Origin of the sequence: Vibrio nigripulchritudo (genome assembly GCF_027924785.1) — a bacterium.
Classification (GTDB): Bacteria; Pseudomonadota; Gammaproteobacteria; order Enterobacterales; family Vibrionaceae; genus Vibrio; species Vibrio nigripulchritudo.
In genome coordinates, this window is the sequence record NZ_AP027049.1 from 2,016,697 (window position 1) to 2,073,860 (window position 57,164).

At 44.4% G+C, this 57,164-nt stretch carries 60 protein-coding genes (2 of these 60 only partly in view); 15 read left to right on the forward strand and 45 right to left on the reverse strand.

The genetic code is table 11. The annotated features are described in order from the left end of the window. The 8 genes from QMG91_RS09270 to QMG91_RS09305 all read right to left on the reverse strand — a co-directional run. Positions 1-270: the 5' portion of an L-rhamnose mutarotase gene (locus QMG91_RS09270; protein WP_281825973.1), read on the reverse strand. Its footprint begins 48 nt before the window's first position; only the first 270 of its 318 coding nucleotides appear in the window; the start codon lies at positions 268-270; its stop codon lies beyond the left edge, outside the window. 288 nt (positions 271-558) lie between these two features. Then, positions 559-1,335: an acetoacetate decarboxylase family protein gene (locus QMG91_RS09275; protein WP_281825975.1), complete on the reverse strand. Its 777-nt coding sequence runs from the start codon at positions 1,333-1,335 to the stop codon at positions 559-561. After that, positions 1,328-2,152 carry a sugar phosphate isomerase/epimerase family protein gene (locus QMG91_RS09280; RefSeq protein ID WP_281825977.1) on the reverse strand — a complete coding sequence of 275 codons (825 nt, stop codon included), beginning with the start codon at positions 2,150-2,152 and terminating at the stop codon, positions 1,328-1,330. Before QMG91_RS09280 ends, QMG91_RS09275 begins: the two co-directional genes overlap by 8 nt. Before the next feature lies 1 nt (position 2,153). Continuing rightward, positions 2,154-3,218 carry a Gfo/Idh/MocA family protein gene (locus QMG91_RS09285; RefSeq protein ID WP_281825978.1) on the reverse strand — a complete coding sequence of 355 codons (1,065 nt, stop codon included), beginning with the start codon at positions 3,216-3,218 and terminating at the stop codon, positions 2,154-2,156. Positions 3,219-3,237: 19 nt separating this feature from the next. Then, positions 3,238-3,948: a FadR/GntR family transcriptional regulator gene (locus QMG91_RS09290; RefSeq protein ID WP_038123755.1), complete on the reverse strand. Its 711-nt coding sequence runs from the start codon at positions 3,946-3,948 to the stop codon at positions 3,238-3,240. Positions 3,949-3,965: 17 nt separating this feature from the next. Then, entirely contained in the window at positions 3,966-4,967 is a 1,002-nt protein-coding gene (locus tag QMG91_RS09295; RefSeq protein WP_004401449.1) for an ABC transporter permease, read from the reverse strand. Between the two features lie 12 nt (positions 4,968-4,979). Further along, on the reverse strand, positions 4,980-6,494 hold the full coding sequence (locus tag QMG91_RS09300) for a sugar ABC transporter ATP-binding protein (protein ID WP_281825982.1): 1,515 nt from the start codon (positions 6,492-6,494) through the stop codon (positions 4,980-4,982). 20 nt (positions 6,495-6,514) lie between these two features. Continuing rightward, positions 6,515-7,687, reverse strand: coding sequence for a sugar ABC transporter substrate-binding protein (locus QMG91_RS09305; protein WP_281825983.1), 1,173 nt, complete (start codon positions 7,685-7,687; stop codon positions 6,515-6,517). A 220-nt stretch (positions 7,688-7,907) separates the two neighbouring features. On the opposite strand from QMG91_RS09305, the gene QMG91_RS09310 reads away from it, so the two are divergent. Continuing rightward, complete coding sequence (locus QMG91_RS09310; RefSeq protein WP_281825985.1) at positions 7,908-8,213, forward strand: hypothetical protein; 306 nt, start codon at positions 7,908-7,910, stop codon at positions 8,211-8,213. A 42-nt stretch (positions 8,214-8,255) separates the two neighbouring features. On the opposite strand, the gene QMG91_RS09315 is transcribed toward QMG91_RS09310, so the two are convergent. From QMG91_RS09315 to QMG91_RS09355, 8 genes are all read right to left on the reverse strand, one after another. Continuing rightward, positions 8,256-9,023 carry an L-threonylcarbamoyladenylate synthase gene (locus QMG91_RS09315; RefSeq protein WP_281825987.1) on the reverse strand — a complete coding sequence of 256 codons (768 nt, stop codon included), beginning with the start codon at positions 9,021-9,023 and terminating at the stop codon, positions 8,256-8,258. A 233-nt stretch (positions 9,024-9,256) separates the two neighbouring features. Continuing rightward, a complete protein-coding gene (locus QMG91_RS09320) occupies positions 9,257-9,712 on the reverse strand; it encodes a GNAT family N-acetyltransferase (RefSeq protein WP_281825989.1) in 456 nt (151 codons plus the stop codon). Positions 9,713-9,873: 161 nt separating this feature from the next. Then, the gene (locus QMG91_RS09325) at positions 9,874-10,380 is read right to left on the reverse strand and encodes a hypothetical protein (RefSeq protein ID WP_281825991.1); all 507 of its coding nucleotides are present in this window, start codon (positions 10,378-10,380) and stop codon (positions 9,874-9,876) included. Between the two features lie 141 nt (positions 10,381-10,521). Further along, entirely contained in the window at positions 10,522-10,920 is a 399-nt protein-coding gene (locus QMG91_RS09330; RefSeq protein WP_004401495.1) for a hypothetical protein, read from the reverse strand. 349 nt (positions 10,921-11,269) lie between these two features. Further along, the gene (locus QMG91_RS09340) at positions 11,270-11,752 is read right to left on the reverse strand and encodes a GNAT family N-acetyltransferase (RefSeq protein WP_281825993.1); all 483 of its coding nucleotides are present in this window, start codon (positions 11,750-11,752) and stop codon (positions 11,270-11,272) included. Between the two features lie 148 nt (positions 11,753-11,900). Next, positions 11,901-12,173 (reverse strand): hypothetical protein, encoded by a 273-nt coding sequence (locus QMG91_RS09345; protein WP_281825995.1) that lies wholly within the window; start codon positions 12,171-12,173, stop codon positions 11,901-11,903. Positions 12,174-12,311: 138 nt separating this feature from the next. Then, positions 12,312-12,515, reverse strand: a complete 204-nt coding sequence (locus tag QMG91_RS09350) for a PNPOx family protein (protein WP_281825997.1) — start codon at positions 12,513-12,515, stop codon at positions 12,312-12,314. Next, complete coding sequence (locus QMG91_RS09355; protein WP_281825999.1) at positions 12,515-12,922, reverse strand: pyridoxamine 5'-phosphate oxidase family protein; 408 nt, start codon at positions 12,920-12,922, stop codon at positions 12,515-12,517. The genes QMG91_RS09350 and QMG91_RS09355 overlap by 1 nt, the downstream gene beginning before the upstream one ends. A gap of 330 nt (positions 12,923-13,252) precedes the next feature. Here QMG91_RS09355 and QMG91_RS09360 point away from each other — a divergent pair, with 330 nt between their 5' ends. Further along, on the forward strand, positions 13,253-14,209 hold the full coding sequence (locus QMG91_RS09360) for an IS110 family RNA-guided transposase (RefSeq protein ID WP_281826000.1): 957 nt from the start codon (positions 13,253-13,255) through the stop codon (positions 14,207-14,209). A 22-nt stretch (positions 14,210-14,231) separates the two neighbouring features. Here the strand turns inward: QMG91_RS09360 and QMG91_RS09365 are convergent, their stop codons facing one another. The 14 genes from QMG91_RS09365 to QMG91_RS09440 form a co-directional block, all read right to left on the reverse strand. After that, on the reverse strand, positions 14,232-14,867 hold the full coding sequence (locus QMG91_RS09365) for a hypothetical protein (protein ID WP_172606025.1): 636 nt from the start codon (positions 14,865-14,867) through the stop codon (positions 14,232-14,234). A gap of 92 nt (positions 14,868-14,959) precedes the next feature. Further along, positions 14,960-15,220 carry a hypothetical protein gene (locus QMG91_RS09370; RefSeq protein WP_281826002.1) on the reverse strand — a complete coding sequence of 87 codons (261 nt, stop codon included), beginning with the start codon at positions 15,218-15,220 and terminating at the stop codon, positions 14,960-14,962. Positions 15,221-15,389: 169 nt separating this feature from the next. Further along, the gene (locus QMG91_RS09375) at positions 15,390-16,322 is read right to left on the reverse strand and encodes a toll/interleukin-1 receptor domain-containing protein (protein ID WP_281826003.1); all 933 of its coding nucleotides are present in this window, start codon (positions 16,320-16,322) and stop codon (positions 15,390-15,392) included. A gap of 166 nt (positions 16,323-16,488) precedes the next feature. Beyond that, positions 16,489-17,220, reverse strand: coding sequence for a hypothetical protein (locus tag QMG91_RS09380; protein ID WP_281826004.1), 732 nt, complete (start codon positions 17,218-17,220; stop codon positions 16,489-16,491). 98 nt (positions 17,221-17,318) lie between these two features. Then, positions 17,319-18,077, reverse strand: a complete 759-nt coding sequence (locus tag QMG91_RS09385) for a hypothetical protein (protein WP_281826006.1) — start codon at positions 18,075-18,077, stop codon at positions 17,319-17,321. Positions 18,078-18,203: 126 nt separating this feature from the next. After that, a complete protein-coding gene (locus tag QMG91_RS09390; RefSeq protein ID WP_281869973.1) occupies positions 18,204-18,926 on the reverse strand; it encodes a hypothetical protein in 723 nt (240 codons plus the stop codon). A 168-nt stretch (positions 18,927-19,094) separates the two neighbouring features. Continuing rightward, positions 19,095-19,430 carry a hypothetical protein gene (locus tag QMG91_RS09395; protein WP_281826011.1) on the reverse strand — a complete coding sequence of 112 codons (336 nt, stop codon included), beginning with the start codon at positions 19,428-19,430 and terminating at the stop codon, positions 19,095-19,097. A 157-nt stretch (positions 19,431-19,587) separates the two neighbouring features. Beyond that, positions 19,588-19,872 (reverse strand): hypothetical protein, encoded by a 285-nt coding sequence (locus QMG91_RS09400; RefSeq protein WP_281826012.1) that lies wholly within the window; start codon positions 19,870-19,872, stop codon positions 19,588-19,590. Between the two features lie 145 nt (positions 19,873-20,017). Then, entirely contained in the window at positions 20,018-20,800 is a 783-nt protein-coding gene (locus tag QMG91_RS09405) for a hypothetical protein (RefSeq protein WP_281826014.1), read from the reverse strand. A gap of 233 nt (positions 20,801-21,033) precedes the next feature. Next, entirely contained in the window at positions 21,034-21,480 is a 447-nt protein-coding gene (locus QMG91_RS09410) for a toll/interleukin-1 receptor domain-containing protein (protein ID WP_281826015.1), read from the reverse strand. A 199-nt stretch (positions 21,481-21,679) separates the two neighbouring features. After that, on the reverse strand, positions 21,680-22,156 hold the full coding sequence (locus QMG91_RS09425) for a GNAT family N-acetyltransferase (protein WP_005448219.1): 477 nt from the start codon (positions 22,154-22,156) through the stop codon (positions 21,680-21,682). 99 nt (positions 22,157-22,255) lie between these two features. After that, entirely contained in the window at positions 22,256-22,942 is a 687-nt protein-coding gene (locus tag QMG91_RS09430) for a hypothetical protein (RefSeq protein WP_281826019.1), read from the reverse strand. Between the two features lie 376 nt (positions 22,943-23,318). Continuing rightward, positions 23,319-24,917: an isocitrate lyase gene (locus tag QMG91_RS09435; RefSeq protein ID WP_281826021.1), complete on the reverse strand. Its 1,599-nt coding sequence runs from the start codon at positions 24,915-24,917 to the stop codon at positions 23,319-23,321. 56 nt (positions 24,918-24,973) lie between these two features. After that, the gene (locus QMG91_RS09440; RefSeq protein ID WP_281826023.1) at positions 24,974-27,145 is read right to left on the reverse strand and encodes a malate synthase G; all 2,172 of its coding nucleotides are present in this window, start codon (positions 27,143-27,145) and stop codon (positions 24,974-24,976) included. Between the two features lie 181 nt (positions 27,146-27,326). Between QMG91_RS09440 and QMG91_RS09445 the strand changes: the two genes are divergently transcribed. Beyond that, positions 27,327-28,877 carry a DUF3612 domain-containing protein gene (locus QMG91_RS09445; RefSeq protein WP_022593447.1) on the forward strand — a complete coding sequence of 517 codons (1,551 nt, stop codon included), beginning with the start codon at positions 27,327-27,329 and terminating at the stop codon, positions 28,875-28,877. 69 nt (positions 28,878-28,946) lie between these two features. Here QMG91_RS09445 and QMG91_RS09450 read toward each other — a convergent pair whose 3' ends face one another. After that, complete coding sequence (locus tag QMG91_RS09450; protein ID WP_281869974.1) at positions 28,947-30,407, reverse strand: DEAD/DEAH box helicase; 1,461 nt, start codon at positions 30,405-30,407, stop codon at positions 28,947-28,949. 192 nt (positions 30,408-30,599) lie between these two features. On the opposite strand from QMG91_RS09450, the gene QMG91_RS09455 reads away from it, so the two are divergent. The 3 genes from QMG91_RS09455 (at position 30,600) to QMG91_RS09465 (ending at position 32,815) form a co-directional block, all read left to right on the forward strand. Then, positions 30,600-30,800, forward strand: a complete 201-nt coding sequence (locus QMG91_RS09455) for a hypothetical protein (RefSeq protein ID WP_004400986.1) — start codon at positions 30,600-30,602, stop codon at positions 30,798-30,800. Further along, entirely contained in the window at positions 30,778-31,014 is a 237-nt protein-coding gene (locus QMG91_RS09460) for a hypothetical protein (protein WP_162179403.1), read from the forward strand. Before QMG91_RS09455 ends, QMG91_RS09460 begins: the two co-directional genes overlap by 23 nt. Before the next feature lie 361 nt (positions 31,015-31,375). Then, positions 31,376-32,815 carry a glyceraldehyde-3-phosphate dehydrogenase gene (locus QMG91_RS09465; protein WP_281826028.1) on the forward strand — a complete coding sequence of 480 codons (1,440 nt, stop codon included), beginning with the start codon at positions 31,376-31,378 and terminating at the stop codon, positions 32,813-32,815. A 78-nt stretch (positions 32,816-32,893) separates the two neighbouring features. Here QMG91_RS09465 and btuD read toward each other — a convergent pair whose 3' ends face one another. From btuD to QMG91_RS09500, 7 genes are all read right to left on the reverse strand, one after another. After that, entirely contained in the window at positions 32,894-33,643 is a 750-nt protein-coding gene (gene btuD, locus QMG91_RS09470) for a vitamin B12 ABC transporter ATP-binding protein BtuD (RefSeq protein WP_281826030.1), read from the reverse strand. Next, positions 33,630-34,625, reverse strand: coding sequence for a vitamin B12 ABC transporter permease BtuC (btuC, locus tag QMG91_RS09475; RefSeq protein WP_022593458.1), 996 nt, complete (start codon positions 34,623-34,625; stop codon positions 33,630-33,632). Before btuC ends, btuD begins: the two co-directional genes overlap by 14 nt. Positions 34,626-34,685: 60 nt before the next feature. Continuing rightward, positions 34,686-35,720, reverse strand: a complete 1,035-nt coding sequence (locus tag QMG91_RS09480; RefSeq protein ID WP_281826033.1) for a succinylglutamate desuccinylase — start codon at positions 35,718-35,720, stop codon at positions 34,686-34,688. A 249-nt stretch (positions 35,721-35,969) separates the two neighbouring features. Then, a complete protein-coding gene (locus QMG91_RS09485; RefSeq protein WP_281826035.1) occupies positions 35,970-37,487 on the reverse strand; it encodes an aldehyde dehydrogenase (NADP(+)) in 1,518 nt (505 codons plus the stop codon). Between the two features lie 45 nt (positions 37,488-37,532). Next, the gene (locus QMG91_RS09490; RefSeq protein WP_281826036.1) at positions 37,533-38,297 is read right to left on the reverse strand and encodes an SDR family NAD(P)-dependent oxidoreductase; all 765 of its coding nucleotides are present in this window, start codon (positions 38,295-38,297) and stop codon (positions 37,533-37,535) included. Between the two features lie 14 nt (positions 38,298-38,311). Then, positions 38,312-39,277 (reverse strand): C-terminal binding protein, encoded by a 966-nt coding sequence (locus QMG91_RS09495; RefSeq protein WP_281826037.1) that lies wholly within the window; start codon positions 39,275-39,277, stop codon positions 38,312-38,314. Next, on the reverse strand, positions 39,277-40,422 hold the full coding sequence (locus tag QMG91_RS09500) for a fumarylacetoacetate hydrolase family protein (protein ID WP_281826038.1): 1,146 nt from the start codon (positions 40,420-40,422) through the stop codon (positions 39,277-39,279). Before QMG91_RS09500 ends, QMG91_RS09495 begins: the two co-directional genes overlap by 1 nt. A gap of 280 nt (positions 40,423-40,702) precedes the next feature. Here QMG91_RS09500 and QMG91_RS09505 point away from each other — a divergent pair, with 280 nt between their 5' ends. From QMG91_RS09505 to QMG91_RS09540, 8 genes are all read left to right on the forward strand, one after another. Beyond that, positions 40,703-42,169, forward strand: coding sequence for an aldehyde dehydrogenase family protein (locus QMG91_RS09505; protein WP_281826040.1), 1,467 nt, complete (start codon positions 40,703-40,705; stop codon positions 42,167-42,169). Beyond that, positions 42,169-43,689 carry a xylulokinase gene (gene xylB, locus QMG91_RS09510; RefSeq protein WP_281826042.1) on the forward strand — a complete coding sequence of 507 codons (1,521 nt, stop codon included), beginning with the start codon at positions 42,169-42,171 and terminating at the stop codon, positions 43,687-43,689. The genes QMG91_RS09505 and xylB overlap by 1 nt, the downstream gene beginning before the upstream one ends. Beyond that, positions 43,686-44,357: an HAD family hydrolase gene (locus QMG91_RS09515; protein WP_281826044.1), complete on the forward strand. Its 672-nt coding sequence runs from the start codon at positions 43,686-43,688 to the stop codon at positions 44,355-44,357. The genes xylB and QMG91_RS09515 overlap by 4 nt, the downstream gene beginning before the upstream one ends. After that, the gene (locus QMG91_RS09520; RefSeq protein WP_045962454.1) at positions 44,357-45,196 is read left to right on the forward strand and encodes a MurR/RpiR family transcriptional regulator; all 840 of its coding nucleotides are present in this window, start codon (positions 44,357-44,359) and stop codon (positions 45,194-45,196) included. The genes QMG91_RS09515 and QMG91_RS09520 overlap by 1 nt, the downstream gene beginning before the upstream one ends. A gap of 29 nt (positions 45,197-45,225) precedes the next feature. Then, positions 45,226-45,945, forward strand: coding sequence for a ribose 5-phosphate isomerase A (rpiA, locus tag QMG91_RS09525; RefSeq protein WP_281826047.1), 720 nt, complete (start codon positions 45,226-45,228; stop codon positions 45,943-45,945). Between the two features lie 304 nt (positions 45,946-46,249). Next, the gene (locus QMG91_RS09530; protein ID WP_004402924.1) at positions 46,250-47,335 is read left to right on the forward strand and encodes a sugar ABC transporter substrate-binding protein; all 1,086 of its coding nucleotides are present in this window, start codon (positions 46,250-46,252) and stop codon (positions 47,333-47,335) included. 140 nt (positions 47,336-47,475) lie between these two features. Beyond that, positions 47,476-48,981, forward strand: coding sequence for a sugar ABC transporter ATP-binding protein (locus QMG91_RS09535; RefSeq protein WP_281826051.1), 1,506 nt, complete (start codon positions 47,476-47,478; stop codon positions 48,979-48,981). Positions 48,982-48,985: 4 nt separating this feature from the next. Beyond that, positions 48,986-49,984, forward strand: a complete 999-nt coding sequence (locus QMG91_RS09540) for an ABC transporter permease (protein ID WP_281826053.1) — start codon at positions 48,986-48,988, stop codon at positions 49,982-49,984. A 52-nt stretch (positions 49,985-50,036) separates the two neighbouring features. Here the strand turns inward: QMG91_RS09540 and QMG91_RS09545 are convergent, their stop codons facing one another. The 7 genes from QMG91_RS09545 to QMG91_RS09575 form a co-directional block, all read right to left on the reverse strand. Then, a complete protein-coding gene (locus QMG91_RS09545) occupies positions 50,037-50,648 on the reverse strand; it encodes a hypothetical protein (RefSeq protein WP_281826055.1) in 612 nt (203 codons plus the stop codon). Between the two features lie 251 nt (positions 50,649-50,899). Beyond that, positions 50,900-52,708 carry a M3 family oligoendopeptidase gene (locus tag QMG91_RS09550; protein WP_281826057.1) on the reverse strand — a complete coding sequence of 603 codons (1,809 nt, stop codon included), beginning with the start codon at positions 52,706-52,708 and terminating at the stop codon, positions 50,900-50,902. 4 nt (positions 52,709-52,712) lie between these two features. Continuing rightward, on the reverse strand, positions 52,713-53,354 hold the full coding sequence (locus QMG91_RS09555) for a histidine phosphatase family protein (protein WP_281826059.1): 642 nt from the start codon (positions 53,352-53,354) through the stop codon (positions 52,713-52,715). Next, positions 53,351-53,893, reverse strand: coding sequence for a bifunctional adenosylcobinamide kinase/adenosylcobinamide-phosphate guanylyltransferase (cobU, locus tag QMG91_RS09560; protein ID WP_281826061.1), 543 nt, complete (start codon positions 53,891-53,893; stop codon positions 53,351-53,353). The genes QMG91_RS09555 and cobU overlap by 4 nt, the downstream gene beginning before the upstream one ends. Continuing rightward, a complete protein-coding gene (locus tag QMG91_RS09565; protein ID WP_281826063.1) occupies positions 53,893-54,672 on the reverse strand; it encodes an adenosylcobinamide-GDP ribazoletransferase in 780 nt (259 codons plus the stop codon). The genes cobU and QMG91_RS09565 overlap by 1 nt, the downstream gene beginning before the upstream one ends. Then, positions 54,669-55,709 carry a nicotinate-nucleotide--dimethylbenzimidazole phosphoribosyltransferase gene (gene cobT, locus QMG91_RS09570; RefSeq protein ID WP_281826065.1) on the reverse strand — a complete coding sequence of 347 codons (1,041 nt, stop codon included), beginning with the start codon at positions 55,707-55,709 and terminating at the stop codon, positions 54,669-54,671. Before cobT ends, QMG91_RS09565 begins: the two co-directional genes overlap by 4 nt. Positions 55,710-55,947: 238 nt before the next feature. Then, positions 55,948-56,694, reverse strand: a complete 747-nt coding sequence (locus QMG91_RS09575) for a substrate-binding periplasmic protein (RefSeq protein WP_022606705.1) — start codon at positions 56,692-56,694, stop codon at positions 55,948-55,950. 400 nt (positions 56,695-57,094) lie between these two features. Between QMG91_RS09575 and QMG91_RS09580 the strand changes: the two genes are divergently transcribed. Further along, positions 57,095-57,164, forward strand: the beginning of a protein-coding gene (locus tag QMG91_RS09580; RefSeq protein WP_004400645.1) for an STAS domain-containing protein. Its footprint extends 248 nt past the window's final position; 70 of the gene's 318 nt are visible here — the first part of the coding sequence; the start codon lies at positions 57,095-57,097; its stop codon lies off the right edge, out of view.

Consider the following 57,164-nt stretch of genomic DNA (forward strand, 5'->3'; position numbering starts at 1 on the left):
TTGCGTATCCACTTCTATCTTCATGATTGGCGTCATATAAGCGCCCCATCTGGCGTTCACCTCACTGTTACTGAGATAGTTGATGGTTTTTTGCAGATCCTCAGTTTCGAAATAGCCGAACAACGTCAAACCGTGACGAAAAATCTGATAATTAGTGATGCCCGACTTTGTAAGTTCTTCATTCATTTCTGGCCAAATCTCATCATGGCGCTTTTTGTATTCTTCCTCGTATCCGGGTCTGACTTCCAAAACCCATGCGTAGCTTTTCATGGTTCATTCCTTAAATTTAGGGTGCAAAAACCCACCTCCACTAAGCGATAGCAGTGAAGCCCCTGATTTCGTTATATCTTTACTTTTCGTTTTCTAAATAACCTAAACTCGGGATAAGAGGTTAGCTAATACCTTCAAAATTCAGACAAACGAACTGTTGAAGCGTTCTAATGAGAAATTTTTACTTAAGACAAGGCGAATCCGCGAACCAATAACGAGTTATTGGGAGAGGGTTCAACGCTGTATTAAGGAAAAAGAGCCATTAGAAAGCAAGTTGTTATCCCGAGTTTAGGTTATATAGTCGTAGATGATTTCACCCTCCACCAGGTCAAAATCACCCTTCCAGTAAAATCCCTGCAGCATTTCGACCACCGGCAGACGAAACAGAGGTGCCTGCGCATTGGGTCTCAGCTCGACAGTACAGGGACCCGACCAACACTCCGTCACTCTTACGTTTGCCAGTTTGCGAGAAGCAAGCTGTCGAATTGCAGGCTTGCCGTCGATATGATTTACCGCTTTTAAATTAATGTTGGTGGCAAAATCCATGTATTCGCTTAACGATTCGATTTCGTCTTTTTGCTGCTTGTATGCAAGTGTTCCAGTGAAAATGTCGATGCCGTTTCGGGAGATCGTCCCGACCATCAGATCACCCCGAAACTGAATATCCGGAGATCCGAGTTTTTTAGGTTGACCATGCACTTCCCGACCATGGCAGACGCCCACTTCTGAATTTAGAAAAAGGTAAGGCGAATACGCGCCGCTATGTTCTTTATTTGGCAAACTGGCACCGACCATGACATTGGACTCACGATAGTCCCCGATGTAGTCGGTGTCGTTCATTCGATAGATGTGTACCATCACCACATCGCCTGTCACCTCAAGCGGAGGGGGCAGCAAGCCTGCGATCGCCTGTTGCGTGGTTCGGTAGGTAAACGTCAGCACTTCTACATTACGAAACGAAAACGGAAAAGGTGGAATGGTTGGCGCATCCCAAGGCGTCGAAAACTGGTCGGCGAGGATATCCGCCTCGGTCAGCGTTTCGGAAAATGTTTTGCGCTTAACCATGAGCCGCCTCTTTCCAGTTGGAAAATACATCTCTCAGCTTGATAGTTTCTGAAAGCACATCTTCATGAAGTGTTCCCATGTAGTCTTGATGTACGTATTCCAGCGCCAAATAGCCTTGGTAATTCAACGCGGCTAACTGCGCAAATACATCGAGATAGTTGATTGTGCCCTGTTCTAAACGGGTTTGCAGATAACCCATTTTTGCCTGACGAAGATGGATATGCGCCGCGTGCGCGAGCAATGGATCGATTTCTTCCTGACGATAGCCCAAACAGACGTAATGAGCATGATCCAAAACCAGCTTTAGTCCTTCTACTTCATCCAATAAGGCTTCGGTTTGGGTTGGCGATTCAATGCACGAATGAACATGAGGCTCAATGGCGACCTGAACACCCGTCCCTTTAGACATCTCAACCAGCACATTGAGGTTTTCTGCGCTCTGTTTTATTGCATCACCTCGCGTTTGTCCGGGGTTAACCACCCCTTGGAGGATAAACGCTGTTTTAATACCTGCCTGCTGGCAGAATTCCAGTACCTTGCTGAAATCCTGTTTATTCTTGTCGAGCGAAGACGCCAGCGCTAGATTCCTGTCTTCCAGAGATTCGCCAAACAGGTGATAAAGACAAGGAACATCAAGTGGAAGTTCTTTAATGGTTTTGGCGTAAGTGTCTGGTGTAGAAAGCACTGCGGATTTATCTATAGCTGAACGATAAAAGTAACCGATATCCAGACTGCCAATACCCAGCGCGTTACTGATTACACACGCTTCATCCAGACTGCATTGCGGCATCGACCATGAGGTAAGTGACAAACGCATATCAGACTCCTTCCGTTTTTCCGCTAGAAAACGAACGATACATGGCATCCAGCACCGCAACCGACTTCATGCCTACTGTGCCTGACGCGTATATCTCGCCATTCTTGCCCGAACATAAATCCACAAAGTGATGTATTGGCAGCATGCCATCGTAATCTGTCGCGCCAGACCCTAGTTCGATTTCTTGATCCTGGTCGTCATGGCGGAAAACAGACACACGTGGTCGCTCGATATCAACCGTGAGCACGCCTTCGGTGCCAAAGATTCGAATATCCAGCATAAAGCCTTTGTGTTTTGGCATGGTCGAGGCTCCGGATAAACTGACGAGCGCCCCTTCTTTTGTCGAAACAATTGCGGCATCGTAATAGTCGACGCCCGCTTTAGACTGTGTTTGTTTGGCTATTACATCGGCTGGTGTGAGATCCGCGATTTCAAATAGCAGACCAAGCGCATGAGTAAGCTGCCCCCAGCCGTATCCCCCTGCGTTATTGGGATCAGACCAAGTAGAGGTAGGCGGTCTGAAAAGGTGTGACTCTGTGTCGACCATTTCTTCGCCGTTGAACAGGTCCGCGAGAGGTGATGCCATCTGACAGACAACGTGAGAGACCTGACCAATCTTGCCCTGAGAAACCAGCGCTTTTGCTGAATGAGTAAACTCAGCAAAGTTCCAGCCATGAGGCATGGTGATGAATGTGTTGTTTGATTCTGCAAAGGAAACCAGTTCCCTCGCCTGTTTGATGTCTGCTGTCAGGGGCTTTTCGATAATACAGGGAATGCCCTTTTGTAAGCACGGTTTGGCACAGGCAAAGTGCGCCGTATGAGGAGAACTGACTACGACACCATCGACGCGTTCCTGCTCCAGCATGGCTTCGACATCGGTGTAAGTAGCATCGATTTGAAACTTGTCCGCCACAATCTTTAGACGCTCTTTGTCTTTATCTACCGCAATAATTCGTTTAACCGATGGGTTTTGCTCTAGAGCAGGGATGTGGTTAAAGGTTGCCCACCACCCTGTTCCAATGACTGCAATGGTTGCTCCTGCATTCGTTGATCCTTCCTTGGACATCTTTTTCTCCTGTTTAATTCTACTCGTTTGCAACAGACTCTCGGGTCGAGATGCGAACATGTTCCATATGCAGCCTCATCGCAGACTTTGCCATTTCGGCATTTCGCAGCGTGAGTGCTTCGACGATCAACTTGTGATCTTCGATACTGCGCTGGATAAGATTCGGAGTCTCGCTCGCCATTTTTCGATACCCCATGCCAAGCACATTCAAACTCTCAGACATGCGCTGCATAAATGGGTTACCGGACGCATTGGCAATCACTCGGTGAAATTCGGTATCCAGTTTGCGAAATAGCGATGGGTCGTCCGTCGCTTCGCATTGCTGCTGAATCAAATCGTTCAGGCGATTTAAATCTGGTTCCTGAATCAACACACTCGCCGATTCAACAATTCCGCACTCAATCACCACCCGTGCGTCATAGAGCTGGTCTACACTCAGCTTCTCTAACGTCATGTAAAACTGGAGCGGGCTGAGCAGTTCAAACGCATCCAACGAAGACACGTAAGCGCCGCCTCCCTGTTTGCTTTGTACTACCCCTAAAATCGCTAACCCTCTCAACGCTTCCCTTACGCTCGGGCGAGACACTTCCAAAGCGTTGGAAATTTCTCTTTCGGTGGGTAAACGCTCTCCCGCCGCAAAGTTCCCTGTCTGGATCTGCTCCAGAATGTATTTTGCTACTGCTTCTGAAACTGAAGACGCTTCTATGGATTTGTAAGAGTCAATGTGCATTCCGTTTTCCGTTCTCATTACGCCAACGCTTTTCTTCGAATGGCGTCTACACCTACCGCCAGAAGCAATACTGCCCCGCGAGTGATGTCTTGCCAGAAACTCGAAACATTCATTAGCGTTAAGCCATTATTTAATGTGCCTAACAGTAACACAGCGATCAGCGTTCCCCACACGCTGCCAACACCACCTTTGAGACTGGTCCCGCCTAAGATAATGGCGGCAACAACAGTAAGAAGGCTCTGCCCAGCGGCATCAGGGGCGCTTGCCCCCAGCATTGAAGCAAGCACGATGCCGGCTAAGGCTCCGGCCAACCCCGACATGATGTACCAGAGCATCTGCGTACCCACCACAGGTACCCCGGCAAGATAACTGGCTTCCTGGTTGCCACCGCAGGCGTAGACGTATCTGCCGTATCGAGTTTTAGCCAGCACAAACCAGATTACAGCAACAATTAAAACCAGCAGGATGAAGGGTACTGGCACACTGGCAATCTGACCGTTTCCAATAAACTGAAATGCATCGTCGAGTAAAGGTTTAGAAAGCCCGCCTGTCATCACCAATGCAGTACCCGTAAAAATACTCATGGTGCCAAGCGTGACGATCAGTGGGTTGAGCTGAAGCCGTGTTGCGAAGTAACCGTTGATATAGCCGCAAACCGCACCAAGCACTAAACCGACGCCACAGCCAAGCCAGATGTTTCCATAGCTCTCATAAACCATTGACACGGTTACACCAGAGAGCCCTGCAACTGCAGCCACAGAAAGATCCAACCCGCCCGCGATCATTAAAGGCGTCCCCGCAGCCGCCATTAACCCGACTACTGCCATGTTGGTGCCAATACTCATTAAGTTGTCATAGCTCAGAAACCAAGGAGACAACGTGGAAAACGTCACCAAAATGCACGCATAAAAGAATGCCAGTACGATCAAGCTGGCCCACTGTCCGACCAACAGCGAGCGAAGCCAGGAATCCCCTTCTGGTTTAATTGAATTGGGCTGACTTTTTTTCATTAATTCCATGTCCTACTCCAATTAATGCAACGCTTTGTGGTGCGTGGCAGCAGCGTGCATCAATTCATGCACCGTAATATCGTTATTCGTGTCCAACACCACATCTCCGTGTGCAAGCACCATTTTTCTGTCCGCAATGCCGGCGATTTCTTCGGCATCGGTAGAAGTCACAACGATGGCAACACCTTCTTCTGCAAGATCGCGCAGGCATCGGTAAATATCTTTCTTAGCGCCAATATCGACGCCTCGGGTGGGTTCTTCCAAGATCAGCACCTTAATGCCAGAAACCAGCCAGCGCGCAAGACACACCTTCTGCTGGTTTCCTCCTGAAAGAAAACGAATTTCCTGTTCTAGATCAGCCAGCTTTATTCCTAAATTATCAATCCAGCGCGTGACCAATGTTTTCTCTTTTTCTCGGTCTACAATGGATGTGTTCTGAGTAAATTGATGGATGTGAGCTAACGTCATGTTTCGCGAAACTGACATATCTGGGATAATGCCATCGCGTTTTCGCTCTGCCGACACCAAACCAATTCCCGCTCGAATCGCGGTTTGCGGATCTTGGGTATGAATTCTTTTTCCTCTGACCTTAAGATCCATCGTTCCGCCCAGTACTTTGCTGTCGAAAATTGCCTGACCAAAATATTCCAACCCTGATCCGATCAACCCGAACAGACCGACAATCTCGCCTTCTCGCAGTTGAAATGTAAGCTTGTTGATGTGCTCTGGAACCTGCATATTAGAAAGTGAGAAAATGGGCTCTCCTTTTGTGTCGTCGGAATCAGGGAAAAGCGGTCCGGTTGTGGTTCCCAGCATGGCATTAAGTACTTCATCCACGCTGGTTTCTTCTTTGGCATAACTGCCGATCATCTGCCCGTCACGCAACACGGCAATGCGATCAGAAATCTCAAACACTTCATCAAGATAGTGAGAAATAAACACAATGCTTACTCCTCTGTTGCTCAGTTCGCGAATCGATTCAAACAGGGCTTGAGATTCGTTTCGGTTGAGTGATGCTGTTGGTTCATCCAGTACGATCACTTTTGCCTCGCCATCCAGCGCACGCGCCAGTTCCACAATGCGTTTTTGCTGAGTAGTGAGCACAGACACCAAGCTATCCGGCTTAATGTTTGAAACCCCGAGTTGCTTGAGTAATCTCAACGTTTTTCCGTTCATAGCGTCGTAATCCAGGGTTTTGATAAACCCTGACTTCTCGGGCAAGTCGCCCAAGCAAATGTTCTCTGCGACTGTCATATCAGACATGACAGAAATCTCCTGTGGCAGCAGCTTAATGCCCTTTGCAATGGCGTCTTGCGGCGTCACAAATGAAATCGACTGCCCTTCGACTTCAATATCACCAGAGTCTTTGGTGTACACGCCGGTCAGAATCTTCATTAAAGTCGATTTTCCTGCCCCGTTGGCTCCAAGCAGGGAGACAATTTCTCCCCGCTTGAGGTCAAAGTTCACATCGCTAAGAACGCGAACTCCGTTGAAGGCTTTGTTTATGTTTTTTAGATTGAAGACAACGTCTTTCATTAAACAAACCTCGATTGCGCTTAAGGCTGAGCCGGAACCAGACTTTCAAAGCCCTTCAGATTTGGATCGCTGCGCAGAGAATCCAGATGAGCTGAAAGCTTCGCGGTATCCAGTTCTAACTGCATGCCTTTGCCGTCGCGGCATTTGTGTTCGTAGTAGAACTCACAGATATTGTTTTTGGTCACCATGACGTGATTCACCAATACAGAATCGGGAATGTCTAAACCAGCCAACGACATCAGTGCGATAGGAACCAGATAGTTTCCGTAGCGTTCTGGAAAGTAACCGACAGAGGCAACAAAACGATCTTCACTCACTAATGGTTCAAGTTCATCTGCCCCCATACCTACAAATAAGCTTTGATCTTCCCTTTGCGCTTGCTGAACAGCACGCAACATACCTAATGCGGATTGGTCGTTAATTGCAATTCCCATTACCACTGCGTCTTTTGGAATTCGCCCCAGAACGTTTTTCATTTGATTGAACGATTCCTGAAGGGTGTTTTTGGTATCGATAATGATGATGTTATCTTCATTGAAGCTGGGAAGTTTGGCTTGAAAACCTGCTATCTGACCGCCTGTTCTCATGCCCACAACGGCACCGGATTGTGCTAAACCGCCAACAACCAGATACCCTTTATTCACCTTGTCTTCGCCCCATTCAGCTAAAGCCGCCTGCGCTAAGAAAGTGCCGCCCATAAATCCGGACTTGGGGTTGTTTGCTCCGAAGAACGTTGCGCCCTTCATCGGAATATCGATGGCAGTAACACCAATACTCTTTTGGTTAAAAGGCTTCATTACCGCGGGACCAAAGTTGATGTCTGTTTGAAACTCGATAGCGTAATCCACGTTTCGGCGTGCAAACGACTGTGCGTTTTTAAGTGCGGTTGGACCATCGAGGCGATTGTCTGCAATTACCAGCGCAACTCCCGCTTTATTGGCGTTCTTCTCAATCCCTTGTTCAACCTTTACGCCAAAGGCAATGTTTCTTTGAAGATTGGCAAAGCCAAACACATATTGTTTGCCATTCTTTGGTGGATTCTTTTCTTTTGCCAGCGCGACCAGATCCGCGTACTCGCTGTCACTGAGCAGTTGCCCTTTCAAAAAATCCGTAGATGCGCTGACATTAACACTGGTTAGCGACAGCGCGACGCCAAACACAAAGCTAGGCGCAAAACTCAATATCCCTTTCATGGTTTTCGTCCTTGGTGTTGTTTTAGTAAACAAACTTGCCTTACCAATTACGCTAAACAAAAAACATTCAGTTCGCAACACTAAATTAACATATTTATCACCAAGTAATTACAATCAACTACTTATCAACATGTTAACGGTTTTCTCACTTTTGAAATTGATTGAGAGGCCATTTTAAATGATAATGAATTGTAAATGTTGCCTTACCAAAAGAGGATTTATGATCGAGTTACGCGAATACAAGCTTTTCGAAGGTGAGAAAGAAAACTGGCTGAAATTCATGGACGAGGTTGTGCTACCTCACCAGATAAAATGCGGAATGAAGATTTTGTTCCAGAGTATTTATGAGGACGAGAGTAAAGACGTTTGGTTTGTTTGGGCTCGCCAATATGACTCTGAGGAACACAAAATCAAGGCAAATGAAGCAACTTACAACGAGTGGTGGATCAGCGAAGTAAGACCTAAGGTATTTACCATGATCGACAAAGATGCAGTGCGCGTTCGCTGGCTGGAAGAATTGGAATAGCCGGAACAAATTCCCGATAAAGTGTTCCGGCTATTTGCTTAATTAGTAATACTCACCATGGCGGTAGTCCCATGACTGGAAACTGTCTGACAGGTTGATCAGGATCTGTTCAATATCCAGACCTTTACGTATCAGAATTGGCGCTGGAGAGATCGATCTTTCACTTCCCTGCTCTGGGATTAGAATGCCGTCGCTGTCGACCATAGCAACCATGACACCTTGTTCGTATCGAGTTTCTACAGTCTTATCTGGCTGAATTGATGCGACGTAGTCGTTGGCTTCAATAATCAGATCTGCAGCAGCTTCAATACGATCGCCTATGTACTCAACCTGTCCTCTGTTACCTTTACCTGAAGGGTTAGCTGAGCTGGCGAAAGTAAGAATCCCTTTGTCCCAGTTGTGCGCGACAATCTGTTCTGATGGAGTACCAAATTTAACCACAAAACAGCTGGTATTGCGGTGGTCTGTAACCAGCTTTCTTACTTCTGGATCCAGTTTTTCAAGCGCTTCTTTTTTCCATGGAACAATACAACCCATCAATACATCTTGATCCCAATGTAACTGATAGAAAGCCTCAACCTCATTGTTGAGCTCCGCCAGTTCTTTCAGTTGCTCCATTGAACCGCAAAGCACGACCGCGGGTTTGTTAAGCTTGCGTTGCTTAGCATCGAATTTACGCTTAAGCCCTTCTTCATTTGCCGCCATAATGATGTAACCTACTTTAGTCGGGCTTACGATCATCTTGCCTTCTTCTAAAGACTTGGCTGCGCTTTCAACCAGGCTTCCATCCCACTTCACTCGTTCTGTCATACTTTCACCAAAAGAATATCCATATAAAATTAAATGATAATGATTATCATTATCATGAATAGAAAAAAAACTTAATGGAATGCATTGATGAAATCAACACTTGTTTTATTTATGTTCAACAGAATAGAAAACGCCAACCTTTTATGGGTTGGCGTTTGTTATGCGAACTTACCGATCAAATGTGAATTGCCGTTGTATTGGAGTAAACCTTAATCACCTTGTTAACGGGCAGCCTACAGCGCGAGCTTGAACCCTTCATGCGTTGCTTTGAATCCGAGCTTCTCATAAAACCTGATTGCATCAGGACGCTGCTTGTCACTTGTTAGTTGAACGATCGTACAACCTTTGCTCTTTGCCAGTTCGATAGCATGCGCAAACATTTGTTCACCTAGCCCTTGCCCCCGATAGTCGCTATGGATCCTCACACCTTCAATAAGGCATCGCCAGCTACCTATATGTGTAAGATAAGAAATGAATGTAACTTGAAGCATTCCAACTAGAGCATGTTCAAATTCAACAACCAACAATTCGTTGTTTGGATCTCGCATAATTGCTTCGAACGCTTCAAGATATGCGCTATTTAGCGGAATAGAAGTGTCTTCTCTCTGACTACCAAGCGGATCATTTGAAAGTAAAGCGACAAGGCTTTCCAAGTCTTCAGATTTAGCTGAACGATATTTTAATTCCATAGACAGTACCTTTTACTTCTAGCCAGTAACGCCAAACCAAGGTGTGAAAACGCTATTGCACCGTACTGAAACCATACTCCGTAAACACCAAAGCCAGCTCGAAGTGAAATCGCTAAGCATTGAGAGTCACTTCTAAATTGTCTGTTAAATCCGACCTAGTTTTACATGTAAAAATCATTCTTACTAATAGTCTTAAACTCAATTCTGCCAGTTTTGGCATCTAAAATTATGTCAGTTGTAACTGGTGTGTCATAGTCATGACAATCCGATTCAAACTCACGCCTAGGAACGAGAACAGTATTTCCTTCCCGTATCTCTGCCCATGCAGTCATTACTGCGCCACATCTACCTTGAATATTCATATCTCCTGGAATAGGACCTACGAGAATTTGATAGCTCTTTCCAGAAAGAGAACAAGAAGCCTCTATTGTCTTTAACGTACCGATCCTATCGTCATTTTCCATCGATTCTATAAGTGACCATGGAGTCCATTGGGTCGAGGTCTTGTTTTCTCTCAGTAAATCACCTGCCTCATTATACGCTCCGCGATAAGTCACCGATACTTCATTGGACACTTGATTACATTCGTAGCCGACCAATACAGTAAAATTATCTGCATATGACAAGCACGGAAACAACACACACATAACTAAAAATAAACGACCCATTGTTTCTTCCTTATGATTTAGCGCTCAATTAAACTGCCAAAAACGTACATATGCCACTTCCGCATACCACCTTAACCAAACCCAGCGAAAACTAAAAATGCCACGCGTTTTTTGATCTGTTTGAATTGTTTGTAAGGTAAACTATTTACAGAACCTATTTGACTTGTATAAAAGAAACAAACCAATTGAGACTTCTATCATTTCAGTCAACAAAAAAGTAATTTGAGTACTACTAAAAGTACCGGTTAAATATGAACCAACCAACCGAAACACAATGAACGAAGTTATAATCACTGTTGCTACTAAAGCGGAGTGAACCCATGTGTTACTGAAATAATACAATAGGGCGATACTTACACCTATTCCAATCATTAGACTGCAATAGATTAAGATAAATGCAATCTCCCCATCAGAATCAACTGCACTTAAACCTATTCTTTCCAGCTTGCTATCAATATCCCAAAGCGCATTAAATCCGGAGAAAATAAAGTATATCGACATTATTCCTATATAAATTTTTCCCCAAAAATCTATTTTCATATTAATACTCATAATTTAATGATTGACCTAACAAACGACATGGATTCCCCTTTCCTAGATTCGGCCACCCTGAGGTGGTATCAATTAACACCGGAGGCACCATGTCTAACCGTTCTTGTTTTGGCGGTATCGACTTAGCGAACAATCACTTTATCATCCCCGCTGTTAATTCCAACGGAAAAGCATTCTCCACAAATCCGAAAATCGCCCTAACCTGTTGACTAACTTAACAAATATACCATCTAAGCGTATAGGGTTAGAAGCGTGTGGCGGCGCACATTGTGGCGGTTAAATAGGTGGTGCAACATACAAAATGTCGAGCGGTATTCCAGAACCCATCACTTGAAGTTTACATTTTATTAAACTCTACAACCATTTGAGGGTAAGAGCCTTCGGGGTGAGCATAGAAATCAAAATTGAGTTTTTTATAAAACTTAATTGCCACTTCATTTTTAGGGTTGACGCCTAGCCGAATACCTGAGTACAAGTGTTTAACACGTGAAAGCAGCTCGTTATACATTAACACCCCTATCCCCATCCCTTGATATTGAGGTAAAACAGAAATAGCTAACTCTGGATACTCTGAGTATTGCTTAGTAATTGAGTCTTTAACTCTTAACTGAATAAATCCAGCTGCTACTCCCTCAATATAAGCAATTATTCCAACATCATCCTTTTCGCCCCAATCTATGTAGTACTCTTTCACCTTGGGATGATCCAATACATCTCTGGAACGTCTAGGTTCGTCAGGCGAGTCCCATAAAGCAATGTAAATAAATTCTCTATGTAAATCGATATCGCATTTAGTTAATTCTTTATAAATAATTTCCAACTCTAAACTCCGAAAATAATATAACGCCACCCTAAGGGGTGAACAGCGCCACCACCTAGCCAAAATCATTGTGCCGTAGACACTAAAGCTGAATCAAACCGAATATGCCAAGCGTTGCGAATTGCTCTTAAACAGATTGTTATGTTTTTTAATACGAACGAAGGTCATTATAATACTTTATCGCTTTCACAATATTTGGCATTTTCTCTTGTAAGAAGTCCGCTTCGGTTGCTAAAAGGTGAATCTCTTCATTTCTAAGAACACTTTCAAGTAGTGCTTTTGAAGCTTCTTTATCAAATTGTCTCCCCATATCTAAACCATCATCCATTTCATAGAAGTACCTTAATACTAAGTCTGTATTTTTAGATACCTCTGAAACATCAAATGTAACAATCGCGGACATAATATTCGATTTATTCATAATTAGCACATAACGCCCAACCAAGGTGTGAATCACAGGACCACAACGCCCAACTTACCACCGTAAACACTAAACTTAACTCAAATCAAAAATGCCAAGTGTTGTAAATCAACCCCAAACAGATTGTTAGTTTTATTTCTACAAGTCTGTTTTATAACGACCTTCCACCGCTCTATCAGTTTCACGTATGAATTCTTGGTCTGCATCTGTATTTTCAGTTATCTCTTTACCAAAAGACACTTTCATTGGTTCCATATAAGTGGCTGAATCCCATGCTTTACTGCGTAACAACGGCTTACCACAATGGAAGTAAGCGTTTTGTACCGATATTTCAAGAACCATTAGCACTCTATGTGTTTACCTGAGACTTCATCGCATATACCGCCTTCCACCAAGCGACAATACCCATGCACTCGTAGTGTTTCAACTGTACCAGGCCGGAGAAAAATTAAGCCTACTCTATTGGTCGTCTCAACGATATTTGTCAGTGAAAAAGCTAGTTTGTTTCCACGAAGTTCGGGTAACAATAAAGTGTGTTCATCACGAACTTGTACAAAGTCTGCTCTGTCAGCCTTTGGGGAAATAGTAGGAAAGCCAAATTCGTCAACAGTAGACAACATGACGAGAGGAGCAGTCTGAATGAACTCCTGCATTCTGCTATTTAACTTCTTGTAGATCTTTTTGCTAGCTAGAGGGTTGGGCTCGCCAATAATCTCTCTAATTTCTTCTAGTGAAGCTAATTCATTCATAATTCTTCCTTGATAAAACTAACGCCAGCTAAAACCGCAGACAACGCACAAATCAAGCCGCCGCATTGCACCTTAAACACTATAATCACCGCAAACTAAAACTGCCATACGCTGGCTGTCGGTTTGAAGATTTGTATGGATAATCTTTCCTGAATTCGGGTAATGTGAGACCCAGGCTTTAGCTGCAACTAAAGCTTTCTATAGGGTAGTTCGATTGAATGCTAGCTCCTACCGATAACAAACATGAACACCCCATAGGACTCCAAGCACAAACCTCGAATAGTCGACTGGGTCTCGAACCCGCATTTCGCAAGCAAGAGTTAGCTTATTATGAATACCAACACACTTCAAAACATTAATATCGGCGTTGATACTGGCAAGGCGCAACTCGATATTTTTGTACGACCACTTAATCTCTTTTTCACTGTGTCAAACAACGACAAAGGCATCAAAGACGCCATCAAAACGATAAAGAAGCACTCACCTGAACGTATCGTCATTGAAGCAACCGGACGCCTAGAAATGCCCTTTGTCCTGGCATGTGCAGAAGCTAAATTACCGATTGTTCGCGCCAACCCGATTCACATTAAACGCTTTGCAGGAGCCATTGGTCGAAGAGCTAAGAACGACCGATTAGATGCTGAGCTTATCGCTCATTACGCAGAAGCAATCAAGCCCGATATCTCCATCATAAAAGCAGAAAACATACGTTTAATGAGTGACTTAGTCATACGTCGCAATCAGCTACTCTCTATGCAAACAATGGAGAAGAACCGTATTCAGGTATTGCCGAAATCTCAGCATTCGACCATCAAGCCAATCCTAACTGCCATGAAAAACCAGATTTCAAACATCGAGGATAAGCTGGTTAAACTCATCGAATCATCTCCAGACTATCAGACCAAAAACGACATCCTGCAAAGTGTTCCTGGCATTGGAAATATCGCGGCTGCATCAATCATCAGCAACGTTCCCGAGCTGGGTTACATCACCAATAAACAAGCGGCCTCCCTCATTGGTGTTGCACCCATTACTCGAGAAAGTGGGCGTTACAAAGGTAAGCGGGTGATTCAAGGAGGAAGGGCACAAGTTCGAACCGTTCTGTATATGGCGATGATGTCTGCTATGCAGTGTAACCCTGTTTTCAAAGCGACTTATACGCGCCTCGTTCAATCAGGAAAACCGAAGAAAGTCGCTATCATCGCCTGCGTTCGTAAGATGGTTGTCATCTTAAACTCAATGCTAAGAGATGGCGTCATGTGGGATGAAAACATAGCTAGGAACTAACTATTGACGCCATAGTCGTTTGTTATACGCTTTTTGACCCAACATATATACCACTTGCATGGGATGCGCTTTCATACCGTTTAATATTTGTGATTATGTATTTAATACTCTCTTCATCATCACCCAAGCCTTTAGATATACGTACCATGAAATACACGATACGAGACCATGCTTTGAAGTGGTCATCAGTTAATTCAGACGCTACCGGAAGCAAGTTACCAAAGGTATTTAGGTCAATGTCACATTGAGAACGAATGGCATCAATTTCTTGAGTAGCTAAGCCATTTGCTTTGATAAAATCAAACAAGTTGTCGAGGTACTCAATGTTCTGCTTATGTTCTTCACCATAAAAGTTACCTACACGATACTTACGGGGTAATGTTTTAAACCCGTGTCGTAAGAAAAAAATCAGATACTCACGTAAGCGCTTCTCTTTGACGATTAAAAGCTGTATTCGATTTTGTTCCTGCCAGCGATCTACGATGAACAATATAATGCATAGCTCGATTAGCATCCCAGTCAATTCAGGCAACAGATTTCCCGAAAAGTACTCCGCAGGTTCATTTATGTAGAACCCAACTCGGATACACACTAACAGTAGGATGACAATCACGATGGTGAATGTCCCCTGCTTAGTATTACCTGGTATCCAATTCATTCTTTGTTATTTTCCTCTGACTACGTATAACGCCCAAATCAGGTGCGCCCCAGGCGCCACCTGGATTTGTTTGTTATGCGCGATTTTTATATTTAGATGAGTCCAAGTTCATTTTTGAGATCGGTATGACGTGGATTTAAAATGGTCTCCAATTCCAAGTCACTGCGATTGAAGTGATTGGTATGCTGAAAGCAATCACCTTGAGGAGAACTTGGCTTGTTATGAACAATATGGACGTTAGATATAACACCATTAGGATCAACCCACTCAACATAAGCGTCTTGGTGTGAGTTGATTGGTTGTCCACATGTGTCACAGATAATAGGTAGTGCAGTGCTCTTCAATTTTTGCATATGATTTTTCCTTAGTTCAAAAATACGAATGTCGTATATGGGTATTGCATGATATTTTTAATGGGATGGCGTATAACGCCTAACATAAGGTGCGCCACGATATACTTACCAAGCGCACCGAACTCCATACCAAAACCGCCGAGTGTAACGCGTCACCTTGATGTTTTTGTTAGCAGTTTGGGACGCTAAACGCAGGTGTTCCATTGCTCTGAATTACATAATCAAAAGTAACTTCATCTACTTCATCGCTACGAGAGTCATCTTTGATATCTAGAACTTTAAACGCAGCGAAAAAACCATTTTTATTCATGATAACTGCAAGTTGCTGAAGCCCTACAGTCCTGACTCTAGAGGAGCCGTCATACATACGTGCATCTTCGATTTCATCAATTTCTGACTTATCTTTTACTACTGCTATGGTTTCTATACTTTGGGTTTCTTTGTATAGGTGGATAGAAGTATCGCTTGCTTTGGAAAAGCTAAGCTCGAATAATAATGCTCCTTGACCGATAGCATACCTACCATTGTTATTCGAGTAGTCAAACGTAACCTGCCCAACCAAACTTGGAGATACATAACGCTCACTTGACGGAAAGAACTTTTCTTCTACATGTTTTTTCGCCGTTTGGAAAGGATTAGAACCAAGCTTTGGAGTCGGTAAAACGGGCTCATCAACTAGATCTCGTAGTAGTTCTTCGTAACGAGCTTCATAAAGAGAGTCATTTTCAAAATCTATATAGAGCCTACCATTTAAAAATGTTGGTACCTTTCGTTCGCTATTGTTATTTCTTACGAGCGGTATAACCCACCGACTGTTTAAATCTGAGAGCAATTCAGCCGTAATAATTTGTTTTTCGTATCCTACTCCACCAAGCTTGGAGTTAGATTTAGTAACGTAATTTTCGGAACAAATGCATACAACTCGATGTGACTCAGATAACCCCTGTTCCATAAAAGCAGGTAAGTCTTGTCCTAAGCGCAAATTCCACCTATCAAGTATTACATCAACACCATTTGCCCGAAGCCTAGTCGACAACTGCAATACCCACTCTTTGTGTCTGTCATCATCGTGTGAATAAGAAATAAATACTTTAGGTGTCATTATATCTCTCTTATATCTTATTTTTGATTGATTAGACTGCTAACGCCCAATTAAGTTGTGAGCAACGCTGCCACCTTACCCGAACACTTCACCTTAATCACTGAACCAACTGAAACCGAAAGCGCCAAGCGTTGCGAATCAGATTGAATTGCTTGTTATAGCGAGCTTAAGTTAGCTCAACCTCAACAACACTTACTGCCACATATTTGTCGCTGTACTCATCCTTAATCACCCTAAAATTGGTATCAACTGTACTAGAGTTTACTTTCGTCAGCGTTATACCACTTGAAAACAAAACCTCATTCTCATGTGCAAACTGTCCAACTCTAGGGTATGGAAATACATTAGCGCTTGTTGATTTAACTGTTATTACTAAAAGGTCTAATTTACCTGCATTGTAGGCTTTAGCTTTGTGTTCAGCATTTCTAAAAGCGGCTTCGGGGCAGAAGCTTGTTGAAAAAGGTTCTGTTGTTTGAAAAGTAGTTTGCCCAGCAGGCCAGGCTCCTGCATGAAACAAAACCTGACCTTCACTTAAAACTAAGCCAAACGATTTTATGTCGTCCTCAACTACCGCAATGTCATAATTGGGATAATTTTGCTGGTATGTAATTAGAGAATCTGGACACTCCCAATTAGTAGCTTGCATCCAAGCCTTATATGAAGCTAATGAATCTAGTTGAGTGTTAACGTGTTGTCTTAAGCTTGGATCATATTTTACATTGCATATACGATTAGCAGCTTCAATCTCACTTTTAATAACCGCAACCCTACTTACTTTAATTTGTCCGCAACTTCTCCCTGTTGTAGCAAGAGAAGTACGTCTTTCATCCCAAGTTGGTTCTCTAGTTAACCAAACTTCGTAAGGAACAATAAAAGGTGACACTAATGGTAGTTTCATTTTCCCCTCAATATAAAAATAGATTCAATAAGCTATAACGCCGCGCTCTGCGGAAATTTAGGAGCGCCAGCGAGTAAATTTTCCGTAGCAGCGCCTTGTTATGTCTGCGCATTCACGATTCCATCGATTCTTCTATGGACATCGAATGTTTCTGGATATTCTCTTGAAAGAGCTAGAAGTGTCATAGAATATACTGCTGCGGCTAATCCGAATATAGTTTCAAGCTGCCTATTCACATAGGCATCACTGACATCAGCTCCCGAAACATTCGCTTCCGGCCCTGCATGCACAAAGGTAGATAACTCTGAGTACTCAAGCATCATGGGAGCGAATACTTCCAATTGACTTTTGAAAAAGTCATTTTCGTTTGCTTCAAAGTACTTAGCGACGTTACGATATCCGAATTGGTCAAATGCACTCTTTAGTTCTGCTGATTTTTTTCCTGCGACCTCAATACTCAAGTTTTCAATTGCTTTTTTATAACATACAGTTGAAGAATCTTGCCCCATGAGTTCTTTATAGAGTTTCAGAGCATTACCGTAACTCTTCAACTCATGAGCTCTAGCAAATATCAGGTTATCTCTACCAACTTCATTATTATTCTCACTCGAGTACCTGTACATTAGCATCAAAAATTTTGCGTAATGCTCAATCATTGAACGGAACAGAACGTTGCTTGAGTAAATATTTTCTTCTCTATGACATGATAGTATTGCAACTTTAAGGTTGTGTAAGCCCGTAGCGACTCCAATAATACTCTTTAGAGATTCATAACATTTAGAGTTTTCATCTAGAGAGATACTATTTATTGTTTTGTAAAAGAGAGCACTAACTTTCTCATCCATTAATCGGTTCACATATTCTCCTTGAGTGACATAACGCCTGCAATAAGGTGTGCCCCACTGAACCAGCAAAGCACACTGAACTCCACACCAAAACTGCCGAGTGTAACGCATCACCTTGATTACTTTGTTAGGACTCTATTACGAAACAGCTACATTTCTAAAAACGATGGTTCGTGTTTTCCCGTCGAACCGTAGCTTTAAGTATATAGCTCTAATTATACTCGCCGAGCTTATCTCAGGCGTTTCAAATGCCATATTAATGGTAGCCTTCGTATCTACAGGTACCGAAATAGAACCCAAGTAAAGATTTTTATATGATTGCGTACCAGAAACAAACTCAGTCACCCTTGCGTTGTTGCCTTCACTGTCAATCAGGTGAGACTTATGTCCATCTGAGAAGTACATATCTTTCCCTAAGTTGTACACCCCCATGGAACAGGACACCTTAGTGCCAGATCTAGAACAAGAATTGAGCTTAAATTCTATTCCTGACTGCTTTACAACGGTCCCGAACTTATATTCCGACTCAGCACTAATAAAAGGAGCAAAGGTAAACTTTGGAGCATTGAACTCGCTACCCAAAATTGAGAATGCAACAAATCCAACTATAGATGCTATGTAAAAAAGCCTTACTTTGACTTTGCTTAATTCTCCAGAAACCGCGGTTTTACCTATATAAACTAGTGCAAAAAATAGTACGAGAGTAACTAAAGCGATAAATGCTCGATATGTACCAACTCCACCACCGATGGATTGCCGAAGAAAATCACCAATATCAATGTTGAACATTCCGAATATCGTATACCAAGTTACGATAGCGGTTGGCACAACAACCCCTAAAATATTAATCGTTCTTTTCATTAAATTTCCTCTTCGCCTAAATGTTGACTTAGCCCTAACGCCAGCTTAAACCGCAGACAACGCACAAAACAAGCTACTGCATTACGCCTTAAACACTAAAATCGCTGCAAACCAAAAATGCCACGCGTTGTTTGTCGGTTTGAAGCGTTTGTTATATGCAAGATCTAGCTACTTAACTATCCGAAACTCAACAATACGGCACTGTCTACCAGCAGTTGTATCAACACCAACAGTATGAAGCTTCACAGTGTACCCAGCTGCAAATGCGGTAAGTAGTGCAGACATCATTCCTTTTGCACCAGGATCATTTTCATTGATGTATGACCAAGCGGGAGATTTTGGTCCATTGTGGCAATGCCAACCACCTGAATTAGATTCTACTCTAAAGTGGAAATTGTTTGGGTCAGACATGTAGATTGAATCAATTTTGAATGGTGTAGGTGTTTCTACAGCATTCGAATTCACTGAAAACAATGCTAACAATAGCAGTCCATATCTATACATTTTCATTCCTTGTACTCATTAGATTATTGAATCATTTGCTTATAACGCCAGCTTAAACCGCAGACAACGCACAAAACAAGCCGCCGAATTGCACCTTATACACTTAAGTAACCGCAAACTAAAAATGCCACGCGTTGTTTGTCGGTTTAAAGCTTTGTTATATGCGTACTACTTTTACCCTTGAGTTTTCTGATAAAGCAAATAAGTCTGCAAACTCAATTACGTCCGACTCTGATTCAGCGGGATGCGATGTGGTTGTTACTCCATAAACTTGGCTACCATCACCGACCGCTAGTTCATCCAACGCATCTTCCCATGTAGAGCAATCTACGCCTACTATACATATCAACTTTGCTCCGTTTTCCAGTAATTCAAGGAGCAAATCATCTGCTTCAGGACTGTAACTAGATTTGGTAACAAGTACCACTTTTCTATTTTTCATAGTTCAAATCCACCCAAGCACATAACGCCCAATTAAGTTGTGAGCAACGTTACCACCTTACCCGAACACTTCACCTTAATCACTAAACCAACTGAAACCGAAAGTGCCGAGCGTTGCGAATCAGCTTGAATTGCTTGTTATATTTTTATGCGTCTCGTTCCAACCTCATTCCTATTACAATTGAAAGTAGCGTAAGTAACGACATTACTATCAACTTGAGGGATTCTAGAGAGTCTACTTTGCTATTGTAACGTTCTAGGACTTGTTCATATATGTTCAAAAAGTAATGTGATTGCTCAGCAAGCTTTCTTACAAATTCAAATAGATCGCTATTATTTTTGAGAAATAATAACTCACTCGAATACAGTTCTTTGAGCACTGTTATCTGCTTAACAGTAATATCAACCTTTTCATCATCAGTCATTTGTTCATAATCAAACGAAAACAACTCAATTAGTTTGGGATAATACCCTTCCAGAGCTTTTTCTCGTTGAGCATGCTCATTAAGCAAAGCTTCTAACTTCCTCCACTCATCACCAAAGCTCTCGACATCATCGGCGGTATGAAAACCGTACTTTGACATTTCTTCAATATCAGTAATGATATTCAGTGGAATTTGATATTGATATTGGAGGACACGAAGTATGTCTTTCATCTCCCTATGGTACGAGTGAAGATTAACGAAAAACTCTTTGTTCACTTTTACTTGTTGATCTCCAAGTATCAACTGACTTGCAGAACCAGATTCACGCACTCTTCTGAACTTGTCGTGCAAGTTATCAGCCCAATAATTAAGCTGAAAGCTATAAGCATAAGCTTTGGATTCCTTGGTATGACCAGCTCCATCAAACATAAACTCTTGGCAAATGTAAAGTGCTGCAGCTAGAGCTCCGCCAAGGTACACTAAACTCAACTTTTTTGGGTTCATATAGATTTCTCATTTAATAGCAAATAAAAATCACTTTAAATACATGTATGCATACACACCACTGGTTTTATAGACACATTTGAATTTTGTGATGTACCCCAAGAGAATATAACGCCGCGTTAAGTAGTGAGCAACGCTACCACTGAACCTAACCATACCACCGTAAACACAAAACCCAACGATGGAATGAAAAATGCCAAGCGTTGGGAATCTGTCTTAAACGCTTTGTTAGGTCATTCTGCTTTCAACGAGTCCACAACTTGCATGACTCGTCTTGCAACATCTAGGCTAGCTTCATCAATATTTGTCCAAGTTGAAATAGGTTGAGCATCTTTAGGTAAAGCTTGTAACTTAGAAAATGGGGACGCTTCCCAAGCGCATGGTCGTAGTACAACTGGAATCACAGTTGCATCCCCTGACTGGTGTCGCTCCATTGCGACTTGTCCTTCAATTTCATAGCAATATCGAGATTCTAAAAAGTGCGGGCTCATAAACAACAAAATTATTTGAGCACTACGAATACGATCATCAATCTGCGTCTTCCATTCAGCTCCTGCAGGAATCTGGCGGTCATGCCACTTTATTATTCTTTGTTCACGTTCAAAAACAATTAACTGGCGACGAACCTCATTCATTAAATCTTCGTCGGCATGAGCATATGAAAAAAATATCTCTGTCATTCTTATAGGCATCCACTACAAATAAACCATTATTCTATACTGTACTGGTTTCAGTGCATACGAAGAAATTAATTGAATGACCTAACGCCCTGTTAAGGGGTGAGCAACGCAATACCGAACCCGCCGCAAACCACCTAAATCACTAAAATCAACGCACAGTGAAAATGCCACGCGTTGCGAATCCCTCTTGAACAGTTTGTTAGGTGCGTAGCCAAAGTTGGTAAAAGTCTGTTTCATCGTGCTTGGGATTCTTGCGCACGAACTCCCAACCATAGCGCTTATAGAATGTGAGAGCTCGATGGTTAGTTCGGCTTACTGAGAGTACTGCACGCAAACAACCCGCTTTACTCAAAGTGCTTACAATATAATCCTGCAATTTTGCAGCGAGTCCTGAACCACGAAAGTTCGGCTTTAAGTAAATGAGATGCACATAGCCAGTCTCCGGCTCGGGTGAAAAGCTACGAAACTCTAACTGCCCTGCAAACTGACCATCCACAAATATATGGATATAGAACCATCCTGATGTTGCTAACCGGTCTAATACTCGTTCACGATAACCACTGATGAAATCGTCGAAACCATCGTAATGCCCAAAGCTACAAAAGTATGCATCTTTTCTCGCAGCAACGCACAATTCGAAATCATCAATGTTTATCTGCTGAAAAGCAATTTCCATACTTACCTTTTCCTTCAAGCACCTAACGCTGCGTTAAGGTGTGAGTAACGCACATCTGAAACTGCTGCATAGCGCCTTAAACACTTTACTCAACGCAAACTAAAAGCGCCAAGCGTTACGAATCACTCTTAAACGCCTTGTTAGCATTGCTCTCACACCCATAACTTCACTTTGAAAGCTCTTGTCGTAAATCGCAACAAGTTCTTCAGCACAAGTGATGCTTCTCGAATCAGTAACCTTTAAGTAAGCAACCCGAGCAAGAACTACTGCAAACGTCGCTACAAAAAACAAACCGCCTAGTAGCGATAACGTAAGAATCCTATCTTTTGAATAGACGGCTAAGATTTGTGTGTATACCCAAATAACAGAATATGCAGATGGCATTGCACAAAGCATATAGAAAAAGAAATTTCTGGGATACTTCGCTAACCTTTCAAAGTTTCTAGTCTTCGAGCTAGTGTATTTGGTTTTAAGAACGAACTTATCGTTTTTAGGTTCCACATAACAATCACTATAACGGTAAAGCTCAATGGCTTTACTTGGTTTATCCGATGAAAGTAAAAGTGAAATAACATCAAAGTCAGCTCGAATTTTGAAGACAGACTTAAACTGCTGTTCTACTACGAGCTTTCTTGCTTTATTAGCCTCTGAATCAAAACACTGATAAAAGAACTCTAAATTTTTAACTCTGAATTGGTTTCGATTCAGCACCCAATCATGAAAGAACTTTAAGAATGGTAATGCTCCTGCTAGAAAGCCTACCATTGCAGCCGAAGATATCTCCAAGTAACTCTCCTAAAATCACTTTTTCGAAAAAATGCTAACAATTATTATGGGACAAGATGTCCGAATAATTCATCCACAGGCGCGCTTTTCATCCTGTGGGAATCTCCAAAGAATAACACATAAGACAATGTAAACAATGAGGTTTTTACCGTATCCCACAGTGCTAATGTCGCGAAGGAACTCCGCATTTTAAAATAAAGTGGACATTGACTAATATTTAATCGACCTGTACTTGGATACAGTATTAACGGTCTAAATAATTACGTTTATCTTTTGTACTTGAAATTACATGTTTGTTAGAAAATATCGCCGTAATAACCACAAACACAAAAACGCCAACCTATTAAAGGTTGGCGTTTCTTATTTAAGGGGTGTTTTAAGCGAATTGATTCATGGTGTTGTTTTCACCAGAAGCTTTCAATGCTTGATCGCCAGAGAAGTATTCTTTATGGTCATCACCAATGTTGGAACCAGACATATCCTGGTGTTTAACCGATGCCAAGCCTTGGCGAATTTCCTTACGCTGCACTTCTCGTACATATGCCAACATGCCTTTCTCACCGAAGTAGTCTTTTGCAAGGTTGTCAGTCGATAGTGCTGCTGTGTGGTACGTAGGTAGTGTAATCAAATGGTGGAAGATACCCGCCTCTCTTGATGCATCGCGTTGGAAGCTTTGAATCTTCTCGTCTGCTGCCATCGCCAGTTCCGAATCATCGTACACGCTGCTCATCAGTTTTTCGCGCTCGTAGCTTGATACGTCTTTGCCTTCAGAAGCCCAAGCATCAAATACTTGCTGACGGAAGTTCAGTGTCCAGTTGAACGACGGGCTGTTGTTGTAAACCAGCTTCGCGTTCGGAATTACTTCACGAATTCGGTTAACCATTCCAGCGATTTGCTGAACATGAGGTTTCTCTGTTTCAATCCAAAGCAGATCTGCACCGTTTTGAAGTGACGTAATGCAATCCAGAACCACGCGATCTTCACCAGTATTCGGTTTAAAACGAATCAAACCATTTGGTAAGCGCGTTGGCTTCAGGTATTTGTCGCCCTGCTTCATCACCATATCGCCACTATCTAGCTGGTCCAGAGATGTTATCTCTTCACCATCAATGAACGCATTGTATTGGTCTGCCAAGTCGCCCGGTGTTTGTGACACAGGGATTTTTTGTGTCAGACCAGCGCCCAGTGAATCAGTACGGGCAACAATTACGCCGTCGTCAACACCTAGTTCCAGGAAAGCGTAACGAACCGCATTGATTTTCGCGAGAAAGTCTTCATGTGGCACTGTTACTTTGCCGTCCTGGTGACCACATTGTTTGGCATCGGATACTTGGTTTTCAATCTGAATACAGCAAGCGCCTGCTTCAATCATCTTTTTCGCCAGCAAGTAGGTGGCTTCTTCATTACCAAAACCGGCATCGATATCCGCAACGATTGGCACGATGTGCGTTTCAAAATTGTCGATTTGATTTTGGAAAGCTTGTGCTTTTACGGTATCACCTGAATTGCGTGCCGCATCCAGATCTTTGTACAGATGGTTGAGCTCACGTGCATCCGCTTGTTTCAGGAAGGTGTATAGCTCTTCGATTAGCATCGGGACTGTGGTTTTCTCATGCATGGATTGATCAGGCAGCGGACCGAATTCTGAACGAAGCGCCGCGACCATCCAGCCAGACAGGTACAGGTAACGGCCGCGAGTCGTCTCGAAATGCTTCTTAATGGAAATCATTTTCTGCTGACCGACAAATCCATGCCAGCAACCAAGTGACTGGGTGTAGTTTGCACTGTCGTTGTCGTAAGACTCCATGTCTTCACGCATGATTTTTGCGGTGTATCTTGCAATATCTAACCCCGTTCTGAAGCGGTTCTGTAATCGCATGCGCGCTACGTATTCTGGGTTGATCGCTGCCCAAGTCTGACCTTGTTGTTGGATCAGTTCATCAGCATTTGAGGTCTCGGTTCTGTAGTTTTCCATGCTATCCCTCTTTTTATAGTCTTGTTGTGTTCACGTTATTGGATGATTGTTTGTACTTATGAGTATTTTGCTTGTTTTCGGTATTCATGAAGAAGAGGCTCTGTGTAACCACTTGGCTGAGCTGCTCCTTTAAAAATCAGTGCTCTGGCGGCTTGGTATGCGCTGCTGGATTCAATGTCTGGCGTCATTGGAACGTAACCCGTTTCACCTTCATTTTGAGCATCCACCACTTCTGCCATTCGAGCCAGAATGCGTTCAACCTGATCTTTCTTACACACTTTGTGCGCTAACCAGTTGGCAATGTGCTGGCTGGAAATTCGAAGTGTGGCGCGGTCTTCCATTAAACCGACGTTATTAATGTCTGGCACTTTGGAACACCCTACGCCCATTTCCACCCAACGAACCACATACCCCAGAATGCCTTGAATGTTGTTTTCCAGTTCTTTCTCGATGTCTTCTGTGGTCAGGTTGGTTTCCTGCGGCATTAATGCAATTTTGAGCATGTTACCTTTGAGCGAAGCGGTGTCGATATCGAGCGCTTGTTGGCAATCGAACACGTTTACTCTGTGGTAGTGCAAAGAGTGAAGCGTCGCTGCTGTTGGTGAAGGCACCCACGCAGTTGTTGCGCCAGATAGAGGATGAGCAACTTTCTGCTTCATCATCTCTGCCATCTCGTCTGGCATTGCCCACATCCCTTTCCCGATTTGCGCTTTACCAGAGAAACCACAAGCAAGACCGACCGACACATTGTTTTGCTCGTATGCAGCAATCCAAGGCTGGTTTTTGATCTCACCTTTAGGAAGAAACGGACCGGCTTCCATACTGGTATGAATTTCGTCACCAGTGCGGTCCAAAAATCCCGTGTTGATGAACACCACCCGCTCTTTTGCCTGGCGTATACACTCTTTAAGATTTAAAGAAGTGCGGCGTTCTTCGTCCATAATCCCGATTTTTAAAGTGTAGGGTTCGAGACCTAACATGGACTCAACACGGCTGAACAGCTCACAGGAGAACGCGACCTCTTCAGGTCCGTGCATCTTGGGCTTCACTATGTAGATACTTCCCGTTCTGCTGTTCGTTACTCGGCAAGCGCCGGAATTTTTGATGGCAATGCTGCCTATCAGTGACGTAACGATGGCATCCATAATGCCTTCAGGTACTTCATTGCCCTCTTCGTCGGTCATCAGGTCGATACCCATTAAGTGACCCACATTGCGAATCATTAGAAGTGATCGACCATGTAGTACATAATCATCACCGTTTCGACCGGTAAATACTTTGTCTTCTGCTAGGCTGCGAGTCAGCGTTTTACCGCCTTTACTGAATTCGGATTTTAGTGACCCGGTCACTAATCCTAGCCAATTGGAATAAGCTTCTACCTTGTCTTCGCCGTCTACCGCTGCGATTGAGTCTTCAAAATCCAGAATGGTCGACATGGCAGATTCGATCTGAATGTCATCAATCCCCGCTAAATCCTGACTGCCAATAGTTCCGCAGCTATTAATGATGATTTCCACATGCAGCCCATTATTTTTAAGAACAATGGAGGTGGGTTCTCTGTCTAAATCACTTGCGGCAACAAACTGACCCGGATCTTTAAGACCCGTTTGTGTTCCATCTGGAAAGAAGGCCAACAGGTTTTTAAAGTAAACGGTGTAGCTTTCAACGTCGTGGTGCGAGCCTTCATTCAACGGGAAGGTTTCATCCAGAAAGTCTTTTGCGAAAGCGATGACTTTCTTCCCGCGTGCTGGATTGTATTTTTTCCCCGCCTGCATTCCTGCGCTCGATTTCGGAATAACATTGGTTCCGTATAACGCGTCGTACAAACTTCCCCATCGTGCGTTTGCGGCATTCAAAGCAAAGCGTGCATTTCGAATCGGTACAACAAGTTGCGGTCCTGCAATTTTTGCGATTTCATCGTCAACATTGCGTGTTTCAATTTGGAAGTCCGGACCTTCTTCTTCTAAGTAACCTATGTCTTTCAGGAACTCTTGATACTGGTTTTGTGAAAAAGAACGATTGTCACGATGGTACTCATCAATCTTGGTTTGCAGTTCATGGCGCTTTGCAAGAAGAGCCTGATTGACCGGAGCAAGGTCCGAGACCAGTTTCGTCACGTTATTCCAAAACTCGTTTGCGTCTAATTCTGTGTAAGGCAGTACTTCTTGGTTAATAAACTCATAGAAGCCTTGATGAAATTGACATTCCTTTGTTTGCGGTAGATTCATCGCTTCGTCCCTCGTGACCGTTCTCTTCTTTTGCGTTATTTCCATAATGAAAGTGTTGATTAAGTGAGCAATCTCTCTTTTTGGTTACGTTTTGCTCGCTTATTGTTCGCTACACATTCACTTTAACTAAATATTTACTAAAATTTCACAAAGAAAATTTCACAATGTAAATTTTACAACTATGAAAAATACAAAAAGTCTATTTAGACAATCCCACTTTCTTGGGACAAAAATCCGTAACCTACGGAAAAGAAACAATTTAACGCTGGAAGATCTGTCGTCACGCTGTGTAAAACTGGACCCTGAATCTGCCCCGTCGGTCTCGTATCTGTCGATGATTGAACGCGGAAAACGGGTACCCAGTGAAGATATGCTGGAAGTGATCGCCTCTGTTTTTCAGAAAAATGTACAGTGGTTTCTGGATGATGCGCATGAACAGCAAGAGATTGTTCCGGAAAAAGGAAGCCGGGGTGGTATTCGGGGTATGGCGCTGGAACCTAGCTTTCTTTTCTCGAACGAGATCCTTCAAATCGCGATTCCAGAAATGCTTTCTCAGACTGGTACAACGGGCAGACAGTTCGCTCACCTTCTGATTCGTGCTCATCAGGAGCACCACCAGAATCACTTTCCCGACTTGGAGCGGGCAGCAGAAGAGATCGGTAAAAAGCGGATGCCACTCAGCGTGGACGATCTGCTGGAGATCTGTGACAACATTGGTCTGAAAATTAAATGGTTCGATGAGACACCTGAAACCAGCATCAGTTCAAATGGCGTCGAGATAAAGCGAGTGGTTCGATCGTATTTTGAAGCACCCGATGTACTTCACATGAATAAGATGCTGAAAAAGGATGCGATTCGACTAAAGTACGACCTTGCGGTGAACATTGGTCATATGGTGTTGCACGACGGTGACGGTGAAAAGAGCATGGTTATCGCAGACAGTAACCCGAGCTATGGTGTTCGCGATCAGTCCAACCCAGGAGGTTCTGTCGAACTTGATTCCACAAAGATTCTTCATGCGTGGCGTGACTTTGAGTGCTCCTTTTTTGCTGGTGCACTACTTTGCCCCAGAGTGCCTTTCAGGCAATTGCTGGACAGAAACGGTTATGAAATTAGTGTGTGCAAGCAGGCAGGCGTTTCAGAATCTATCGCCATGAGGCGCATGACCGCGGTTTCTCCTTACCCGCACTGGCATTACTTTGATGCTTACAACCCCGGAAAGCTGAAAGCGGTCTATCGGGGAAACGGGATTCCTTTGCCTTGGGGCAACATGCGAATGGTGGAAGACCCTTGTCAGCATTGGTCTGTATTCAGAATGGTTTCAAATGAAGATAAGTTGAACGATGACCGGACTGTCGCCCAAATTTCAATTTTGATGCAGAACGATGTGCCTCATATTTACTGTTGTGAGTCCCAAAAGGTGACGGATCTCGCCGGAAACCCTCACGTGCTTTGCACTGGGGTCGATCTTAACCCGGCAATTGATGCACAGGGACACGATTCTGTTGCAGTGGCGACTCTGTTAAAAGAAGCTTGTGTTCAGAACGGTGGCACCGCAGTAATCCCGTTGAAGGTACGTAAACTTCTTATGACGGTGGCGAGAATTCTGAATATTAACTGGGTAGAACGGGGAATAGATAATAGGGCGAGGCTGATTTGCTCACGAGGCGCTGTTTGCCCTCGGGTGCCTAAATGCTACAGCAACGAGGATTCCTGTTTAGAGCAGATCTGAATGAATACAATCCAGTCCAAATTGAAAGAGCGCCAAAAGGCGCTCTATTCTTTATGAATTTAACTAAGGTTACTTGATGGTATTGGTCGGCTTTGGCTTACGGCGACGCTTTGGCTTGTTAAAAGGTTTGCCACCCTCTTTTGAAGGTGCGCCTTTCTTACCTGCATCTTTTTTGACTGTGTTTGCTTTGCCGTTTGGACCTTTTCCGTTTTCATCTTTCCCACGACGCCCTGCTCCACCATTTCTTGGGTTAGGCTTGCGTTTTGGTTTAGAAGACCTCTTACCTGCTTCGTCAGCGTTATTCGGGTTAGTACTTCCTTCAGGTGCAAATTTCTTTTTCTTCTTAGGCTTTTTCGGTTTAACTGGTCGAGTGTCCAGCTTAGATTCTGGAAGTGCGTGAACTGGTGTGTAGCCTTCAACAGTTTCGCGCGGAATAAGCTTCTGAATCAGACGCTCAATCGCAAACAACTCTTTGGCTTCATCGGCACAAACTAATGAATACGCTTTGCCTGACTCGCCAGCACGACCTGTACGACCAATACGGTGAACGTAATCTTCTGGCACGTGCGGCAGTTCAAAGTTAACAACCTGAGGTAATTGAGGAATATCTAACCCACGAGCGGCGATGTCGGTTGCTACTAACGCTCTAACCTGCCCGGTTTTGAAGTGCTCCAGAGCTTTGATTCGAGCGCCCTGACTTTTGTTGCCGTGAATTGCGGCAGCAGAAATATTCTCGCTTTCCAGGAATCGGCTTAGTCGGTTCGCACCATGTTTGGTTTTCGAGAAAATGAGTACCTGAGACCAGTCGTTTTCTTTAATTAGCTTGGCAAGAATGGACGGCTTCTTCTTTTTGTCGACGTTGTACAGGTACTGCTCGACGGTTTTTGCAGTCGCATTAGGTGGGCTAACTGAGATTTGTTCTGGGTTATGAACCAAGCCTTTAGCCAAAGCGCGAATATCATCAGAAAACGTAGCCGAGAACAATAGGTTCTGACGCTTCTCTGGCAGCAAAGCCAAGATCTTTTTGATGTCGCGAATAAAGCCCATGTCTAACATGCGATCCGCTTCGTCTAATACCAGTACTTCTAGCTGTGAAAACTTCACTGCGTTTTGCTGGTAAAGATCGAGTAATCGACCTGGTGTTGCGACCAGTACATCTGAACCTTTACGCAGTTTCATCATCTGTGGGTTAATTTTAACGCCACCAAATACTACGTTTGAATTCACGTTTAAGTACTTGCCATATTTCACCACGCTGCCGTTAACCTGTGCAGCCAACTCTCGGGTCGGAGTAAGAACCAGCGCCCTTACGTGGTTACTTTTCACACTTTTACCACCAGCCAAACGCTGCAGCAAAGGCAATGTGAAGCCTGCAGTTTTTCCTGTTCCGGTTTGTGCGGCTGCCATCACGTCTCTTCCTTGAATCACTGGAGGAATGGCTTGTGCCTGAATTGGTGACGGGGTTTCATACCCCAATTCCTCAATTGCTCTTAGAAGTTCTGGTGACAGCCCCAAAGAGGAAAAACTCATAATATTGTACTCGTTAGAATGATGGCACAGAGTGCCCAAAAAGGGCGCTATTCTCAGGGTTTAGCGCTTTTAAAGCAACAACAGTTTTGTATCTTTACGTATTTTAGTCGTTTATGTTTCTGAACTTCACATTCATCTTTCATTCATAGATCTTTCCTTATTATCAATTTCAACAATAAAGAGGGAGACAAAATGAAAAGATTCTTAGTTTCTATCGCATCCATAGTAGTGGGATTAATTACGCTGTTCACCGGTCTGTTTATGGCGGTATTCATTGGCATTGCCGCATTGATTATGGGCAAGAGAATGGAACGCAAAATGGCAAAAGAAGGTTTTACACCAAGACGAGCTGCTGTCATAGAAGGAGAATATGATGACATCACAAGCAAGTAAGCGAACACGTATTAAGCAGGCACTACGCAAACAAAGTGTATTTGTGTTTTATTTGGCGGCATTAGCCACAACTATTGTACTGACTTACCCTGAGTCGGATCACAAAAACAAAGATTCACAACTGGCTCCTGATCCTCAAATTGAATTGCAGCAAGTAAATTTTGAGTTCAGCGATTTAAAAAGCCGTAACGAAGGACAAATATTCTCCATTTAACGGCGGCAAGGCGAAATTGCCGCCAACCTCATCACAACTACCAATGTAACAACCTCATGCAAAGTCAATATTATGTGACACTAATCGTTTACGTCGCAAAATAAGTCTCTTCAAATGTAAATATTTTGTTGTATTTCTATTTGACAATTCCCGGGCTACAAGAAACTTTAATCCATTAAGTCTCTCATTCATCGCACTTCACACCACTATTAATTTTACTAGCAGAATAAGCCACTCAACTTTACACTCTTCACGCAAAATAATAACAAACACCCTACAAAATACGATTCCCTAATCCAGCTTATGATTGAGCCGTGAGGCTGTATCTAAGCTAAAAAACGTGAAAAGGTCCAAAGTAAAGATGAGTCCAGAAAAATACCTTCTAGACTGGCAAACCAGCCAAACTAACGCTGAATCCATCTCCCCTCTTCTTGGTCAGCTTTATCGTCAAAAAGGCGTAGAAGTGTTGTTGTTCGGAAGACCTCTGATCAACGCATCTACCATTGATATTGTTAAAGCTCACCGTTTAGCCCGACGTTACGTCGGAGATGATCTTTCTCCAGCTCAAACACTGCCCGCTTTAAAGCAACTCAACGAGATGTCCCTATCCCCTTGCCGAGTTGACATTGGCCAGTTAGCCCATGGCTATTGGCAAAGCAATGAAGATGAAAGCAACCTTAACGATTACCTTGCTACCGCATTGGTACAACCGCTAAACGGCGAACCAATGACAGAACCACGAGACGTTGTTCTGTACGGTTTCGGGCGAATCGGTCGCCTTCTGACTCGCCTATTGGTCGAGAAAAGCGGTCCTGGTTACCCACTAAGATTGCGCGCTATTGTGGTTCGTGGTGGCAAAAAAGGCGACTTAGAAAAACGTGCAAGCCTGCTGCGCCGTGATTCTGTTCACGGACAGTTTAATGGCAGCATCATTATCGATGAAGAACGTAAAGCACTTATCGCTAACGGAAATTACATCCAGTTTATTTATGCGAATAGCCCGGAAGAAGTCGATTACACTCAGTACGGAATCCAAAACGCTCTGGTTGTCGACAACACAGGTGTTTGGCGCGATGCAGAAGGTCTTGGTCAACATGTCGCTTGCGCAGGTGCATCCAAAGTGTTGCTAACCGCTCCGGGCAAAGGCGACATTAAAAACATAGTATTTGGTGTCAACGAAGGCATGATTCAGCCAGAAGACGACATTGTGTCTGCTGCAAGCTGTACCACCAATGCGATTACACCTGTATTGAAAGCGATTAATGACAAGTATGGTGTTGATTCCGGTCATATTGAAACCGTTCACTCTTATACCAACGATCAAAACCTGATTGATAACTTCCACAAAGGCGAGCGCCGTGGGCGCAGTGCTTCGCTGAATATGGTTTTAACCTCTACCGGTGCGGCTAGTGCAGTGGCTAAAGCCCTACCAGAACTGGCTGGAAAGCTTTCTGGTAACTCGATTCGTGTTCCTACTCCGAACGTTTCAATGGCGGTAGCCAACTTGAATCTGAATTCTGAGGTATCCAAAGAAGAGCTGAATCAGTACCTCCGCGAGATGGCACTTAACTCTCCACTGGCGGGTCAAATCGACTACACAGAATCTACAGAAGTGGTCTCTACAGACATTGTAGGCTCACGTCATCCAAGTGTTGTCGATGGCGCAGCAACGATTGCTCAGGACAATCGCTGTGTTTTGTACATTTGGTATGACAATGAATTCGGATACAGCTGCCAGGTCGTGCACTGCATGGAACAGATGATGGGTGTGAGATACAAGACTTACCCTGTCGTCTCTTAGCTAGAACTTATTAAGTCATTATTTTAACTATAATAGTCCCACTATTCCGCCCACGCTCCACTGGGCGGTTTTTTGTTACTAGCGGAAGATCAAATGTGGGTGTCCGTCGATCTCTACTCTTCGAATCGAGGTCTGGTAGGTTTTTGCCAACAGTTCTGGCTGCATAACATCATCTGTATTGCCAAATCCTTTCAGAGTACCGTTGTCTAACAAAAGGACTTTTGAAGCATACTGAAGGGTGCGGTTTAAATCGTGGTTAGCCATTACAACCGTAATGCCAAGTTCCGATATTTGCTGTATCAATTCGTACAATAACGCTTCTTGCCCTATATCTAAAGGCGCTGCAGGTTCATCCAGAATCAGCAATTTTCCGTATCGATTCCATTCCGGCATGATTTGAATACACATAGCAGCTAGCCGGACACGCTGCCACTCTCCACCCGACAAAGTATGGGTTTCTCGGCTTAGCTTGTCCGATATGTTCAACTGTTCCAGTAATTCGTCTAGGGATTTTCCAAGATCATTCAAGGTATGACCGACGGGCACCGACAAAGATAAAAATTGAATGACGGACATGGAGAACGCTGGTCGCTCTTGCTGGGTCAGATAAGCTCGTTCCAGTGCAAGTTGTTCTAACGTAAGCGATTGGACATCTTCGCCGTCCAGCTCTACGTTTCCTTTGAAAGGCAACAAACCGGAAATTGCCGAGAGTAATGTGCTTTTCCCACTTCCATTGGGACCAATTACATGAAGCACATCCCCCTTCTCTATCTGAAAGGAAAGAGGAAGTAATCTTGTGCCAACGGACAGTGAATTAACGTAAATCATGATTTCGTAATAGCATCCAGATAAAGAATGGTGCGCCAATCGTTGTTGTAACAACACCCAGCGGCAATTCCGCAGAATCAAGAGAGATACGCGCCAGTATGTCGGCAAAAACTAATAACCCTGCCCCTGCAATCGCAGACATTGGCAGTAGATATTTATTTTCCGTTCCAAACGCTAAACGCAACAAGTGAGGAACCACCAAGCCAACGAAGCTGATAATGCCACCAAGGGCAACGGACATGCCCACCAGCAAAGAAACCGCAAGAATTAAACGCCAACGAAGTCTGTCTACGTTAACACCTAGTTGCTTCGCGTGTGTTTCACCAACCATGAGTTTGTCGAGTTTGGTGCCCTGAAAACAGATCCAGACAATGACTGGGATCATCAGCAGAGTCAGGGTGTGTTGATGCCAACTGGTTCCGCCTATGCTTCCCATCAGCCAGTACATGAGCACACGCATGCTCATGTCGTCACTGAAGTAAAATGCCCAGGTCACGACAGCGCCAGACAAAATACCCAGTGCCACGCCAACAAGCAGCAACCTTGGCGTGCTCAATTTCATGCTTCTCGCCATGCCCACAATGATCAGTGTGAAGCAAAGAGAACCGACAATTGCCGCTAACATCGAGACTTCTGGTGTTGGCATAACGGGCAACAGAAACAGTACGACGACCATGGCTAAACTTGCCCCCCCAGAGATCCCTAACACCCCAGGTTCTGCAAGCGAGTTCCCCAGTAAAACCTGCAAACTGGCACCAGATATAGCCAGCGCAGAGCCAATCGCAAGCGCAGCAAAAAGTCTTGGCAGGCGCAGCTCCGTCAGAAGCATATTATTGAGAGGTTCAAGGTAGTTGAACGGGGAGATAAAGACTTCACCAATAGAAAGGTAAGCCAGACTTAGAAACACGAGAGCAATTGCGCTTATCAGAAAGGATTTTTTCCAGCGTTTTTGCTTTTGTTGAAGAAGATGATTAACGTTCATATCGGCATGGTTAGTCAGTATCCCGCTACCATACCGATATCAAACTGGGTTAGGCAAGTATCAATCCAAGTTATTTGATACTAACTGTTCGTTTTCAAAGCGAGTTTCTGTTTCAACAACCATTACGACAGCGCGTTGTCCCAGAGCAACTTTCGGGTTCGGGAACACAATAGCTTCACTCTGCGCTTCTGCATAAAGCAGTTCATCGCCATCAAACCCCAACAATTCTCCTTTGTCGAAACGAGTAAAGTTCGCTACGTCATCTTTAAAGGTGAAACTGAAATCCAAATGATGCTTAATAATGGTTCGGTTTACCGCATAAACCTTCATTGGTTTTGGATCTTCAGAATAAGAAGAGTGCGAAATCAGCGCTCGGGTAGCGGAATCAAATTGGCTAAGAACAGACAGATCGTTTTCACCTAATTTAGACACTCGCCCAAGCTCCATTGTTAATGCCTGAGCACCATAAAAATGTCCGGTGTGCCAGCTAAAGGTACTGGTAGGTGAATTGGAAAGCAGTAAGGCTTCAATGTGCCCCGCTTCCAGGAATTCGCAAAGGGCGCGTGAGCGTACAGGGTGGTCAACATAAGGGCTAACTGCGAACGTAAAGTGTTCAGACGCTCGGATGGCGCAATGTAGATCCAAATGCCAGCGAGCCGATTGCTCTGTGCCTTCGTAAAATGCCTTTACGTGCTTCTTAAGCTTTTGAGCTATCTCGGTTTCTATCGTCTCGGGGCGTTCGGTTTCATCAAACAGGCGGTTTAAATTCTCTGTCACAAAGCGGGTATGCTGATTGGTCGCCTGAGGGTGACCGAGAATAAACAAACAACGAGCAGAAGGTTGAAAAGCATCAGAAACAATATCGTTAACCAAACGGTCAACTAACTCCATCGGCGCGGTTTCATCACCATGAATACCAGCAGAAATGATCACCTGACGAGATTCGGGCGAAGTATTTACCGGCTCCCAAAGTAGAACCCCACGATCAATCCAGTTTAACTGCCCAGAAGAAAGAGTTAAGGTTTTCGACTCAAAAGCACTGTCTGTGTCCAGTGTGTCGTAGAGAAAAGACTGATTAAAAAACGAACCTTGCATTGTACAACTCCCTGTTCGGCTCATGGCTTGTTGCAGCAATGTTACATCTGGGTAAAGTGGAAGTACATACAATATAGAAAAGATTTAGACATAGTCACCGAATAATCAAATTGTAAGCGTCATAAACTCTAACAACTTTGAAATTCACAAAATGACTTACTATTCATACTATTAGAATATTTAGTTTGAAATATGGGTAAAAAGGCTTTCGACTAACTGGTTGAAAGCCTTATCTTCAGTAGATAAAAACTACTTAAATACCTTTGGTAAAAGTACATCAGGAAAGTTCTGGAAACAGACTGGACGCAGAAAGCGACGAATGGATAACGTACCGACCGAAGTTGCACCAAAATTCGTTGAAGCCGGATAAGGTCCACCATGCACCATGGCATCAGCAACTTCTACTCCTGTAGGAAAACCATTAACTAGAATTCTACCCGCTTTTCGTTGCAACACTGGAAGCAGCTGCTCTGCCTGTATTATGTCAGCTTCTTCCATATGAATGGTACAAGTAAGCTGACCTTTGATTTTACGGGCAATGGTAAAGACTTCTGATTCGTCCTCTGCCAGAAGGACCAAACCCAAAGGACCAAACACCTCTTCCTGAATGTGTTCGTTTTCAATGAAGTTCTGACCGCTTGTGATATATAACCCCGGAGCTGCATTCCGTACTCCTGCTTTCGCCGCGATAATTTCTTCCACACCAGTAGATTGACTCATCGCTTTGCTTCCTTCGCAATAAGCCGACGCGATACCTTCCGTTAGCATGGTTTGATCTGCAGTTTCGGCTAACTCCAATTCAGCCATTTGGAGAAATTCTTCAACTCCTTCCGATTCTCTCACCAAGACCACTACACCCGGATTTGTACAGAACTGTCCTGCTCCCATTGTGAGCGAATTCGCCCAACCCTGCGCCAGCTCTTTTGCTCGCACTTTAAGTGCACCTTTGAGCACAAATACAGGGTTTACGGAACCAAGCTCGCCAAAGAAAGGGATAGGTTCGGGTCTGGCTGCACATAAATTAAATAGCGCACGACCTCCAGCTAAGGATCCGGTAAAGCCGACTGCCTGTATATTCGGATGAGTCACCAAGCGTTCACCAACACTCCGAGCCCCGCCCTGAACCAAGTTCAGTGTGCCAATGGGAATGCCGCATCGAATGGTTGCTTTTTCCACAGCGGTCGCCACCAGTTCACTCACTCCTGGGTGTGCCGAATGACCTTTAACAACCACAGTGCAACCTGCTGCTAACGCGGCTGCGGTATCCCCACCAACCACAGAAAATGCCAAAGGAAAGTTTGATGCCCCAAATACTGCAACAGGCCCAACAGGCATCTGAGCCATATTTAACTCTGGTCTTGGAAGTGGTTTTCTTTCAGGCAGTGCCCTATCTTTTCTGATATCCAGGTGCATACCTTCCCGGATATGCTGAGCGAATAATCTAAGTTGGCTAGTGGTTCGCCCGCGCTCCCCTATAAGCCTTGGTTCTGGAAGACCTGTTTCTAAAACTCCGATTTCAGTGATGTCATCACCTATTAGATCCAGTTCTTCTGCAATTGCATCCAAAAAGTCCGCCCGCTGGTTAGCACTAAGATGACTGTATTCTAAAAACGCCGATTCAGCCGCTTCACAAGCTTTATCTACAAGCTCTGCAGTTCCACAATAAAACTGCTTTGGTTCTCCTTTGGTTGGAGCGGAATAAAATCGTTCTCGCCCTTCCAACCAATTTCCACCAATGTAGTGTTTTCCAGTCAATATTGTATTCATTGTTCTTTCCTTGATTTAGCACCCCTAATACAACTCGGGCTTAGCTTAGAGGCAGGTATACCCACCATCTACGTTCACTATGCTTCCCGTCATCAAGCTGGCTGCTGGCGATGCCAGAAACTGTACAACGGATGCAATTTCATCTGGGTTACCCATTCGCTTCATAGGCGTCATATCAATCCATGTCTGTTTAAGTGCCGAATCGATGTCTACATCATTGAGCAGTGGAGTATTAATATAAGTAGGCGCAATAGCGTTCACTCTGACTCCCCTATCTGCCCACTCTACTGCTAGTGATTTTGTCAGTTGATGCACAGCGGCTTTGGATGCGTTGTAATGACATTGTGGCTGTGGCGTATTAACCACAAACCCAGACATGGAACCGATATTGATTATGGAGCCTTTACCCTGTGCCAACATCCCTTTACCAAACGCGCGGCATACTCTGAATACACCATTTAAATTCACGTTGATAAGGTTATTCCAAGCGTCATCTGCCATCTCCTCGGCTGCATAGTTATTGGCGATACCAGCGTTACAAACCAGAATATCTAAAGTGGGCAGCTTTTCGGCCAACGCTTCAATCGCAACCGTATTTGTTACATCAAGTTCAAACGCTTCAGCCTTATATCCCAACTCCCGAATGTGAGTCGTTGTTCTTTTTGCTGCCTCGAACGAAAAGTCGGTGCAAAAGACTTTTGCGCCCATTTCTGCCAGAGCCTCAGCGCAAGCAGCACCGATACCACGTCCCGCACCTGTTACTAATGCTTTACTATTTTCAATACTCAGCTTATTTCGGTAACTCATCATCTGATTCTCCTTTTTCAAAAACGAGTTAGTTCGCATCGCAGAGGTTCATGATTGATTGCTCGCTCGCCCTCTTCAGCGGCCAGACGTTGCAGATTTCTGACCGACGCCTCGGAGTAGAACGCTGCGTGGGGCGTTAACCACATATTAGGGCAATCTCGAAGCGGGGAATTTTCAGGTAAAGGTTCTCTTTCAAAGACGTCTAACCCGGCACCAAATATATGCCCTCTTTGAACAGCTTTCGCCAAAGCCTCTTCATCGATTAATCCGCCACGAGACACATTGATAACTATCGCTCCTTTTGGCATCCGAGCGATCATTTCTGCGTTTAAAATATGGTGGGTTTCCGGGGTGTAAGGTAAATGGAATGAGACAATATCCGAGGTTTCAACTAGCTGCTCAAATGTCACCATGTCTACGTTTACGTCCACTTGATTAACATAAGGGTCATAAGCCTGAATTTTGCACCCAAAGGCTTCTAATCGTGTTGAAAGAGACCGGGCGATTCTGCCAAAGCCTACAAGCCCGACCTGGCAGTCTTGTAGTGATTTGAGTTCTCCAACAATTTGTTTTATTGACCAGTGTTGGTTTCTGATGCCTTTGTCATACAACGCCAGTTTTCGGGCTAACGCTAGTATCATCGCCATGGCATGATCAGCCACTTCGTCTACTCCGTAATCTGGTACGTTGCAGACATGAATACCAAGTTGGTTAGCCGCAACCAGATCTACGTTATCGACACCCACACCATAACGAATCACAGTCGCACCGGGCTCCATCACTTTCATAACTTCCGGTGTAATCGGAGCAAAATTGTTGAACACAACCGAAGCCCCCTTCACAACTTTTAGAGTCTCTTCTTCCGTTGCGCATTGATGATCGCTAAATTGCGCGCCGACACGGGAAGCCATGCGTTGCTCATTTTCTACCGAACCAAAAGCCTGATCGGTGACTACGACTTTTATCTTTTCGACCATACTCATCACAAAAGACCCCTTTGCGCCAGATTGGTCATCAAAGCACGTGTTCCAAAACGCCAGGGAGCGGCACGGTCGGAACTCACAACGGTATTTTTGAGTTCACCAAGAAATTGACTGCTTATAGTGACAACGTCACCCTGCTCATGGGTAAAACCACCACCTTCTGAATACCGGTCCTGTGTTGGGGCAAACATAGTACCTAAAAACAGCATCAATCCATCCGGGTATTGGTGGTTACTGTTTATTGTCTGGCGCACCAGATTGTCAGGTGAACGGCTGATTTCACTCATATTGGAGTGTCCGTTGAGTTGAAAACCCTGAATTCCAACTATAGTCAGTGCTATTTCCTCATTTGCCACATCAGACAAAGAAAAAGATTCATCAAATAAACGAATAAAAGGTCCAATCGCGCAGGATGCATTGTTGTCTTTGGCTTTACCCAGCAGGAGCGCAGAACGCCCCTCAACATCACGCAAATTCACATCATTGCCTAGTGTCGCCCCTCGGATCACACCCTTTTCGTTTACCGCGAGAACCACTTCAGGCTCAGGATTGTTCCAGTTAGAGATTGGGTTGATGCCTATCTCAGCTCCATACCCGACAGCCGACATAGGCTGCGACTTGGTGAACACTTCGGCATCTGGTCCTATGCCAACTTCAAGGTATTGAGACCACAGCCCCTCTTTTATGAGTGTTTCTTTTACCTGATTGGCGAGTTCTGAACCGGCTTCAAGATTGGATAAGTTAGACCCTATTGTTTCTGCAATCCGTTCTCGAATCACATTTGCCCGTTCAGAATCCCCCTGCGTTTGCTCATCGATTACTCGCTCGACCATGCTTTTAGCAAAGGTCACACCGCATGCTTTAATTGCCTGAAGATCACAAGGTGCGAGCAGACAGTTGTTAGACGTATCAGGGCACATAGCTTCTGGCGAATGAACAAAGGATTCAATGCCTCCTAAATCCTCACCATTTAGGTCATCGTAAAGAGCCGATAGATCAGCGTTCAGTGCATCCGTTATCGTTGGGAGGTGATGTGTAATGTCGAGTAATCTGTCTTCCTTGACTATGACAATTGATGGTCCAGAGTGTTTGGAACGCCACACTCTTCCCAATAGTTTTGCGCTTTTCCTGTCCTTAGGTAACATACCGACTCTCCTTATAAAGTAGTTTAACTACATTCATAATGACAAATCGATCAAAAAACAACCAGTAATATTTATTTTTACTAAATACGTAAATAATTATTTATTATCAATACTTTAAGTAAATACACCATTCTTTAATCTTGCCTTTATGGCTAATTCATTACCACATCTCTCACATTTGAAACACTCATTAAAGTAGTTTTACTATATATTAAATAACAAATCGGTATCGTATTTGACAGAAATGCCGTCAAAAACCACCAAGGATAAGGTGACATTCATGATCGATGAGTTATCAGAAACCACTTACATTAATGGTCACTGGATACGTCCAGCAGGTAAGTTGGTCCCTGTCGTTAACCCTGCCACTGGGCAAGTAATTGGCTCAATTTGCACATCTACGCCAAAAGAAGTGGACGGTGCAGTTGAAGCAGCCGAAAGTGCATTTCAACATTGGTCTCAACTCTCTGCTAAAGATCGAGCGAATTTTCTTCACCAACTTGGCGACGCAATAGAAGCGGACGCAAAGTCTATCGCACAGGTTATGACAACCGAGCAGGGCAAGCCGTTAAACGAAGCAAAAGGTGAAATCCTTAAGCTCGCCGAGACCTGTCATTTTTACGCGGAAGAAGCGGTACGAATTCATGGGGAGTCCTTTCCTAATGACAGCAACGATTTTGAAAGCCTTGTTATTCGCGAACCCATTGGGGTGGTTGCTGCAATTACTCCCTGGAACTATCCCGCAGAATTGGTGGGTTGGAAATTATGTGCAGCTCTGGCGGCTGGATGCACCATCGTCATCAAACCTGCTGAGCTCACGCCATTTACCGCATTAGCCATAGCTAAGAAGGTGGAACAAGTCGCCATTCCGCCTGGAGTAGTTAATTTTGTAACAGGTTCTGGCAGTACCGTTGGTCAAACGTTGGTTGAACATCCCACTGTAAAGAAAGTGGCATTTACTGGATCCAGTGAAGTCGGTTTGAAGATTCAGCAATCGTGCAGAAACATCAAAAGACTTTCTCTCGAACTCGGTGGGAACTGCCCAATGGTCGTGACTGGTTCTGCCAACTTGGACGAAGCCGTCAAAGGCGCATCAAGACGTTCGTTTAGAAACAACGGTCAAATTTGTATAGCGATTAATCGTATCTATGTTGACCGCAGCCTGTACTCAAAATTTGTAGAAAAGCTGGCTGAAAGTGCAAGCTATCTCACTGTGGCAAACGGGCTGGATTCGCCAGACGCAGACATGGGCGCTCTTGCTTCTGAAGACGTGTTGAAAAAGACACAGGAACATATTGCTGACGCGTTAGATAAAGGTGCAAATCTTTTAGAGGGCGGGCTACCACCGATAGGTCAGGAATTTAAGCAAGGGCTCTTCTTTCGCCCTACTGTGCTGGTTGACTGTACGCAGAATATGAAAGTAATGAGCGAAGAGACGTTTGGACCAGTGGTAGGTGTCGCGCCTTATGATTCTTTGGAACACGCCATAGAGCTTTGCAACGATACCCCTTACGGTCTCGCCGCCTATGTGTATTCCAAGCACATGGATGAAACTAAACTCCTGACCTCCCGGCTCGATTACGGAAATGTTGCCGTTAACAACGTAGATGCTGGCATTATCAACGCCCCCTACGGTGGAAGAAAACAGAGCGGTGTGGGATATGAACATGGTCGGGAAGGTATGCTGGAATACCTGCAGTTCAAACACATCAGAACGCGCTTTGAACAACCGGGGAGATCTGAATAATGAGCTCTGGGTTTCTGGGAATAGACATAGGCACGTCAGCTTGTAAGGTTGTGTTGCTGGACGAAAACGGCAATATCATCGCAAGCCAGACTCAGGCTTACGGTTTTGAACAGCCCTTCCCTGGCTGGGTTGAACAAGCCCCAGAGAGTTGGATTCAGGCTGCAGCAAACGCGACAAAACGAGTCTTATCCAAACCAGGAGTTCCTTCCGTGTCCTGCGTGGGATTGTCTGGGCAAATGCATGGTTTAACGCCCTTAGATAGCAATTTCAAGGTTATAAGACCTGCAATCTTATGGAACGATCAGAGAAATAAAGCCGAATCGGACTCCATTCATGACCATTTTGGCAGTGCAGAGAAGTTAGCAGAAAGCACAAGCAACCAAATGCTAGTCGGATATACCGGAGGAAAGATCCTCTGGATGAAAAATCACGAGCCCGATAACTATCAGAAATTACGCCATGTGCTTAACCCCAAAGATTACCTTCGCTTGGTTTTGACAGGAGAACTCGCAACAGAAGTGTCGGACGCTTCTGGTACTGGCTTGTTTAATGTTGCTAATAGGGTTTGGGCATGGGATGTTATCGACTCTCTGGGTATCGAACGTTCACTGCTGCCCTCTTGCTATGAATCCAGTGTGATTTCGGGAAAAGTCTCCGCATCAGCCGCTAAGATTTTTGGTATCCCTGCGGGGACACCTGTCATCGGCGGAGGTGGCGACGCAGTGATTCAGACGTTTGGTTCAGGTGTTGTCCGACCCGGTGAATTACAAACCACCATCGGCACAGCAGGCATTTTAGCTACCGCACTTTCCTCGCCCATTTCCAATCCACAAGGCAAAGTCCAGGTCTTTTGTAACCTCTCACCTGACAAATGGCATTGTATGGGAGTATCACTTAATGCTGGCTCATGTTTTACCTGGCTTTCCAGACTGATTCAGAGCTTTGGTGTCACCGCTTCTGATTACGAATCAAAGGCAAAACTGGCGGCTCAGTCATCTGCAGGCGCAAATGGACTAATGATGATGCCTTATTTGAACGGTGAACGTTGCCCTCACCCAGATCCTGACGCACGAGGAGCTTTCGTTGGACTGAACTCAACCCATCAAGCGCCCGACTTATGCAGAGCGGTAATGGAAGGCGTGGCTTATTCCCTGTATGACATCTATTCCTTAATGAACTCAATGGGCATTAATGGCGACGTCATAAAAGCATCCGGAGGCGGAGCCCAATCTTCATTGTGGAGACAGATTCAGGCAGATCTTTTTGATGCCGAAGTTCAGACCGTTTCCGGGGCAGCTGAAGGGGCGGCTTTCGGGGCAGCCATGCTTGCAGGTGTAGGTACTGGTCACTGGTCCACACTCGAAGAAGCCAGCCTATGCTGCAAGGAAATCACAACTCAATCTCCTGACAAAGAAAACCAGATTATGTACAGGGACAGGTTCAAAGCTTATCAGGCTTTGTACCCTCTTCTATGCCCCATCGTTCAGTCACTCAATTCAAGCGGAGAAACAGCGTTATGAGCGAACACTTAAAACAGTACGACGCATTCATCTTCGATCTTGATGGCACTTTGATCAACAGCGCACCTGACATCGCAGCATCCATGAACAGAGTGCTGGCAGATTTTGGGCAGGAATCGCTTTCTACCTCTGAAATTGAACGTTTTATCGGATTTGGTTCTGAGAGGCTGGTAGCTGATGTATTGGATATCTGCGGTCTTTCAATGACCCGTGAACAGTTGAAAGAAGCTGTGATTCAATACAACCAATATTACAACGAGTCGCCAGCAACTCTGACAACCTTTTATCCCAATGTAAAAGAAGACTTGGAAATGTTAGCCCAGAAAGGTTACAAACTGGGGGTTTGCACCAACAAAAACCACAAGCTAACACAGGTCGTTCTTCGGCTTCTGGGAATTGAAAACCTAATTGACGTAGCGATTGGGGCGGATGCAGTCGCGAGATGTAAGCCCGACCCGTTGCACTTGATTGAAGTCGCGAAGCGGATGTCATTGAATGGCAAGCCATGGGCATACATTGGCGATACCCCTGTCGACCAGCAAACCGCCGAGAAAGCCGGTGTCACTTTCTTTGCTGTTCCTTGGGGTGGCGGCTTAGACCTAAAAATAAACGAACAATACAGATTGTCGCGCTTGAGTGATTTAACAACATTTCGAAAGGAACCTTAATGAGTACTAGCCTGCTTCATAAAATCGTGCATGAAATGGATGACATGAAAAGTGCAGAGCGTCGTGTCGCGGAATTTGTCAGTGCAAAGCCTGACAAGGTAATCCATATGAGCATTGCGTCTCTCGCCAGTGAATGTTCGGTGAGTGATCCGACGATCATGCGATTTTGTCGTAGGTTTGGATATGACGGATATCAGAGCTTCAAGCTGAACCTTGCGCAGCAATTAGTCCCTTCAGCTCCATTTGTTTATGAACAGATTACCGCTAAAGACAGCGTGGATCATATTGTTCGAAAGACGTGTCACAACTCATTAAATGCCATCCAAAGAGCTATGGAAGACATTGCACCAGAACAAATTGAAGAAGGTGCAAAGCTTCTTTCAAAAGCCAGTTACATTGGGATTTACGCTTCTGGTATCTCGGAAGTCACGGCTCTTGATGCTGAACATAAATTCCAGCGATTAGGATTGAGATGCAATGCATTAGTACGTAAACAAAGGCAATGGCTGCATGCAGAACGTTCTAAACCACAAGAAGTTGCCTTTATATTTTCTCAGTCCGGCGCAACTAGGCAACTGGTGGAGATCGCAACCGCAGCACGAGCAGGTGGCGCAAGAGTGGTTTCAGTCACCGCCAGCGATAGCCCACTCGCTGCAGTTTCAGACGTAACCATTGCAATCACACCCTATGAACGTACCGAGCTGCTGACCCCTTTGGCTTCGCGTCTGAATCATCATTTGGTTGTCAATATGTTGGTGACAGCTATAGCAGTTACAAGCGGAAGTGAGTTCCCGGACCAGCTTCCTGCCCTGGACTCGTGGCAGACGGAAAAGCTTTAGCATTCTAGTTAAATAAAGGAATACAGAATATGTCTCAAGACGATGCGAAAAAACTATCGGGAATAAGAGCTATCGACGAATTTGTCCAGGATGGCATGAAGCTAGGGCTCGGTTCAGGCACAACTTCTCACTTCTTTGTTCGGGAGCTAGGAAAACGGGTCGCCGAGGGACTTAAAGTCACCTGTACCACGACATCACGCTCGACCAATGAAGTCGCACAATCGGTGGGGATTGAAATCATCGACCCCAACCAAATTGGCGAGATTGACCTCACCATCGATGGTCCTGATGAAATTGATCGCAACTTCAATATGATCAAAGGCGGCGGAGCCTGCCTGTTGTGGGAGAAAATCATCGCCCATGCCTCTAAGAGAATGATCACCGTATGCGACGAAAGCAAAATCGTGGAGACGCTTGGTGCATTTCCTTTGCCCATTGAAGTGGTTCAGTTTGGCTGGAAACAGACCGAGCAGCGCATATCAGATGTACTTAATGAACATGTGGGAAGTCACGTCAAAATCATTCGACGACATCAGGGCGAAAAGCCAGTCATTACAGACAGCGGACACTTTATTCTCGACTGCCATTGTCAGGCTATTCCGTCTCCAGCTGTGTTAGAAACAGCACTAAATATGATTCCCGGTGTTGTTGAAAATGGACTTTTTACACGTGAGTCAAACGGGATGGTTGTGGGGCGGTTTGACGGAACCAGTTTTGTTGTTACTCAAAAAGCTAGTAAAACTTCATAAATTAGACAAACAGTTAGAATTCGCTTTTTGTTTTTTCGATTTTAAACGTATTGATGCCCTCGATAAAAAATACAAGGTGACCACCCAACAGGTTACCAAACCTTGGAACGTTAGATGGCAATTAACGAGATGAGCCTTATCAGGGTTTGTAGTCTTTGAAGACGACGCTCGCTGCCTAAAGAACCAGTTGTACTAGACAGCATCTATCGCCTGCTCTTTAAAAGCTATGCAAACCCAAACAGTTAGGTAGTAAAACTAGGTACTCTCACTTCACATCCAGTAACACGACATGGAGATGGTTGATATGACTGATGTAAGTAAACTGGACCGCCGCACCATTTTAAAAGCAGGTGCGGCATTAGGGGTAAGCATGCTTGCTGGACCCAATATGGCATGGGCAAAGGATCGCGTTTTTGTCCCTTACAGTAACAAGAGCCTTGATTATTATTTCTTCGTTATTCAGGAAGAAGCGGTAAAAAGAGCTGTTATGAAAAACGAATGGGAATTTCAGGCAACCAATGCCAACTTTGATAACACACGGCAATTGGAACAGTGGCAAAGCCTGATGCTTCGTAAACCTTCCGCCATTGTGAGCGACCCAATAGACAGCCAGGCAATTGTAAGTGTGATTAAGCGCTATAATCGCCAAAACATTCCGGTTGGTATCATTGATACACCTGCTGATGGTGGAGATGTCGCAATCACCGTGAGTTTTGATAACTACATTGGTGGTGTTATGGCTGCTAAGCAGATCATTCAGCGACTCGAGCAGAAATACGGCGAACCCAAAGGGACAGTGCTCAACTGTTTTGGCGCCCTACAAAGCGTGGCGTGGCGTTTGAGAAAAGAAGGCATGGACGCCGAGTTTGCCAAATACCCCAACATTAAGTATCTGGCGCGCCCGACTGAAGGTCAGCTCGAAAAAATGCTGTCCGTAACTTTGTCTACCCTTTCCGAATACCCTGATTTAGATGCGGTCCATGCGCCATCCGACTCCCCTTCCCGTGGAATCGTAACGGCGCTTAAGCAGAAAGGTCGCTGGAAAAAAGTGGGGGAAGACGGACACGTTATCTTCGTCAATATTGATGGTGAGCCTATAGCGGTGAAATGGATCCAAGAAGGCTATATGGATTCCTGTGTCTCTCAAGATCCCATTGCTTATGGGGAAATTGCCGTCGAGCTTTTGCAAAAGTACGCGATGAAAGGACAACCTGTCCCTATTGGTCCTTATGAAAACAAAAAGTACTTCTGGGAAAAGGCTGAAATTGTTAATGGCAAAACAGGTCCAACGATGATCATCCCTCCTTTTGTTATTGACGGCAGTAATGCAAAAGACCCAAGGCACTGGGGATCGGTTGCCGAAAAAGATTGGGGCATTGCCTACACCTAAGCTAGTTTCGCCTGAAAGAATTATTTTCAGGCGAGTTTTTTATACCAATCACAGTAAGTGTTCAGAAATAGCTTTTTAACAAGCCAAAATGGGCAGTTAATTATTCTGATTGGTGTTACGTCATTCGCAAAGGAACTGAAATGAGTGCCAATCTAGCAAGCCAAGGGAATGATCAAGAGATCGCACTGGAAGTCGTCAATCTGTCAAAACAGTACGGGCAGTTTACGGCTCTGGACAATGTCAGCCTACGCCTGAAGCAAGGGACAATTCACGGTTTACTGGGTGAAAACGGAGCAGGTAAAAGTACACTTGTGGGGCTGATTTCTGGTCAGAATACAGCAACATCGGGGAGCATTATTCTCAATGGGCTTCGTGTTGAGAATGCTGATGTACGGGAAATGGAAAAAGCGGGAGTGTTTCTTGTTACACAGGAACCGATGATTGTTGATCACTTGACCGCTGCCGAGAATCTGATGCTCGGTATATGGCCAAGCAACCACGGCCTCGTTCAATGGGGAAAACTGGAATCCGACGCACAGGTGATGTTGGAAGGCACAGGGATCGATCACAATACTCTGGCTGGTCAGCTAGACGCGGTTGCCCGAAGAAAACTGAATATACTTCGCGCCATGTTCAGTGGTGGCAAAGTCATTATTCTCGATGAACCTACGACCTCTTTGAGCGTTGAAGATCGTACTCACCTATTCGATTTTATGCGCCGCCTTAAACGTCAAGGAGTCACATTTATCTTTATTTCCCACTACAACGACGAAATCCTTTCTGTGTGTGATGCGGTTTCTGTGTTACGTGACGGAAAACTTGCAGGCAGTTCCGAGCACGTTGACCAACTTAGCTCTGAAGATTTATCTGAACTCGTAGTCGGTCATAATCTTTCCCTGTTTCAACGAAAGCCACATAACTTCCAGCAATTGGACGAAGGTGTCAGTTTTAAAGGCATTCACTGTGATGGTGTTCACTTAGAGCACCTTCACATAGCAACTGGGGAAATTGTCGGGTTTACCGGGCTTCCCGGTTCGGGTGCGAAAGAAACCGCTCGCGCCATTTTCGGGCTTCAACCCGCCAAAGGCTTCATCAAACTTGGAGCTGAAAGTGCCAGACCTTTACCTCAAGACCCACACGATGCCTTTGATGCCAGTATCGCCTTTCTCTCTGACGACAGAAGGAAGGACGGCTTACTCGGACAAATGTCTATTGAGCAAAATATATCGCTCTCTTGCTTAACTCACCTCTCTCATTCTGGGTTTATCGACTCTGAACAAGAACACCGAATCTGCGAACAATACTTTGCATCCATGAACATAAAGGCTGCCAATTCAGAAGCACTTGTTGACACTTTGAGCGGTGGAAATCAACAAAAAGTATGTTTGGGAAGAGTACTCGCAACCAAGCCTAAACTTCTGATTCTGGATGAGCCCACACGAGGGATCGACATAGGTGTTAAGCAAGACGTGCTCAGAATTATAGATGAGCTGAGTGAATCCGGAGTTTGCGTGATTATCGTTTCGACTGATACGGACGAACTCGCACGAATTACTGATCGCGTTTGCGTTTTTGAGCAAGGCTCGATTCGACGTGAGTTGACTGGTAGTGAACTCACTAGTAACAGCCTGAGAGCCAAGGAGTAAGGTTATGGAAATGGAAGCCACAGCCAAAGAAGAGAAACCGACAAAGCAAATTTCTAGTAGCCCGTCAAAACTAGGCTGGGTGCTGCACAACGTAGTGTGGATATGGTTAATCGCGTTGGTAATTTTGTTTGGTGTATTTAATGAGTTTTTCTTCACGCTCTTTAATATGCAAAACATTATGGTACAGGCAACCGTATTGGGGATGCTTGGGCTAGCTATCGCCTTGCCACTTTTGGTTGCTGAGATCGATCTGTCCATCCCTGCCAATATGGGTTTTTCGTCCGCCATTGGCGCAATGGCTCACACACAAATGGGACTGCCATGGTGGATGGGCGTACTCGTTGGACTTATCACAGCGACCGCTATCGGATTCTTTAATGGACTATGCATAACAAGACTGAGAATGGTCTCTCTCATTCAAACTCTTTCAATGATGATCATCCTTCAAGGTGCCTTACTTGCTCTGACTCAGGGCAAAACAATCACCAACCTTCCTGATGGATATGTCTGGGTTGGGCAAGCGACCTTCGCAGGCGGATGGCCAATCATGCCAATGGTGTTCGTTTTTTCGCTAATTGCTATCGCAGTCTTGTTGCGTAAAAGCGTTCTCGGACGTTGTATCTATGCGGTCGGGGGGAATCCAGTTGCATCCAAAGCTGCGGGGATTCGAGTAGAACGTACCAAGATCATCACTTATACCTTAGCGGGGTTTCTCGCGGGTTTGGCTGGATTTCTTCTGGCATCGTGGCAAATGGCGATCACCTCAAACCAGGGTGAAAGCTTTCTTCTGTACGCCATAGCAGCACCAATCATCGGCGGCGTAAGTGTTTTTGGTGGCAGAGGAAATGTTGTTGGTGTATTAGGAGGAGTGTTATTACTGACGGTAATCCAAGTGGGTCTGGCGATAATCTCCGTCCCCTCTTTTTATGTCGGAATCATCGGAGGTGTCATGATTTTCATAGCCGTTGCGATAGATGCAATCAGAGTTCGCTATTTTGGCTGAGCCAATTAAAAGCCCTTTCCTTAAAACAATAAGGAAAGGGCTAGAAATTTTTTTACTTCTCAGTTTTATTGCCTTCAACTTTTGCAATCGAATCCGCAGTTAGCTCGTAGTAATAGGCATCTTTGTCGATGTTGAAAATTTCCCATTTATCATCAAAATCATGATGAGTTCCCGTAAATCTTATATTCACTTTAGCTCCATGATCGATGAATTCGATAATATCAACCACTTCTGGAGAATCATAACTGTCTTTGTCACCAGGGTTAATATTAAGTGAATCTAAATATATGATATTCTTATCATTTAAGTTGTATACACGCACACCCCATGATTGATCGGCACCAATCTCAGCAATCAGAAGCTCATAGTTGCGTGTCTTAACAAAATACGGATAGTAGAAATCAGCATCCCCAAAGTCAGTTTCAGTGAGCAGAACTTTGCCATCACTCTCAAACGTAGTAGTCATTCCCCAACCCGTACATACAGAAAGCCGAACCGAAGATCCGGGGATAACATACATATTTTTGCATTTTGACTTGTCTGATGACCAAGGTCCTTCCTTTTGAGAAAGCTCCTCAAGAGGCACTATTTGCAGCGAATTATTGGATTCAGAAAACCCACTAAAGCTCACGCTAATCAAAAACAAAGAAACTATGTATTTCATACCAACCCTATCTACCATCAGAAAGCCTACCTGAACCCGTGTGTTACACCTACTTCACACCATGGAAATTCAAAATGGTTATCTTATTTCTAACCAATATGCCACTTGTTACTATTGGCAAACTAATTGAATCGGTATAACAAACCAATACCGCGTTACATATATAGAGATAAGTGATCGGACATTTTGCGAAGGACATCGCACTAGGATGGAAGTAACCCCAAAGTTTTTTCTTTGGGGTTAACAAGGAGTTAACTATTAATCTTCGCTAGAAGTGCTTCAAACTCTGAGATCTTTTGACCAACCTGATCGATGCTTTGCTGCCAGAAAGCTTTCTCTTCTAAGTTCATACCTAAATGCTTGAGTACGACCTCTTCTGCTTTCATTCGACCCGTGTCGCGCAGTAACTCAACGTAATCTGGGTAGAAGCTTTCGCCTTTGATTTCGCGCTGGGCGTAGACCCCTTTACTGAACAGATAACCAAACAGGTACGGGTAGTTGTAGAAATTGACTTCGGGAATACTGAAGTGAAGCTTACTGGCCCAGAAATAAGTATCGGATTCTGGCATTACGCTGCCGTACCAGTCTTTCCAGGTTGTATCCATTAGTTCACAAAGTTCATCGGCTGTGAGCTCTGATTCTTTGCGCTTAGCGTAAAACTCACGTTCGAATTCAAAACGTACCGGGATATTAAGCATGAACGCCACGCAGGCAAACAACTCTTCCCATAGCATTTCCAGCTTGTCTAAATCGCTTTCTGCCTTTTCTAATAGGGCATCACGTACGATGTTTTCCGCAAATACTGAAGCCGTTTCAGCAAGAGTCATTGGGTAGTAGGTTTCTGCTAACGGCATGTCCGTCATCACCCAGTTGTGGAAGGCATGACCAAGCTCGTGTGCAAGCGTGATCAAATCTTTCTGGCTACCGTTCCATGTCATAAACACCAAAGGTGTTCGGGAACTCGGCAGTTTTGTACAGTACGCGCCCTGACGTTTGTTCGGCTGTGGCGCTGCGTCTATCCACCCGTTTTTCACCATAACGTCGACAAACTCAGCCATTTCAGGGGAAACAGATGCGAACGCCTCCTTGATGATCTGAATGGCTTCATCGAACTCATAAACCTTGGTTTTGCCGTTGGTCAGAGATGGCATCGCTGCGTGCATGTTCCATGGTGTTAAAGTTTCGCCACCACGAACGATTGCCATCAGACGAGCCGCTTTTTGAGATAACTCTTTGTTGTCTCTTGCACTTTCAATTAATGCATTTAGTGTATCTTCTGTAATTCGGCTGTCGAACAGGCTTGGAGATAAGAAATTGGATATTCCACGCTTTTCCGCTTCTGTGTGACGCCAGCCTGCAAGGGCATTCAAAATGGAAGCAAATGATTCGCGATGCGTTTCCATGGCAGTCTGAATAGCTCGCCATGTTGGCTCGTGCTTGTCTACATTTCCGCTGAACAACTCGCTTGATGCTTGGGAATACGCCAAAGTTTCACTTTCACCGTTTCCGTAATCCACATCTACTTTTAGAGTGCCAGTCAGGTTATCGTACATTCTTCCCCAAGCCAGTTTGCCATCAACTTCCAGAGCTGAAAGCAACTGCTCTTGCTCAACCGAGAGACGTTCAGAGGTTTTCTCTCTTAGCAGACGAATTGCAAACTTCTGAGCCTGAACATCCGACACTTCGCTTGCCAAAACAGCATCAACGACAGACTGTTCAGCTGTAGCCAGTTTATCGAGGTATGGGCTATAGGCTTGCTGCAGATTTGCATCGAGCTTTACCGCTCGACCATATAACTGTTTAGCTTTTGCATGCGTCGAGTCAACTGACGCACAACAGCTCGCAAAATTGCCTACAGTACGGAGGATTTTTCTAATGTTTTCGTAGGTTTGGATCGCTTTCTGTAGGCTTACAACTAATTTATCGCCTTCGCCTAATCCTTGTTTTGAATGATAGTTAAGCTGATCGATACCTTGTTCAACAGTGTGAATGTCCTTTTCTATCTTGGCATCGTTAATACTTTGGTAGGCAACACTGAGGTCCCAGCTTGGAGCTGTCATTATTTTATTTCCTTATATTTGCGCCAATGCTCCTCACTTTAAGAAAAACCTGATCACCCCGACTGAGTTCTATATGAGTGATGGATGCATTCGCGATGGATAACGTAGAGTAAAGTGCAGGGTTTCGCCAATCTAAACCCAATACGCTTGCCAGTATAATTCTGATCACTCCACCATGAGTGATGATGTGCGTATCTTCCTGACAAGTATGGATTAATGATTGCCATTTGGTGTCAACTCGCTGCTGAAAAGCTTCTAGTGTTTCGGCATTAGGCAGTGGATTAGATGCAGGATCTTGCCAAAACTTTTCCAGAAGATTCCATTGCTCGCTGAGCTGAGAAAAAGGACGACCATCTAAATCCCCAAACGACATTTCCTGAAATGCGCTCTCAACCACTAAATTCGGTGTCGAGTAATCCAATTCAGAATGGGTTTTCCCTGACGATATCAGTTTAGCCAAATTCAAACAGCGGGATAACGGGGAACAAATGATAGATTTAAAAGTACCAAATTCCGATACCAGACTCTGAGCGATCTGAGCCTGAATTTTATCGTTAACTTTCGCGTCGGTTATGCCGTTAAGAGCAGGTTCCCCCTCGACTTTTCCATGACGAATCAGGTAGATATTGTACGTGTCATAACTCATTGCGAACCCTTTAACACCAAAGGCAAGCCTGCCGCAACAAATGTGACATCGTCACTTATTTTTGCCACTTTCTGATTCATCCACCCTGCGTTATCCACAAATAACCGGGTCACTCTTCCTAATGGTACGATTCCCATGCCCACTTCATTGGAAACAATGACAAGGTTCCCCTGACACTCTGATATGGCAACAAGCAGTTTATCTATTTTGCCATCCACCTGATCTTGGTGAGCATTATCTCCTAATTCAAAAAGAACGTTGTTCAACCACAACGTCAGACAGTCCACCAGCGCAGTATCTCCTAGATTTAATTGGCTGAGCGCAGTTGGCAGGTCGGTGGGTGTTTCTATTAATTCCCACTTAGCTCCTCTTCGCATTTTATGAATACCAATGCGTTCTGCCATTTCATCATCGAATGACGTTGCTGTGGCGATATAAACCAGCTTTTTACCAGACAAAACCTGCGCACTCGCCTGCTCTTCTGCGTAACTGGACTTTCCGCTTCTTGCCCCACCCAAAATCAGATGTGTTTTACCCATCAAAAGTTACCCGTATTCAACAGTGCAAGAACCACACAATAAAACAGCAATTCCATAAGTTGCTGACCAGCGCCAAGGCAGTCCCCCGTAAAACCGCCAAGGCGAGAGACCAGCCAACGCTTAAAAGTAAATCGAAATGCTACTGCAGCTGATACTACAACTGCAGCAGCAAGTGGTGTTAACCACCATATGGAGAGCAAACCACAGCAAATGAGAAAAAGGAGTTCATAAGGTGATTGCTTTTGCGCAAGGGGTTTACTTTTACTCTGGTCAGAATCGGATACATATGGCGTATCAAATATGAGGGAAGCCGCGACAGTGCGGCTAAGCGTATAAGCAGCGATCCAGATCCAAAATAACTCCGTTTGCGCAGCAAGCTCTGAGAGCAGCAGATACTTCCCAAGTAATGCCATGATAAGCGCACTGGCACCATACGTACCAATGCGGCTGTCTTTCATAATGGCTAAACGGCGCTCTGTTGTCATTCCACCGCCCACGCCGTCTGCCATATCCGTCAATCCATCTTCATGGAAAGCACCTGTTAACATCAGGCTTAAAGCCATGGTAAGGAAGATAGCAATATCAGCAGAAAAAAGAGTAGACAGCAGAAGATAAGAAAGAGCGCACAGAAAACCGAGTAACGCTCCGACAAGGGCGAAATATCGCCCTGCCCGGTTCATACGTTCTTCTGAATAAGGTGTGGATGCTGGAATGGGAAGCCGAGAAAAAAAACTCAACGCAAGAAAGAAAAGCTCAGATTGAGTTTTTATCCAGTTCACACAGTTACTCCGGCACTTTGAAAGCTCGCCATGTCATTGTAGAAAGCAGCAGCAGCCAGCACCAACGGATACGCGAGAGCTGCCCCCGTTCCTTCTCCTAAACGAAGACCAAGATCAATCATCGGCTTGGCTTGTAAAGCTTCCAGAACCAGACGGTGAGCATGTTCTTCCGAGCAATGAGCAAACAGCATTACGTCTCGAACTTTTGGTTCGATACGGATAGCAAGCAAACCAGCGACAGATACAATGAATCCATCGACCAAAACAGGAATGTTTTTCTCCTGAGCAGCAAGGAACGCTCCTACCATCTGAACGATTTCATACCCACCCACTTCCGATAGAATGCTGATAGGGTCATGCGAAACGCCGGAACGTTTACAGCGTGAAATGGCATTCTGCACTAAGTCAATTTTCTTTTTGAGCTGCTCTTGAGTAATCCCGGTTCCAACCCCTACAGAATCTTCCGCTTCGATGCCAAGCGCCAAACTCAGAAGTGCAGACGCACTGCTGGTGTTGCCAATGCCCATTTCGCCAAACATCAGCATGTCCAGACCGTCTTCTGACAATTTATCAACCACCTTGCGCCCCAGTTGTATCCCTTTCTCAGCGGTGTCGCGAGACATGGCTGGCTGCTCGGCAAAATTTTCCGTACCGGAGCCAAGGCGTTGAACATGGTAGTGATTTTGTTGTGACTCTATCGGAGTGAGGATTCCAGTGTCGATAACCGAAAGAGCAATATCATTCAGCTTACAAAAACAGTTAATTGCGGCCCCACCGGCTAAAAAGTTCTGAACCATCTGATAAGTCACTTCGCTTGGAGCAATGCTAACGCCTTCTCTCGCAATTCCATGATCGCCAGCAAACACCAACATATGTGGCTTGGAGAGTTCAATTTTGCTGGCGGGTTCAGATTTCCCCTGACTCTGAATTAATGCAAGGTGATGTGCAGTATCTTCTAAAAGACCAAGTGCCCCACGCGGCTTGGTTTTTTGGTCAATAACATCTTTTATATATTGAGAATGGGTCTGGTCTAACATTTTTTCTTCTTATTTTTACAACTTAGGCGAATCAGTCTAACCGCAAGATTCACCGTAGGCTATGCCGAATATCAAATATTTAAAGCAGCTCATACCAGAGCATTTATTGAACAAATTAGATGATTTAGTCAATTTGAAGGCAATGGACAATGGATTGCTACCATTTTTTCGGCACACGCAGAAGAACGCCATGTGTTATCACTGAAATACAAATACTGTAGGAAATTGAAACCAATCATTAATCTCCAGCTTCTAAGCCGTACTTCACAAGGATTTCCCAGTAAGTTCCATTCTTTTTAATTTCTTTAAGACCGATGTTGAAAGCTCGCAATATATTATTGGCATTGGGGTGTTTATTACTGATGGAAACATGAAGAGCATTGATTGAAAGCGCGTTCTTAGTGAAAGCAAACTGGTCAACATCCATACCTGCATTGCGCATGATATGTTTGGCAACTAAAGGTTCTTCCAAAGTGAGGTCGATTCTCCCTGCTTCCAGCTTCTTCAGGTTTCCCAAAGTATCCACGACTGGGTGGCGCTCAAACAAAGGTGAGTTAGTAAACTCGTCTCCGTATCCATAACTACGTACAATTCCGACGACTTTTCCTTCCAGACTATTCATCCCGAAGTATTCAAACCCATCGCCCTTACGTTTGATAAATTTCACACTGTTGTAGAAATAAGGGTGACTGTAACTAAGGTACTCAGTGCGTTCTTCGGTTAACCAGGTGGCGACTAAAATGTCGACCCGACTTCTTTTTACCTCATGAATAGCACGCGCAAAGGGCATCATTTTGAATCGAAGCCTGTACCCCTGAGATTTCAGCGCCTCAGTCACAATATCGACTGCTATCCCTTTGTTCTCGCCACTCATTGCAAATGGTGCCCACTCATCCTGAACGCCAATAAGCTCTTTCATTTGCGTGGCGTTTCCCGCTGGCACTAACAATAACGACAGGAAAAGAAAAACCGTTTTAAAGAACATACTCAACCCCGTCTCATTTGCTTAGCCTGATTGCGCTTGAGTAAAGATCAGCTCACCAGAACCGACCCTTTCTATACACTAGTAACACGAGATTTCCGTATCAATACACTGATACACCAACTGCCCTCTTTATCATAAATAAGACAATACTCATCGTCGTTTTCATTCTTTATCGGCTCAGCACCATTTGTGATCTAACCCCTTGTAAACAAAGATTTCTCATTTTGAAAATAGCGATAATGAAACTCGTCACCTATTATCAAATTGACAAAATCTCTAAGTCTCAAATTGAGAAAAGGTCATAAAACCTTCTTATCTAACTGTATTTATTAGTAATTATTTTTGGCACACATCATGCTACCTCTAATAGCGTAACTTTCCCGATAGCAGGAGAAGCACCATGGAAATGCAAAGATCAGAACAGAGCCCTCAATTACTGACCCTTTCAGTTTTGGGTGATATGGATGCAA

Bases quoted from the DNA above. Each gene is read 5' to 3' on its own strand.
- QMG91_RS09295 (WP_004401449.1), bottom strand. From the start codon at position 4,967: ATGGAATTAATGAAAAAAAGTCAGCCCAATTCAATTAAACCAGAAGGG.
- QMG91_RS09390 (WP_281869973.1), bottom strand. From the start codon at position 18,926: ATGAAAAGAACGATTAATATTTTAGGGGTTGTTGTGCCAACCGCTATC.
- cobT (WP_281826065.1), bottom strand. From the start codon at position 55,709: ATGTTAGACCAGACCCATTCTCAATATATAAAAGATGTTATTGACCAA.
- QMG91_RS09275 (WP_281825975.1), bottom strand. From the start codon at position 1,335: ATGGTTAAGCGCAAAACATTTTCCGAAACGCTGACCGAGGCGGATATC.
- QMG91_RS09310 (WP_281825985.1), top strand. From the start codon at position 7,908: ATGATCGAGTTACGCGAATACAAGCTTTTCGAAGGTGAGAAAGAAAAC.
- QMG91_RS09400 (WP_281826012.1), bottom strand. From the start codon at position 19,872: ATGAAAAATAGAAAAGTGGTACTTGTTACCAAATCTAGTTACAGTCCT.
- btuD (WP_281826030.1), bottom strand. From the start codon at position 33,643: ATGATTTACGTTAATTCACTGTCCGTTGGCACAAGATTACTTCCTCTT.
- QMG91_RS09305 (WP_281825983.1), bottom strand. From the start codon at position 7,687: ATGAAAGGGATATTGAGTTTTGCGCCTAGCTTTGTGTTTGGCGTCGCG.
- QMG91_RS09350 (WP_281825997.1), bottom strand. From the start codon at position 12,515: ATGGTTCTTGAAATATCGGTACAAAACGCTTACTTCCATTGTGGTAAG.
- QMG91_RS09365 (WP_172606025.1), bottom strand. From the start codon at position 14,867: ATGAATTGGATACCAGGTAATACTAAGCAGGGGACATTCACCATCGTG.
- QMG91_RS09410 (WP_281826015.1), bottom strand. From the start codon at position 21,480: ATGACAGAGATATTTTTTTCATATGCTCATGCCGACGAAGATTTAATG.
- QMG91_RS09480 (WP_281826033.1), bottom strand. From the start codon at position 35,720: ATGCAAGGTTCGTTTTTTAATCAGTCTTTTCTCTACGACACACTGGAC.
- QMG91_RS09405 (WP_281826014.1), bottom strand. From the start codon at position 20,800: ATGAACCCAAAAAAGTTGAGTTTAGTGTACCTTGGCGGAGCTCTAGCT.
- QMG91_RS09485 (WP_281826035.1), bottom strand. From the start codon at position 37,487: ATGAATACAATATTGACTGGAAAACACTACATTGGTGGAAATTGGTTG.
- QMG91_RS09460 (WP_162179403.1), top strand. From the start codon at position 30,778: ATGATGACATCACAAGCAAGTAAGCGAACACGTATTAAGCAGGCACTA.
- QMG91_RS09440 (WP_281826023.1), bottom strand. From the start codon at position 27,145: ATGAATCTACCGCAAACAAAGGAATGTCAATTTCATCAAGGCTTCTAT.
- QMG91_RS09465 (WP_281826028.1), top strand. From the start codon at position 31,376: ATGAGTCCAGAAAAATACCTTCTAGACTGGCAAACCAGCCAAACTAAC.
- QMG91_RS09505 (WP_281826040.1), top strand. From the start codon at position 40,703: ATGATCGATGAGTTATCAGAAACCACTTACATTAATGGTCACTGGATA.
- QMG91_RS09360 (WP_281826000.1), top strand. From the start codon at position 13,253: ATGAATACCAACACACTTCAAAACATTAATATCGGCGTTGATACTGGC.
- cobU (WP_281826061.1), bottom strand. From the start codon at position 53,893: ATGGGTAAAACACATCTGATTTTGGGTGGGGCAAGAAGCGGAAAGTCC.
- QMG91_RS09285 (WP_281825978.1), bottom strand. From the start codon at position 3,218: ATGTCCAAGGAAGGATCAACGAATGCAGGAGCAACCATTGCAGTCATT.
- QMG91_RS09500 (WP_281826038.1), bottom strand. From the start codon at position 40,422: ATGTTACCTAAGGACAGGAAAAGCGCAAAACTATTGGGAAGAGTGTGG.
- QMG91_RS09345 (WP_281825995.1), bottom strand. From the start codon at position 12,173: ATGAATAAATCGAATATTATGTCCGCGATTGTTACATTTGATGTTTCA.
- QMG91_RS09355 (WP_281825999.1), bottom strand. From the start codon at position 12,922: ATGAATGAATTAGCTTCACTAGAAGAAATTAGAGAGATTATTGGCGAG.
- btuC (WP_022593458.1), bottom strand. From the start codon at position 34,625: ATGAACGTTAATCATCTTCTTCAACAAAAGCAAAAACGCTGGAAAAAA.
- QMG91_RS09375 (WP_281826003.1), bottom strand. From the start codon at position 16,322: ATGACACCTAAAGTATTTATTTCTTATTCACACGATGATGACAGACAC.
- QMG91_RS09395 (WP_281826011.1), bottom strand. From the start codon at position 19,430: ATGTATAGATATGGACTGCTATTGTTAGCATTGTTTTCAGTGAATTCG.
- QMG91_RS09545 (WP_281826055.1), bottom strand. From the start codon at position 50,648: ATGAAATACATAGTTTCTTTGTTTTTGATTAGCGTGAGCTTTAGTGGG.
- QMG91_RS09555 (WP_281826059.1), bottom strand. From the start codon at position 53,354: ATGAGTTATGACACGTACAATATCTACCTGATTCGTCATGGAAAAGTC.
- QMG91_RS09455 (WP_004400986.1), top strand. From the start codon at position 30,600: ATGAAAAGATTCTTAGTTTCTATCGCATCCATAGTAGTGGGATTAATT.
- QMG91_RS09325 (WP_281825991.1), bottom strand. From the start codon at position 10,380: ATGGGTCGTTTATTTTTAGTTATGTGTGTGTTGTTTCCGTGCTTGTCA.
- QMG91_RS09300 (WP_281825982.1), bottom strand. From the start codon at position 6,494: ATGAAAGACGTTGTCTTCAATCTAAAAAACATAAACAAAGCCTTCAAC.
- QMG91_RS09530 (WP_004402924.1), top strand. From the start codon at position 46,250: ATGACTGATGTAAGTAAACTGGACCGCCGCACCATTTTAAAAGCAGGT.
- QMG91_RS09370 (WP_281826002.1), bottom strand. From the start codon at position 15,220: ATGCAAAAATTGAAGAGCACTGCACTACCTATTATCTGTGACACATGT.
- QMG91_RS09495 (WP_281826037.1), bottom strand. From the start codon at position 39,277: ATGAGTATGGTCGAAAAGATAAAAGTCGTAGTCACCGATCAGGCTTTT.
- QMG91_RS09490 (WP_281826036.1), bottom strand. From the start codon at position 38,297: ATGATGAGTTACCGAAATAAGCTGAGTATTGAAAATAGTAAAGCATTA.
- rpiA (WP_281826047.1), top strand. From the start codon at position 45,226: ATGTCTCAAGACGATGCGAAAAAACTATCGGGAATAAGAGCTATCGAC.
- xylB (WP_281826042.1), top strand. From the start codon at position 42,169: ATGAGCTCTGGGTTTCTGGGAATAGACATAGGCACGTCAGCTTGTAAG.
- QMG91_RS09330 (WP_004401495.1), bottom strand. From the start codon at position 10,920: ATGAAAATAGATTTTTGGGGAAAAATTTATATAGGAATAATGTCGATA.
- QMG91_RS09445 (WP_022593447.1), top strand. From the start codon at position 27,327: ATGAAAAATACAAAAAGTCTATTTAGACAATCCCACTTTCTTGGGACA.
- QMG91_RS09280 (WP_281825977.1), bottom strand. From the start codon at position 2,152: ATGCGTTTGTCACTTACCTCATGGTCGATGCCGCAATGCAGTCTGGAT.
- QMG91_RS09520 (WP_045962454.1), top strand. From the start codon at position 44,357: ATGAGTACTAGCCTGCTTCATAAAATCGTGCATGAAATGGATGACATG.
- QMG91_RS09540 (WP_281826053.1), top strand. From the start codon at position 48,986: ATGGAAATGGAAGCCACAGCCAAAGAAGAGAAACCGACAAAGCAAATT.
- QMG91_RS09380 (WP_281826004.1), bottom strand. From the start codon at position 17,220: ATGAAACTACCATTAGTGTCACCTTTTATTGTTCCTTACGAAGTTTGG.
- QMG91_RS09450 (WP_281869974.1), bottom strand. From the start codon at position 30,407: ATGAGTTTTTCCTCTTTGGGGCTGTCACCAGAACTTCTAAGAGCAATT.
- QMG91_RS09290 (WP_038123755.1), bottom strand. From the start codon at position 3,948: ATGCACATTGACTCTTACAAATCCATAGAAGCGTCTTCAGTTTCAGAA.
- QMG91_RS09315 (WP_281825987.1), bottom strand. From the start codon at position 9,023: ATGACAGAACGAGTGAAGTGGGATGGAAGCCTGGTTGAAAGCGCAGCC.
- QMG91_RS09535 (WP_281826051.1), top strand. From the start codon at position 47,476: ATGAGTGCCAATCTAGCAAGCCAAGGGAATGATCAAGAGATCGCACTG.
- QMG91_RS09320 (WP_281825989.1), bottom strand. From the start codon at position 9,712: ATGGAATTAAAATATCGTTCAGCTAAATCTGAAGACTTGGAAAGCCTT.
- QMG91_RS09515 (WP_281826044.1), top strand. From the start codon at position 43,686: ATGAGCGAACACTTAAAACAGTACGACGCATTCATCTTCGATCTTGAT.
- QMG91_RS09425 (WP_005448219.1), bottom strand. From the start codon at position 22,156: ATGGAAATTGCTTTTCAGCAGATAAACATTGATGATTTCGAATTGTGC.
- QMG91_RS09435 (WP_281826021.1), bottom strand. From the start codon at position 24,917: ATGGAAAACTACAGAACCGAGACCTCAAATGCTGATGAACTGATCCAA.
- QMG91_RS09550 (WP_281826057.1), bottom strand. From the start codon at position 52,708: ATGACAGCTCCAAGCTGGGACCTCAGTGTTGCCTACCAAAGTATTAAC.
- QMG91_RS09575 (WP_022606705.1), bottom strand. From the start codon at position 56,694: ATGTTCTTTAAAACGGTTTTTCTTTTCCTGTCGTTATTGTTAGTGCCA.